The 57,671-nt window shown below is 41.5% G+C and carries 46 protein-coding genes, 7 tRNA genes and 1 other RNA gene (1 of these 54 running past the window's edge); 36 read left to right on the top strand and 18 right to left on the bottom strand.

What is annotated here, in order from left to right; all coding sequences use genetic code 11:
• Together L1D46_RS03100 and L1D46_RS03095 are read left to right on the top strand one after the other, a co-directional pair.
• Window positions 1-246: the 3' portion of a DUF3087 domain-containing protein gene (locus L1D46_RS03100; RefSeq protein ID WP_130050814.1), read on the top strand. 261 nt of this gene lie to the left of the window's left edge; 246 of the gene's 507 nt are visible here — the last part of the coding sequence; its start codon lies beyond the left edge, outside the window; the stop codon is at window positions 244-246.
• 9 nt (window positions 247-255) lie between these two features.
• Entirely contained in the window at window positions 256-705 is a 450-nt protein-coding gene (locus L1D46_RS03095; protein ID WP_239976767.1) for a low molecular weight protein-tyrosine-phosphatase, read from the top strand.
• Between the two features lie 190 nt (window positions 706-895).
• Here L1D46_RS03095 and L1D46_RS03090 read toward each other — a convergent pair whose 3' ends face one another.
• Window positions 896-1,969: an energy transducer TonB gene (locus L1D46_RS03090; protein WP_239976766.1), complete on the bottom strand. Its 1,074-nt coding sequence runs from the start codon at window positions 1,967-1,969 to the stop codon at window positions 896-898.
• Window positions 1,970-2,512: 543 nt separating this feature from the next.
• Here L1D46_RS03090 and ribA point away from each other — a divergent pair.
• The 6 genes from ribA (at window position 2,513) to csrA (ending at window position 8,591) form a co-directional block, all read left to right on the top strand.
• On the top strand, window positions 2,513-3,139 hold the full coding sequence (gene ribA, locus L1D46_RS03085; RefSeq protein ID WP_130050817.1) for a GTP cyclohydrolase II: 627 nt from the start codon (window positions 2,513-2,515) through the stop codon (window positions 3,137-3,139).
• Between the two features lie 78 nt (window positions 3,140-3,217).
• On the top strand, window positions 3,218-4,012 hold the full coding sequence (locus tag L1D46_RS03080; protein ID WP_130050818.1) for a BPSS1780 family membrane protein: 795 nt from the start codon (window positions 3,218-3,220) through the stop codon (window positions 4,010-4,012).
• Window positions 4,012-4,464, top strand: a complete 453-nt coding sequence (locus tag L1D46_RS03075; RefSeq protein WP_130050819.1) for a regulatory protein RecX — start codon at window positions 4,012-4,014, stop codon at window positions 4,462-4,464. The genes L1D46_RS03080 and L1D46_RS03075 overlap by 1 nt, the downstream gene beginning before the upstream one ends.
• A 17-nt stretch (window positions 4,465-4,481) precedes the next feature.
• A complete protein-coding gene (gene alaS / locus L1D46_RS03070; RefSeq protein ID WP_239976765.1) occupies window positions 4,482-7,082 on the top strand; it encodes an alanine--tRNA ligase in 2,601 nt (866 codons plus the stop codon).
• A 6-nt stretch (window positions 7,083-7,088) separates the two neighbouring features.
• Window positions 7,089-8,306: an aspartate kinase gene (locus L1D46_RS03065; protein WP_178927316.1), complete on the top strand. Its 1,218-nt coding sequence runs from the start codon at window positions 7,089-7,091 to the stop codon at window positions 8,304-8,306.
• 93 nt (window positions 8,307-8,399) lie between these two features.
• Window positions 8,400-8,591, top strand: coding sequence for a carbon storage regulator CsrA (csrA, locus tag L1D46_RS03060; RefSeq protein WP_036970495.1), 192 nt, complete (start codon window positions 8,400-8,402; stop codon window positions 8,589-8,591).
• A 27-nt stretch (window positions 8,592-8,618) separates the two neighbouring features.
• Here the strand turns inward: csrA and L1D46_RS03055 are convergent, their stop codons facing one another.
• On the bottom strand, window positions 8,619-9,086 hold the full coding sequence (locus L1D46_RS03055) for a YcxB family protein (RefSeq protein ID WP_130050822.1): 468 nt from the start codon (window positions 9,084-9,086) through the stop codon (window positions 8,619-8,621).
• Between the two features lie 123 nt (window positions 9,087-9,209).
• Here L1D46_RS03055 and L1D46_RS03050 point away from each other — a divergent pair, with 123 nt between their 5' ends.
• Entirely contained in the window at window positions 9,210-10,133 is a 924-nt protein-coding gene (locus L1D46_RS03050) for a hypothetical protein (RefSeq protein WP_239976764.1), read from the top strand.
• A 406-nt stretch (window positions 10,134-10,539) separates the two neighbouring features.
• On the opposite strand, the gene L1D46_RS03045 is transcribed toward L1D46_RS03050, so the two are convergent.
• Entirely contained in the window at window positions 10,540-10,731 is a 192-nt protein-coding gene (locus L1D46_RS03045) for a hypothetical protein (RefSeq protein ID WP_054551284.1), read from the bottom strand.
• Window positions 10,732-10,780: 49 nt separating this feature from the next.
• A complete protein-coding gene (locus L1D46_RS03040; protein ID WP_130050825.1) occupies window positions 10,781-10,954 on the bottom strand; it encodes a DUF1328 family protein in 174 nt (57 codons plus the stop codon).
• Window positions 10,955-11,488: 534 nt separating this feature from the next.
• Here L1D46_RS03040 and L1D46_RS03035 point away from each other — a divergent pair.
• The 4 genes from L1D46_RS03035 to L1D46_RS03020 all read left to right on the top strand — a co-directional run bounded on the left by L1D46_RS03035 (window position 11,489) and on the right by L1D46_RS03020 (window position 14,942).
• Window positions 11,489-11,737 carry an OadG family transporter subunit gene (locus L1D46_RS03035; RefSeq protein WP_130050826.1) on the top strand — a complete coding sequence of 83 codons (249 nt, stop codon included), beginning with the start codon at window positions 11,489-11,491 and terminating at the stop codon, window positions 11,735-11,737.
• Window positions 11,738-11,752: 15 nt separating this feature from the next.
• On the top strand, window positions 11,753-13,525 hold the full coding sequence (oadA, locus tag L1D46_RS03030; RefSeq protein WP_130050827.1) for a sodium-extruding oxaloacetate decarboxylase subunit alpha: 1,773 nt from the start codon (window positions 11,753-11,755) through the stop codon (window positions 13,523-13,525).
• A 12-nt stretch (window positions 13,526-13,537) separates the two neighbouring features.
• On the top strand, window positions 13,538-14,668 hold the full coding sequence (locus tag L1D46_RS03025) for a sodium ion-translocating decarboxylase subunit beta (RefSeq protein ID WP_130050828.1): 1,131 nt from the start codon (window positions 13,538-13,540) through the stop codon (window positions 14,666-14,668).
• A gap of 97 nt (window positions 14,669-14,765) precedes the next feature.
• Complete coding sequence (locus L1D46_RS03020; RefSeq protein ID WP_165385086.1) at window positions 14,766-14,942, top strand: hypothetical protein; 177 nt, start codon at window positions 14,766-14,768, stop codon at window positions 14,940-14,942.
• A 150-nt stretch (window positions 14,943-15,092) separates the two neighbouring features.
• Here L1D46_RS03020 and L1D46_RS03015 read toward each other — a convergent pair whose 3' ends face one another.
• Window positions 15,093-16,409, bottom strand: a complete 1,317-nt coding sequence (locus L1D46_RS03015) for a peptidoglycan DD-metalloendopeptidase family protein (RefSeq protein ID WP_239976763.1) — start codon at window positions 16,407-16,409, stop codon at window positions 15,093-15,095.
• 398 nt (window positions 16,410-16,807) lie between these two features.
• Between L1D46_RS03015 and tyrS the strand changes: the two genes are divergently transcribed.
• Window positions 16,808-18,007: a tyrosine--tRNA ligase gene (gene tyrS, locus L1D46_RS03010; RefSeq protein ID WP_130050830.1), complete on the top strand. Its 1,200-nt coding sequence runs from the start codon at window positions 16,808-16,810 to the stop codon at window positions 18,005-18,007.
• Between the two features lie 61 nt (window positions 18,008-18,068).
• On the opposite strand, the gene ampE is transcribed toward tyrS, so the two are convergent.
• The 4 genes from ampE to folE2 all read right to left on the bottom strand — a co-directional run bounded on the left by ampE (window position 18,069) and on the right by folE2 (window position 21,427).
• Window positions 18,069-19,019 carry a regulatory signaling modulator protein AmpE gene (gene ampE, locus L1D46_RS03005; RefSeq protein WP_130050831.1) on the bottom strand — a complete coding sequence of 317 codons (951 nt, stop codon included), beginning with the start codon at window positions 19,017-19,019 and terminating at the stop codon, window positions 18,069-18,071.
• Window position 19,020: 1 nt separating this feature from the next.
• Window positions 19,021-19,728, bottom strand: a complete 708-nt coding sequence (mtnN, locus tag L1D46_RS03000) for a 5'-methylthioadenosine/S-adenosylhomocysteine nucleosidase (protein ID WP_239976762.1) — start codon at window positions 19,726-19,728, stop codon at window positions 19,021-19,023.
• A gap of 103 nt (window positions 19,729-19,831) precedes the next feature.
• Window positions 19,832-20,425: a DUF2726 domain-containing protein gene (locus L1D46_RS02995; RefSeq protein WP_130050833.1), complete on the bottom strand. Its 594-nt coding sequence runs from the start codon at window positions 20,423-20,425 to the stop codon at window positions 19,832-19,834.
• Window positions 20,426-20,506: 81 nt separating this feature from the next.
• Entirely contained in the window at window positions 20,507-21,427 is a 921-nt protein-coding gene (gene folE2 / locus L1D46_RS02990; protein WP_130050834.1) for a GTP cyclohydrolase FolE2, read from the bottom strand.
• A 174-nt stretch (window positions 21,428-21,601) separates the two neighbouring features.
• Between folE2 and arcB the strand changes: the two genes are divergently transcribed.
• Complete coding sequence (gene arcB / locus L1D46_RS02985) at window positions 21,602-23,929, top strand: aerobic respiration two-component sensor histidine kinase ArcB (protein ID WP_130050835.1); 2,328 nt, start codon at window positions 21,602-21,604, stop codon at window positions 23,927-23,929.
• Window positions 23,930-23,935: 6 nt separating this feature from the next.
• Here the strand turns inward: arcB and arcA are convergent, their stop codons facing one another.
• The 5 genes from arcA to trmB all read right to left on the bottom strand — a co-directional run bounded on the left by arcA (window position 23,936) and on the right by trmB (window position 28,791).
• Entirely contained in the window at window positions 23,936-24,652 is a 717-nt protein-coding gene (gene arcA / locus L1D46_RS02980; protein ID WP_054551295.1) for a two-component system response regulator ArcA, read from the bottom strand.
• 105 nt (window positions 24,653-24,757) lie between these two features.
• Complete coding sequence (locus L1D46_RS02975) at window positions 24,758-25,279, bottom strand: YfiR family protein (RefSeq protein ID WP_130050836.1); 522 nt, start codon at window positions 25,277-25,279, stop codon at window positions 24,758-24,760.
• Window positions 25,279-26,901, bottom strand: a complete 1,623-nt coding sequence (locus L1D46_RS02970; RefSeq protein WP_130050837.1) for an ATP-binding protein — start codon at window positions 26,899-26,901, stop codon at window positions 25,279-25,281. Before L1D46_RS02970 ends, L1D46_RS02975 begins: the two co-directional genes overlap by 1 nt.
• A gap of 118 nt (window positions 26,902-27,019) precedes the next feature.
• A complete protein-coding gene (rsmC, locus tag L1D46_RS02965; RefSeq protein ID WP_130050838.1) occupies window positions 27,020-28,048 on the bottom strand; it encodes a 16S rRNA (guanine(1207)-N(2))-methyltransferase RsmC in 1,029 nt (342 codons plus the stop codon).
• Window positions 28,049-28,065: 17 nt separating this feature from the next.
• Window positions 28,066-28,791: a tRNA (guanosine(46)-N7)-methyltransferase TrmB gene (gene trmB, locus L1D46_RS02960; protein WP_130050839.1), complete on the bottom strand. Its 726-nt coding sequence runs from the start codon at window positions 28,789-28,791 to the stop codon at window positions 28,066-28,068.
• A 200-nt stretch (window positions 28,792-28,991) separates the two neighbouring features.
• On the opposite strand from trmB, the gene mutY reads away from it, so the two are divergent.
• Together mutY and L1D46_RS02950 are read left to right on the top strand one after the other, a co-directional pair.
• The gene (gene mutY / locus L1D46_RS02955; RefSeq protein ID WP_167659083.1) at window positions 28,992-30,071 is read left to right on the top strand and encodes an A/G-specific adenine glycosylase; all 1,080 of its coding nucleotides are present in this window, start codon (window positions 28,992-28,994) and stop codon (window positions 30,069-30,071) included.
• A gap of 15 nt (window positions 30,072-30,086) precedes the next feature.
• Window positions 30,087-30,359 carry an oxidative damage protection protein gene (locus L1D46_RS02950; RefSeq protein ID WP_036970432.1) on the top strand — a complete coding sequence of 91 codons (273 nt, stop codon included), beginning with the start codon at window positions 30,087-30,089 and terminating at the stop codon, window positions 30,357-30,359.
• A gap of 51 nt (window positions 30,360-30,410) precedes the next feature.
• Here the strand turns inward: L1D46_RS02950 and L1D46_RS02945 are convergent, their stop codons facing one another.
• Window positions 30,411-33,173, bottom strand: a complete 2,763-nt coding sequence (locus tag L1D46_RS02945; RefSeq protein WP_167659065.1) for a hybrid sensor histidine kinase/response regulator — start codon at window positions 33,171-33,173, stop codon at window positions 30,411-30,413.
• Window positions 33,174-33,566: 393 nt separating this feature from the next.
• On the opposite strand from L1D46_RS02945, the gene L1D46_RS02940 reads away from it, so the two are divergent.
• The 10 genes from L1D46_RS02940 (at window position 33,567) to L1D46_RS02895 (ending at window position 40,592) form a co-directional block, all read left to right on the top strand.
• A tRNA-Phe gene (locus L1D46_RS02940) sits at window positions 33,567-33,642 on the top strand.
• A gap of 70 nt (window positions 33,643-33,712) precedes the next feature.
• Window positions 33,713-33,788 (top strand) — tRNA-Thr (locus tag L1D46_RS02935).
• Between the two features lie 35 nt (window positions 33,789-33,823).
• Window positions 33,824-33,899, top strand: a tRNA-Phe gene (locus L1D46_RS02930).
• Window positions 33,900-33,956: 57 nt separating this feature from the next.
• Window positions 33,957-34,032 (top strand) — tRNA-Thr (locus L1D46_RS02925).
• Between the two features lie 35 nt (window positions 34,033-34,067).
• Window positions 34,068-34,143: transfer RNA gene (locus tag L1D46_RS02920), tRNA-Phe, on the top strand.
• Window positions 34,144-34,194: 51 nt separating this feature from the next.
• Window positions 34,195-34,270 (top strand) — tRNA-Thr (locus L1D46_RS02915).
• Window positions 34,271-34,308: 38 nt separating this feature from the next.
• Window positions 34,309-34,384 (top strand) — tRNA-Phe (locus L1D46_RS02910).
• A gap of 480 nt (window positions 34,385-34,864) precedes the next feature.
• Window positions 34,865-36,271 carry an efflux transporter outer membrane subunit gene (locus tag L1D46_RS02905; RefSeq protein ID WP_130050842.1) on the top strand — a complete coding sequence of 469 codons (1,407 nt, stop codon included), beginning with the start codon at window positions 34,865-34,867 and terminating at the stop codon, window positions 36,269-36,271.
• A gap of 2 nt (window positions 36,272-36,273) precedes the next feature.
• Complete coding sequence (locus L1D46_RS02900) at window positions 36,274-37,512, top strand: efflux RND transporter periplasmic adaptor subunit (RefSeq protein ID WP_239976761.1); 1,239 nt, start codon at window positions 36,274-36,276, stop codon at window positions 37,510-37,512.
• Window positions 37,512-40,592 (top strand): efflux RND transporter permease subunit, encoded by a 3,081-nt coding sequence (locus L1D46_RS02895; RefSeq protein WP_239976760.1) that lies wholly within the window; start codon window positions 37,512-37,514, stop codon window positions 40,590-40,592. Before L1D46_RS02900 ends, L1D46_RS02895 begins: the two co-directional genes overlap by 1 nt.
• A 357-nt stretch (window positions 40,593-40,949) precedes the next feature.
• On the opposite strand, the gene ssrS is transcribed toward L1D46_RS02895, so the two are convergent.
• Window positions 40,950-41,133: non-coding RNA, 6S RNA (gene ssrS / locus L1D46_RS02890), on the bottom strand.
• 194 nt (window positions 41,134-41,327) lie between these two features.
• Between ssrS and L1D46_RS02885 the strand changes: the two genes are divergently transcribed.
• From L1D46_RS02885 to L1D46_RS02865, 5 genes are all read left to right on the top strand, one after another.
• On the top strand, window positions 41,328-41,891 hold the full coding sequence (locus L1D46_RS02885; protein WP_130050845.1) for a UPF0149 family protein: 564 nt from the start codon (window positions 41,328-41,330) through the stop codon (window positions 41,889-41,891).
• A gap of 20 nt (window positions 41,892-41,911) precedes the next feature.
• Complete coding sequence (gene pepP, locus L1D46_RS02880) at window positions 41,912-43,237, top strand: Xaa-Pro aminopeptidase (protein ID WP_239976759.1); 1,326 nt, start codon at window positions 41,912-41,914, stop codon at window positions 43,235-43,237.
• Between the two features lie 8 nt (window positions 43,238-43,245).
• Window positions 43,246-44,427, top strand: coding sequence for a 2-octaprenyl-6-methoxyphenyl hydroxylase (ubiH, locus tag L1D46_RS02875; RefSeq protein WP_167658125.1), 1,182 nt, complete (start codon window positions 43,246-43,248; stop codon window positions 44,425-44,427).
• The gene (locus L1D46_RS02870; RefSeq protein WP_239976758.1) at window positions 44,424-45,590 is read left to right on the top strand and encodes an FAD-dependent monooxygenase; all 1,167 of its coding nucleotides are present in this window, start codon (window positions 44,424-44,426) and stop codon (window positions 45,588-45,590) included. Before ubiH ends, L1D46_RS02870 begins: the two co-directional genes overlap by 4 nt.
• A gap of 208 nt (window positions 45,591-45,798) precedes the next feature.
• Entirely contained in the window at window positions 45,799-47,100 is a 1,302-nt protein-coding gene (locus tag L1D46_RS02865) for an MFS transporter (RefSeq protein WP_239976757.1), read from the top strand.
• A gap of 692 nt (window positions 47,101-47,792) precedes the next feature.
• On the opposite strand, the gene L1D46_RS02860 is transcribed toward L1D46_RS02865, so the two are convergent.
• Both L1D46_RS02860 and L1D46_RS02855 read right to left on the bottom strand, forming a co-directional pair.
• Window positions 47,793-49,943 (bottom strand): TonB-dependent receptor, encoded by a 2,151-nt coding sequence (locus tag L1D46_RS02860; protein WP_239976756.1) that lies wholly within the window; start codon window positions 49,941-49,943, stop codon window positions 47,793-47,795.
• A 729-nt stretch (window positions 49,944-50,672) separates the two neighbouring features.
• Window positions 50,673-51,518: a LysR family transcriptional regulator gene (locus tag L1D46_RS02855; RefSeq protein WP_130050851.1), complete on the bottom strand. Its 846-nt coding sequence runs from the start codon at window positions 51,516-51,518 to the stop codon at window positions 50,673-50,675.
• 124 nt (window positions 51,519-51,642) lie between these two features.
• Between L1D46_RS02855 and L1D46_RS02850 the strand changes: the two genes are divergently transcribed.
• The 4 genes from L1D46_RS02850 (at window position 51,643) to gcvP (ending at window position 57,036) form a co-directional block, all read left to right on the top strand.
• Window positions 51,643-52,242 (top strand): hypothetical protein, encoded by a 600-nt coding sequence (locus L1D46_RS02850; protein ID WP_130050852.1) that lies wholly within the window; start codon window positions 51,643-51,645, stop codon window positions 52,240-52,242.
• Window positions 52,243-52,421: 179 nt separating this feature from the next.
• Complete coding sequence (gene gcvT / locus L1D46_RS02845; RefSeq protein ID WP_130050853.1) at window positions 52,422-53,504, top strand: glycine cleavage system aminomethyltransferase GcvT; 1,083 nt, start codon at window positions 52,422-52,424, stop codon at window positions 53,502-53,504.
• Window positions 53,505-53,555: 51 nt separating this feature from the next.
• Entirely contained in the window at window positions 53,556-53,945 is a 390-nt protein-coding gene (gcvH, locus tag L1D46_RS02840) for a glycine cleavage system protein GcvH (RefSeq protein ID WP_054551324.1), read from the top strand.
• A gap of 199 nt (window positions 53,946-54,144) precedes the next feature.
• A complete protein-coding gene (gcvP, locus tag L1D46_RS02835; RefSeq protein WP_178927305.1) occupies window positions 54,145-57,036 on the top strand; it encodes an aminomethyl-transferring glycine dehydrogenase in 2,892 nt (963 codons plus the stop codon).
• Window positions 57,037-57,671: the final 635 nt, after the last annotated feature.

Below are 57,671 nucleotides of genomic sequence, written 5' to 3'. Positions count from 1 at the left end.
GCCCTTAATAAAATCACCCGTAAAATGCCAAAGTTAAAAGCAGCAGGGCGTGAAGGCAATGCAGATGCTTTATTAGCAATTCAATACAGCTATGCTGGTTCGCGTTTGTTATGGCAGCTCGATGACAACACCATTACCATGGATGAGCTGGCAATTAAGCAGGCAGAGCTTGATAATGTTGCAGATAAATACAACCTTACTCTTGATGCAGAACGTTATGATGAGTCAATCTTAAAGCAATTTTAAGGACGAATAATGAAAAAGGTTTTGATTGTTTGCTTAGGCAACATTTGCCGTTCACCTACTGCTGAAGCGGTACTTAGAAGTCGTGCTAAGGCGCTGGGTGTCAATGTCAAAGTTGATTCTGCTGGCACCATTGGTTACCACCAAGGTAATCCTCCAGATTCACGCTCAAAAGCAGCAGCTGAAAAGCGCGGTTATAGTTTTAAAGGGATTTATTCGCGACCAGTGGCTCGAGCTGATTTTCATGAGTTTGACTTAATTCTCGCAGCCGATAAGCAAAATCTTGCTGATTTACATGCCATGTGCCCAGAGCACTTAGAATATAAGTTGTCGCTGTTTTTAAGTCATGGTGATGCAGGAGAGAGCGAAATCCCCGATCCCTATTATGGTGGCGATCAAGGCTTTGAAAAGGTACTCGATTTAATTGAGGATGCAGCCGATAACCTGCTTAAAAAGCTATGATACCAATCCGCAATAATACTTAATCATTTTGAGGGATTAAACCTGTCGCTATCTACGTTAAAAATTTCTGATTTAGAACAACTAAATAACGAAATTTTTGCCTTGCTATCAACGAGGTTTTCTTGCCTCAAAATAGATCACTTAATAAAGCGAATTGGTATAAAAAAGGGTCGCACTGCGACCCTGTTATTTAGTTGTTGATTTTAAAGTCTAATTGCACACGAGAAGTCGCAGCAATCGCTTGACCGTTTTCAAACTTAGGGGCATAACGCCATTGTTTTACTGCTTTAATCGCTTCTCTTTCAAATGCAGAGCCACCCTCAGAACCTACCACAGTTATGTTGTCTACAAAGCCAGACGTGGTTACTTCAAACTCCATTACGACACTGCCATCTTCCATACGTTGAACTTTTGATTTTGGATATTTAGGATGCACGCGGTATAACGGTTCTTGTTCTTGGCTCTCTTTCCATGGCACCATTTTCGCTATCGCTAAGCAATGTTTAGTTGCTTCGTCGCTTTTACCTGTTTTTTCGTATAAGTGAACTAGCTTTGAATGGGCGTTTAATTCGGTTTGATGATCAAAGTCTAACTCTTGATCAAATACACTAACTACGTGATTTAAACGTTCAATGGCGGTGCTGTATTTACGTTGATTTTCTGCAAATGCGGCAACTAAAAAGTCTGCACTGATCCGATCAACTGCGTTATTTGGTAAGTTTTCTTGGTAGTACTTATCGGCTTCTTCAAGATATTCCTTTGCTGTGTAATAGCGCTCGCCACTACCTTTGTAAGCGAGGATACGAGCGGCGGTCATTTTTGCATCTGCAACAAGCTTGGCTGAGTTTTGTTTTTCAGCAATAGCAATGACATCATCAAGATATGTATCAGCACGCTTTGCTGAGGGAGTTGATTCTGCCATGCCGATTAATGAGTCATACACTTGTACACTTAGCTTGCCATGGTTTTGTTCTAGTATTTCGTAGGCTGTACGATATAACTCAAAGCGTTGTTCTTGTTTGTATTCAGCAAGGCTGTTTGCATAGTTAATAGCAAGATTAGCGGTGTTGTCGGCGCTTTCTCCATAAATTTCTTTGCCAAGCTCAAACGCTTTTTTGGCAAGCTCACTACTGTCTTGCTTATTTTCTACAGCGGCGACATAAGCGCGGTAGGTCTCGTTAAATTCTTGGGTGGTCGTTTCATTGGCAATGCCTTGCTGGCTAAACAGTAGTGTAATGCATAAGGCAAGTGAGCTTTTTTTCATAATAGTCCTTATTATTTTGCCCAGAGAAGGGGGGATTAATACTTGTTGATGATAATTATTATCATCATTAGGTGCAAGGTAGCAAATTACACTCGATGTGTCACTGTTAAGGTTTAAGGTACGAAGTATGATTCGTTGAACTGATGATTGGCAGGCTTAGTTGCAGGGCGCTACAAATTAGCACGAAGGCTTTTTTCATAACATTCCCTATTATTGTTGTTTTTATTAATGGTTTGAAAAAAGGCTTAGCGGTTTATTGAGATTAAACTAATCTATTTTTTCGAATATTTGCAAAGGTTTATTAAGTAATTTTTTTAATTCAATAGCCTAGCTGTAGAGGGTAGAGCTTTTAAGGTACTTTATTAGCGCCACTAAAGCGAGGCGCAAAGCTCGTATCTTGGGGTGGTTTGAGTGTATAATACTTGAATTGCTGGTAACTGCCTCAATATTAGTTATCACTCGTCGTATGTTGCATCCTTACAACCTTCAAGCTGTTGTAATCACATTTGCAGTATCGCATTTATTTTTTAATTTGGATTTGTCGTGGCGCAAGTAAGAGCAAGAGTCCAGCTGAATGTTGGCAAAAACAGTGATATCCCTGCAGAAATCGTATCTTTCAGTGGCTTAAAAGATGGCCAAGAGCATGTTGCTTTAGTTTTTAATCAAGCCGACACAGAGCAAGACGTACCATTAATTCGTATGCATTCAGAATGTTTAACGGGAGATGTATTTCACTCGTCTCGTTGTGATTGTGGTGAGCAATTAAATGAGTGTATCGAAATGATGCACCAGCAAGGTGGCATTTTACTATATTTACGCCAAGAAGGCCGTGGCATTGGTTTATACAATAAAATTGATGCGTATGTATTGCAGTCACAAGGCATGAATACTTACGAAGCGAATAACCACTTGGGTTTTGCTGACGATTTGCGTGACTTTTCAGACGCAGTGTTAATGTTAGAAGCGCTTAACTTAAATCACGTTAAGTTAATGACAAACAACCCAAATAAGCTTAAAGCACTGCGTGATGCAGGCATTGAGGTTGAGTCGGTGGTTGGCACTCATGCACACATCAAAGCGGGTGTGGTAGGTAACCGAGCTTACCTCGAAACGAAAATCAAACATGGCTCGCACATGCTTGATATTAAAAAAATTAAAAAGCCTGAGTAATTTTCACTATAGGTGACTATAAACAAGTAGCGCACCCAGTTATACTCGGTGCGTTTTGTTGTTATTGAATGAGAAACTATGTCGATCGAAGTACGTATTTTTAAAGCAGGTGCAGGCGTTAAATGGTTTAAAGCTGGATGGGAAATCTTTAAGCTGCAACCGTTTACCTTTATTTTAATGCACCTGCTAATCGTGATAATTAGCTTTTTGGCATTGCTGCTACCTTTACTGCAAGTTGTTGGTGCATTTGTAACCCCGTTTTTGATGGCTGGTTTTTATCAAGCTGTATTAACAAAACAACAAGGCGGGACTATCAGCCAAGCTGATATCTTTAAGCCGTTTAGTAATAAAGGAAACCGTATAGGTTTAGTGCGCGTTGCAGTGTATCAGATGGCAGCAGGTATTTTATTAGCCTTACTTTCTAATTTCATTTTTGCTGATGCCTACGCAGTTATTTCGAGCCAGACTTTTGATCCGCAGAACCAAACACACATTACAGATTTATTGGCAACCATTTCAATGGGGCAAGTTGCGGTATTTCTATTGGCTATCTGTGTGTATCTAACAGCTTTTGCTTATGCAGTGCCATTGGTTTACTTTCAAAAACAAAGCAATATGTTTCAGGTTTTAAAAACCTCATTCATGGTGTTCTACCATAATATGGCACCACTGAGTGTTTATGGTCTAATTTGCGCCGTTTTAATGGTAATCTGTATTCCTTTATCATTTATTCCTCTATTGGTTTTAATGCCAATTTGTTACATTAGTTTCTTTGTGTCTTTTCAGGCTATTTTTATGCCGGTTGTGCCAAAAGGTGATGACCAAACAAAAGCACCTGAAGCACAGTCACAATCAGGACGCTTTGACGCGTAATGGATGATAAAGAACAAAAGTTAAAGAATTATGTACTTTGGTTACTGTCTCGACAAGATTATTCGCGTCGAGATTTAACACGAAAGTTACTGCAAAAAGAGGCGTCGCCGGAGTTCACAGAACGCTTGTTAGACTGGTGTGAGTCACACAACTTTATCAACGAACAGCGCTACTGTGAAGGGTTTGTACGCCGCCATTTAGCTAAGTATCATGGTGCAAAACGCATTCAGAGCGAAGCAATGGCAAAAGGGATAGACCGAGCATTATTAGATAAGACGCTCGAGGAGTTCGAAGTCGATTGGTTCGAACTCGCGCAGGACGCATATTTAAAGAAGTTTTCAAATTCAGGTAAAGAACTCGACCATAAAGAAAGAGCGAAACGTGTACGCTACTTGATGTATCGAGGCTTTAATTACGAACAAATTGATTTTGCAATGCAAGCACAGCAATAAACGGGTGAGATTTTCACATGCAGCATATGACTACCGCACAGATCAGGCAACAGTTCTTAGACTTTTTTGCCTCTAAACAACACCAAATTGTTCCTTCAAGCTCGCTGATCCCGGGTAACGATGCCACGTTATTATTTAATAACGCCGGTATGGTGCAATTTAAAGATGTATTTTTAGGTGCCGAAAGCCGCCCTTACTCACGTGCGACCAGCTCACAACGTTGTGTGCGTGCAGGTGGTAAACATAACGACCTAGAAAACGTAGGTTACACTGCACGTCACCATACATTCTTTGAAATGTTAGGTAACTTCAGCTTTGGTGATTACTTCAAGCAAGACGCAATCAAGTTTGCGTGGGAGTTTCTAACTGATGTTGTAAAACTACCGCAAGAAAAGCTACTAGTAACCATTTATCACGATGATGAAGAAGCCTTCAACATTTGGCATAAAGAAGTGGGTCTAAGTGAAGATCGCATTATTCGCATTGCAACTAGCGATAACTTCTGGTCAATGGGTGATACGGGTCCTTGTGGTCCATGTTCTGAAATCTTTTACGATCACGGTGAAGAAATTTGGGGTGGTCCTCCTGGCTCTCCAGAAGAAGACGGTGACCGTTTCATCGAGATCTGGAACCTAGTATTTATGCAGTATAACCGCCATGCCGACGGCACAATGGAACCTCTTCCTAAGCAGTCTGTTGATACAGGTATGGGTCTTGAGCGTATCTCTGCAATTTTACAAGGCGTTCACTCAAACTACGAAATCGATTTATTCCAAGCACTTATTGCCGCTGCAGCTAAAGTAACAAACGCGCAAGACTTAGATGATAAATCACTACGCGTTGTTGCTGACCACATTCGTTCATGTGCGTTCTTAGTATCTGATGGCGTTATGCCATCAAACGAAGGCCGTGGCTATGTGTTACGTCGTATTATTCGTCGTGCAGTTCGTCACGGTAATAAGCTAGGCGCGAAAGGTGCGTTCTTCTACAAGCTAGTTGCTGCTCTAATCGAACAAATGGGCCAAGCGTACCCAGAGCTTGCTAAGCAACAAGAAATTATCGAGAAAGTACTACGTATTGAAGAAGAGCAGTTTGGTAAAACACTTGAGCGTGGTCTTGCTATTTTAGAAGAAAGCCTAACTGACATCCAAGGTGATGTGATCCCTGGCGACTTAGTGTTCAAGCTTTATGACACTTACGGTTTCCCTGCTGACTTAACAGCAGATGTGGCGCGTGAGCGTTTCATGACGATTGATGAACACGGCTTCCAAGAATGTATGGCTGTACAGCGTAAGCAAGCACAGCAAGCTGGTAAGTTTGGTGCTGATTACAACCAACAACTTAAGTCAGAAAAACACACTGACTTTAAAGGCTACGATGCAGAGCATTACACTGGCACCGTGGTTGAGCTTTTCTCTGAAGGTCAATCAGTTTCTGTACTTGAAGATGGTCAAGAAGGTATCGCAATCTTAGACCGTACACCTTTTTATGCTGAATCTGGTGGCCAGGTTGGTGATACGGGTGTGTTAAAAGTCGCTGGTGGTGAGTTCGTAGTCACTAACACTACTAAGCTTGGTAACGCATTTGCGCACCACGGTCGTGTTCAAGGACGCATTGGTACAAATGATAAAGCAGAGGCAACAATTGATGCAGCACGTCGCGATAGCATCAAGAAAAACCACACTGCAACACACATATTGCACGAGACGTTACGTCAAATTTTAGGTGAGCACGTAAATCAAAAAGGTTCACTTGTTGACCCTGAGCGTTTACGTTTTGACTTCTCTCACTTTGAAGCGGTAACAAAAGACGAATTACGTCAAATCGAGCGCGCAGTGAATGATGAGATCCGTCGTAACTTTGCTCTTGAAACTGAGCTAATGGCTATTGAAGATGCCAAAGCAAAAGGTGCAATGGCATTATTCGGTGAAAAATACGACGACGAAGTTCGCGTAGTAACCATTGGTGATTACTCAATTGAACTATGTGGTGGTACTCACGTTAAGCGTGCTGGTGATATCGGCTTATTCAAAATTGTGTCAGAAAGTGGTATCGCGGCAGGTATTCGCCGTATCGAAGCAGTAACAGGTGCAGAAGCTGTTGCCTATGTTAGTGAGCAAGAGCAACAGCTAAATGATGTTGCAGCGCTAGTAAAAGGTGATAGCAGCAGTGTACTTGAAAAAGTGACAGCATTACTTGAGAAGTCAAAAGGTCTTGAGAAGCAAATTGCCCAGCTTAACGACAAGCTAGCAAGTGCGGCAGGGGCATCGTTACTTGACTCTGTAGTTGAAGTGAATGGTATCAAACTTCTGGTAGCTGATGTTGCTGGTACTGAATCTAAAGCACTACGTGGCATGGTTGATGACCTGAAAACTAAGATTGGTTCAGGTGTAATTGCGCTTGGTGTAGCCAATGGCGATAAAGTAAGCCTGATCGCGGGTGTAACTAAAGACCTAACAGGTAAAGTGAAAGCTGGTGAGCTTGTAAATCACATGGCTGCACAAGTAGGCGGTAAGGGCGGTGGTCGTCCTGATATGGCACAAGCAGGTGGTACTCAGCCAGAGAACCTTACTGCAGCCTTAGAAAGTGTAACTGGCTGGTTAACTGAGCGTTCTTAATCACTAGTGGCACTTATCGTCCAAAAATTCGGTGGCACCTCAGTTGGCTCAATAGAGCGAATTGAGGCCGTCGCCGACCTTGTTGTAAAAACTAAGCAACAAGGCCACCAAGTTGTGGTAGTGCTTTCGGCTATGTCGGGAGAAACTAACCGTCTTATTGAACTCGCTAAACAAATCGATTCTCGACCTAGCGCTCGTGAGCTTGATGTATTGCTGACCACAGGTGAGCAAGTCTCAGTCTCTTTATTGGCAATGGCTATCATTAAACGTGGTCATTCAGCGGTAAGCTTACTTGCCGATCAGGTTAATATTCGCACCGACAATATGTTTGGTAAAGCGCGTATTGAAGAGGTTGCTGCGACTCGTCTAAAGCATGAGCTTGAGCATAACCGTATTGCCATAATTGCAGGCTTTCAGGGGCGCGATATTGAAGGTAATATCACCACGCTCGGTCGCGGTGGTACAGATACTTCTGCGGTTGAGATTGCAGGTGCTGTCAATGCGGATGAATGTCAAATTTACACCGATGTTGATGGGGTATACACCACTGATCCGCGTATTGAACCAAATGCGCGACGTATGAGCCATGTTACCTTCGAAGAGATGCTCGAAATGGCCAGTCTTGGGGCTAAGGTTCTGCATATTCGCAGTGTCGAAGCCGCAGGAAAATACAATATACCGCTCAGAGTGTTATCGAGTTTTAACCCGGATCAAGGAACCTTGATCAGTTTTGAGGAACCGGATGTGCAAGCAAACATTGTGTCGGGTATCGCCTTTAATCGTGACGAAAGTTTGATTTACGTCAATGGCGTGCACCAAGGGACGGAAAACCTTGCAAAAATATTGAAACTTTTCGCAGAATTCGGCATCGAAATAGATATGATTAATCAAGTTAATCATAACTTTGAAAAAATAGACTATGCTTTTACTGTGCACACGAATGATTTTGAGCAAGCGCTCGAAATTCTGACCAAAAACCAAGGTGGTATCAGCGCAGAATCTATTAAAGGGGTCAGCAATGTTGCCAAGGTGTCTGCTGTAGGTGTAGGGATGAAATCTCATTCTGGTGTGGCAAGCTTATTTTTTAATGCGCTTGGCGAAGAAAACATCAAAGTGATGCTTGTGTCGACATCAGAAATAAAGATATCAGTTTTAATTGATGAAAAATATTTAGAACTGGCTGTACGTGCACTACACAAAGTTTTTTTAACTGAAAATGAATAAGATCTAGAGTTTTTACTTACTTTTAAGTCTAGATTTCATTAGAATGTTTTTGACGCGGAATCTTTTAATTTTTTGGAACATGGGAGCAAGAGAATGCTAATACTAACTCGTAGAGTAGGTGAAACCCTTATGATCGGTGACGAAGTTACAGTTACTGTTCTTGGTGTTAAAGGAAATCAAGTTCGCATTGGTGTAAATGCACCTAAAGATGTATCAGTACATCGTGAAGAAATCTACATGCGAATCCAAGCAGAGAAATCTAACCCAAATCCGGGCAATGTTTAATCAGCGATAGATATTTTTAAGAGCCACTCATTGAGTGGCTCTTTTATTTAGTTCAGCTGTTATTTCATCATTTAGCGCTTGTTTAGAAATATATTGCATACCGCGCTGCGCCTTTAAAATATAACCTCGCTCAGTTTCAATAATCTCACTAATTTGTTGCCAGCTTAATTGGTAGCTTTTATGTGGGTTTTCGGCCTTCACTCCTTCATCATCAAAGGTGATGGTCACTTCGCTACCTGATGCTCGGCTCATCATTTGTCTTGCGACCCACCATGGGCGCTTGTAATAAAACGATAAACACTCAACGACAGCAAGCATAATCATAAAGCTGCCCAGATAATGGTTCTCTAATTGATAAAAAGCTAATAAGCCTAAGGTTATTAACAATGCCAACAGCGGGTATTTAGGCTTGGCTTGTGATGAATAAGGTAAAGACTCATCAAAGCATTCGTAATAATACGGTTTATCTAGTGTGTAATTTGTACTTAATGTCATTCTCAGACTCACTTATTCGACTGGCAGCAGTTTAACATTGATAGAAAAAAACTGCCGCAGTTGGTTTTCATTTAGTTGTCATTATGAGAGCTTAAGGTATCTGTATTTTTAGGGGTAAGTTGTATGTTTGTTAGTTCAATGTCATTAGCGCTTGCAATGACTTCAAATACTTTTTTAGTTATGGGCGATATGCCATACACCCCGATTGATGAAATTAATCTCGCAAATGACGGAAAAATTACTAAGGCAATCGCTGCAACACCCCATGGCTTTTTAATGCACCTTGGCGATATGAAATCAGGAGCGCTTGCTTGCACGAATAAGCTTTTGCAAACTAATAAGGCGTTATTAACATCGCTGACTACGCAGCCTTTTATTTACACCCCAGGTGATAATGAGTGGACAGATTGCGACCGCGTCACATTAACTCCTCAATTTGATGAGCTCGAACGGCTAAGTTTTGTTAAAGGCTTAATGTTCGACGATGCTTATAGACAAAAAGCAAAACAGTTACAGGGTTATTTAACACAAGCTGAAATGCTAGAGAATGCTCGTTGGCAATTCGATGGCATTGAGTTTCGCACCTTACATATACCGGGTACTTTTAATGGTCGCTCGCAAATTTTAAAAAGTGACAAAAGCGCAGCACTTGATGCAGCCGACAAACGTGATAAGTACAATTTAATTTGGTTAAAACAAGCACTCGTTCAACAAGATGCTAAGGCGTATGTGTTTGGCTTTCAGGCTGATATTTACCACCCGACCAGTAAACCAGTTTGTAGTGAATCACAGCGCTCAAACTGTGATGCTTTTAAAGTATACCGTGATGCCATCAGTGACTTCGCAAAGCACACCAATAAGCCTGTGTTAGTGATGCATGGTGATACAGGTCCATACTGTAAACAACAGTTAGCAAGTAACTTAACACGCTTGAATGTACCTGGTGATTTTGCTGTGAGTGATGTAGCAAAAGTGGGCTTTGTTGATGGGAAGTGGCATATAGCGAGTGTAACAACAAATGAACCCCTCACAACGGGTTGTAAGTGAAACCCAACAAGTTAGCGAGTTTCTAGGGGAAAGAGTAAAGTTACGAGCTTAAGGTAGCTGCGGGTTTACCCCGCGAAGGCGTGAAATTTATTTCGCGCGATTCTCTCAATTTATGCGGCTGTAAGTCGGGCTTTAGCCCGTCACGTATGTGTGATAAAACACGTGTCGCCATAAATGACGACCTATATGACGTAGGGCAAAACGGAGCGAAACCTAACAAATTAGAGTGTTTCTGGGGGAAAGAGTAAAGTTAGCAAGCTCCTTGACACAAGCAGCAGGCAGCCTAGAGTTGCTAACTTGCTAACTTGCTAACTTGCTAACTTGCTAACTTGCTAACTTGCTAACTTGCTAACTTGCATACACAAAAAAAGCGACACTTGGCCGCTTTCTTCATAAAGTGTTGTGATTAGCAGTTAGTTTCTTCTGCGTTAACACCTTCTTTTACTTCTTCACATGCGTCTTCAACAGCATTTTGTGTATCAGTAATTGCTTCATCAATACGCTCACCTGCATCTTCTGCCGAGTTATCTTCACAACCCATGATGAATAGACCTGAAAATAGAGCGATAGTAGCGGCTTTCAAAGTTGAATTTTTCATAACGAAATTCCTTGTAAATAAAATAAATTAAGTGGTTATTTGCTTATAACTACTTAGGGGCGTTACCTCTAAGAGCTCCAGATACCAGTGAAATAACTAGTAGTACTAAAAATATAAAAAAGATAATTTTAGCGATGCCTGCAGCGGCTCCTGCGATACCACCAAAACCTAACACTGCTGCGATTAACGCGATAACTAAAAAAGTAATGGTCCAGCGTAACATAATGGTCTCCTTGGCTATTTAAATTTTCTAAAGTTCGATGTAACTGAAGCGAGTTCTGTGCCAGATATTTTACTTGTTTTATTTCAATGGTTTACCTTTATTTGTGATGCTGGTAGATGTTCATCACTTGGTAACATTTACGAGTAAGCATGTAAGTTATTCATAGTGATATTTTTTCATATTGAGTTGCATGAGGAAAACATCAGATTGTCACAGTATTGGTAAGACCAATTTAACTTTTTATTGGTTGGTAAAGTCTAACACCTTGTTGTGTGTGGTTTTTAGACGCTTGCTGGTTTTTAGTTAATAGCTGAACATATAACTTATGGCTATATCGACTATTTATATCATCTATATCGAGGCTTTGAATGATGGAAATGTAGGGTGTTAATTATATGTGCGGCATGTTATTTTAAAATTAATTGGTTTTACCAATTTACAATGGTGCTATACAAATGATTTTGGTTTGTTATTATTGGTGCATAATTATTTAACAAAAATAACTTTTTATTTTAAGTAAGCGAGGGGAGTCGTATGGATATAGGTGGATTACTCACCACTGCGGCCAGTTTGATGGTAACAGGCATGGTAGGCGTGTTTGTTTTTCTGACTATTCTGATTACAGCAGTCACTTTAATGTCAAAACTAGTGGGTCGATTTGATGATCCAGCAAGTGCAGAACCTACGCGAACAGCAAAAATTCAACCTCAACAGGGTGTGCCTCAGGCACATATTGCAGCAATAAGCGCTGCAATCGCTCAATTTCGAAATAAACAAAAATAACGGGGCAGCTCGAACATGGCTAAATTAAAATTAACCGAATTAGTATTGCGTGACGCACACCAGTCTCTTTTGGCAACGCGTATGCGCTTAGACGACATGCTACCCATAGCCGAAAAACTCGACAATGCGGGTTATTGGTCAATTGAATCATGGGGGGGGGCAACGTTTGACTCGTGTATCCGTTATTTAGGTGAAGATCCTTGGCAACGTATTCGCGAACTAAAGGCTGCAATGCCAAACACTAAGCAGCAAATGTTACTTCGTGGACAAAACCTTTTAGGCTACCGTCATTATGCTGATGATGTGGTCGAAAAGTTTGTCGAGCGAGCACACAAAAATGGGGTTGATGTATTTCGTATTTTCGATGCGATGAACGATGTACGAAACCTTGAAACTGCTATTAAAGCAGCTGTTAAAGTGGGAGCTCACGCTCAAGGTACAATTTCATACACAGTAAGTCCTGTACATACACTTGATATGTGGCTGAAACTCGCAAAACAGCTTGAAGAGCTTGGCTGTCATTCGATTTGTATTAAAGATATGGCAGGTTTATTAAAGCCATATGATTGTGAGCAGTTGATCAAAGGCCTAAAAGAAACCGTGTCTATTCCTATTGCGATGCAATGCCATGCTACTACTGGCTTAAGCACTGCAACTTATCAAAAAGCAATCGATGCAGGTATTGATATGCTTGATACGGCGATTTCGTCAATGAGTATGACTTATGGTCATAGCGCGACGGAGACAATAGTTTCAATTGTCGAAGGCACAGAGCGAGATACTGGCCTTGATTTAAACCAATTAGAAGAAATTGCAGCTTACTTCCGTGATGTACGTAAGAAATATGCTGCTTTTGAAGGTAGCTTAAAAGGCGTTGATGGTCGCATCTTATTAGCACAGGTACCTGGCGGCATGTTAACTAACATGGAAAACCAGCTTAAAGAACAAGGCGCGGCTGATAAGCTTGATCAAGTATTACTTGAGATCCCACGTGTTCGTGAAGACTTAGGTTTTATTCCTTTGGTTACGCCAACCTCGCAAATTGTAGGTACCCAAGCGGTACTTAACGTATTAACTGGCGAGCGTTATAAAACCATTACTAAAGAAACTGCGGGCGTGCTCAAAGGTGAATATGGTGCCACTCCTGCACCTATGAATAAAGAGCTGCAAGAACGAGTGCTAGAAGGCGCAGAGGCAATTACTTGTCGTCCTGCAGATAAATTAGAGCCTGAACTTGAGAAACTTGAAGCTGAGTTATTAAGTGAAGCCAAAGAGCAAGGTTTAGAACTTGCTGATGACGTGATTGATGATGTACTTACATATGCATTATTCCCACAAATAGGCCTTAAATTTATTAAAAACCGCAACAACCCAGATGCGTTTGAAGCAATTCCAACAGGTGAAGTTGCCAAGTCTGAAAGCAAACCTGCTTCTTCAAGCCCTGTAAAAGCGGAGCAATACAGCGTTAAAGTTGATGGTAAAGTTTACGATGTCGTCGTAGCACAAGGTGGTGAGCTTAAAGAAGTAACTTTAAAAGACAGTGAATTAATTCCTCAGTCTGCTTCAGCGTCAGCAGGCGAAACACTCAATGCGCCGTTGGCTGGTAATATTTTCAAAGTGAAAGTGAAACCAGGCCAAACAGTAAATGAAGGTGATGTGGTTATTATCATGGAAGCGATGAAAATGGAAACAGAAGTTCGCGCCGTACACTCAGGTACAATTGCAGAAGTATTAGTAGCTGAGGGTGACTCTGTTGCCACTGGCGATGCGCTAATCGCGCTAGCATAGGAGATGCAGAGGATGGATGGTGTTTTAAACCTCTGGCATGCCACGGGTATTGCTAATTTTACCTTTGCGGCATTGATCATGATTGCGGTTGGTTGCTTGTTACTTTATTTAGCAATTGCACGTAACTTTGAGCCACTGTTGTTATTACCTATTGGCTTTGGGGCTATTTTAACGAATATCCCTGTGGCCGGGTTATCTGAGCCGGGTGGGTTACTTTATTATGTGTACCACATCGGGATTGATTCTGGGGTGTTCCCACTTTTGATCTTCATGGGGGTTGGTGCGCTTACAGACTTTAGTGCCTTGATAGCAAACCCTCGTATGTTGTTGTTAGGTGCGGCTGCACAGTTTGGTATTTTTGCTACTCTATTTGGTGCAATACTACTTAACTTTATTCCTGGCTTTGAATTTACACTACAAGATGCATCTGCGATTGCCATAATTGGTGGTGCAGATGGTCCAACAGCTATTTTCTTAGCATCTAAGTTAGCGCCTGATTTACTTGGTGCAATCGCAGTTGCGGCTTATTCATACATGGCATTGGTGCCAATTATTCAGCCGCCAATTATGCGTGCACTAACAACACAAGAAGAGCGTGAAATTCAAATGCCGCAACTTCGTACTGTATCGAAGAAAGAGAAAATTGTTTTCCCGTTAATGGTGTTGAGTTTAACCATCTTGTTTTTACCAGCTGCAACACCTCTGGTAGGTATGTTTTGCTTGGGTAACTTGATGCGTGAATCGGGCGTGGTTGATCGTTTAAGTAATAGTGCACAAAACGAAATCATCAACATTACCACCATTTTCTTAGGCTTAGCGGTGGGCTCAAAGCTTGCGGCAGATAAGTTCTTAACCGTAGAAACAATAGGTATTTTGGTGTTAGGTGCTTTGGCCTTTGCGATAGGTACAGCTTCAGGTGTGTTTATGGCAAAAGGGCTTAATAAGATCTCTAAATCGCCAATCAACCCATTAGTGGGCGCAGCAGGTGTATCAGCGGTACCAATGGCAGCACGTGTGGTTAATAAGGTTGGTCTTGAGAGCAACCCGCATAACTTCTTGTTAATGCATGCCATGGGGCCAAACGTAGCAGGGGTATTAGGAAGTGCCGTTGCAGCAGGTATTCTGTTAGCTATTGTTGGCTAAGTCGATTTACTTCCAACCGACTGGCGCAGTAATTTTACTGCGCTTTTTTTTGTCTATAGACTAGGTAGTTAAATGATTCTTGTGTAAGGAAGCCATCATGAATATTTTTATTATCTTACTCTGCCTTTTTGTTGCCTTGGTTATTCTAATACCGCTACTTGAAAAGTATCAGTCTAAAATGGGGCTTGATGGCGCAACTAAATATGCAAAGTATATTTGGCCACTAGTGATGATTTCGCTAATTATTCAGCTTATCTATGTATTATTAAGATAATAATTGTATCGGTAATGAGCGTGTTTAATTTAAGGTATGAATAGAGTCGGCAATAAGTTTAGTTTGATAACGCCATAACCGTTTTATCTTGAATTGTCTCAGAAACGAAAAAGCCGCTTCAATTGAAGCGGCTTTATTATGTTTACTTAGCTACTTATTTAACGCTAGTTGTAACTCTCTATTACGCTGTAATTGCGCTAAGAAGTTATCAGCAATTGGTTTAAACTTAGCTAGCTCATCGCGCGGTAAAGGCTCTGATTTAGGTAGTTTGACTGTTTTCGGATTACGGTGCACACCGTTTACTAAGAATTCATAGTGTAAGTGTGGGCCTGTTACGCGGCCTGTCGCACCAACGGTACCAATTTTTTGGCCTTGCTTCACTTTTTGGCCTGTTCTAACCATTTTCTTGTTTAAGTGTAAGTATTTAGTCACATACTGTGTGCCATGGCTAATAAATACGTAGTTACCATTGTACTTACTATAACCAGCTTTAATTACTTTACCATTACCCGATGAAACCACTGGCGTACCTGTACGTGCAGCGTAATCAATACCATTATGTGGTTTTACCGTCTTAGTCACAGGGTGTAAGCGGCGAGGATTAAAGCTCGAGCTAATATACTTAAAGTTAACTGGCGCACGTAAGAAGGCTTTTTTCATGCTACGGCCTTCAGGTGTGTAGAAGTTACCATCTGTATGGCGAATAGCGGTATAACGCTCGCCTTGATTAATAAATTCTGCGGCAATAATTTTACCATCACCAATGTACTCACCATCAACATAGTGAGCTTCGTAAATAAGACCAAATTGGTCACCTTTACGAATGTCATTAGCGAAGTCGACATCCCAACCGAAGATGTCAGCAAAATTCATAATTTGACGCTCGCTTAAACCAGCGGCAATACCAGACGTCCAAAAACTATTAGAGATCTCACCGCCAGCTGATTTACTTAGCGTTTCGATTTCTTTGCTATCAATAGCGGTGTCGTAGTTACCTTCGTCATTTAATGTAACGTATAAGGTATCTGTTTTTGAAATCACATAACGAAGCTGCGCTAGAGAGCCATCTTCGGCCGTTGCAAAGCTTAAGACTTCGCCTGGGTGAATTTTTGTTAACTTACGAGTTTCAGCGTTGGTATTAACTAGTTTGTGTAATGTTTGCGCTGAGAAACCCGCACGTTTGAATATAAGTGCTAAATTATCGCCATTACGTACTTCATGGTCGATAAGCTCGTATTCTGGAAGTTTTGCTGCTGCTTGCTCCGAATTTAGCTCAGTTAGTTTTTCGTTATCATCAACTTTAACTTGTAATTCGTAGCGTTTGCCAATTTCAAGTGCGTTCGCACTGTTGTCCTTTGATGCGGTGGCTTTTTCAGAAGGCAATAATGCCAAGCCGACAATAGCAGAAACCAAACCGAGAATAAGCAGTTTGTGTTTTTTGGGAAGTTTGTGCACTACGTGAACCATATCGTGCCTTTTCTGCTGTCAAGAAATTTAAATACTAATATCGCAGGATATACCTAAAATAGAGCAAATACCAGTGTTTTGTAGATTTAAACTGGCGCTATTTTACGCTAGAATTGGCCTGCGCGTTAAACTTTTTTGGTTGAAATTGCAGCAGATGCCTATGGTTAAACTAAATCTAGATTAGTTAACTAAAGTACCTTCATAAAATTGCAATAACGCGGTATAAAGAACAATCATGCGCGCTGCCTTCAGGGCTGTTTCTTAAACTATTTAAGTTAGGCTTTTTTCTAGTGTCGCTTTTTGGTGCTAACTAGCTAAATTTTAAAGTTTTTAGCTCTATATTTATAACCCTGACAGGCCACCACGCCCCGGTAGCTGAATTTTTGGAGTAATACACAGTGGATTTACAAACCGCTCTAGCTGAGATAAAACGCGGTGCAGAAGAGATATTAATTGAAGACGAATTAGTTGAAAAGCTAAAGTCGGGTAAGAAACTTAAGATCAAAGCGGGTTTCGATCCAACTGCGCCTGATCTGCATTTAGGTCATACAGTTCTTATCAACAAAATGAAAACCTTCCAAGATCTAGGTCATGAAGTAATTTTCTTAATCGGTGATTTCACCGGTATGATTGGCGATCCAACGGGTAAAAACGTAACACGTAAACCGTTAACTCGTGAAGATGTTCTAGCTAACGCTGAAACATATAAAGAGCAAGTATTTAAGATACTTGACCCTGCTAAAACTACTGTTGCGTTCAACTCTACTTGGATGGAGAACCTCGGTGCTGCAGGTATGATTAAATTGGCTGCGCGTCAAACAGTAGCACGTATGCTAGAACGTGATGACTTTAAAAAGCGTTATGCCGGCGGTCAATCAATTGCTATCCACGAATTTTTATATCCACTGGTACAAGGTTGGGATTCTGTTGCATTAGAAGCTGATGTAGAGCTTGGCGGTACAGACCAACGCTTTAACCTATTAATGGGTCGTGAATTACAAAAAGATGAAGGTCAGAAGCCACAAACAGTATTAATGATGCCACTGCTTGAAGGTACTGATGGCGTTCAAAAAATGTCTAAGTCATTAGGTAACTACATTGGTATTACTGATGAGCCTAACGATATGTTTGGTAAAGTCATGTCTATTAGCGATGAGCTAATGTGGCGTTACTATGACTTATTAAGTGCCTTATCAATCGAAGAAATTGCTGCACTTAAACAGCGTGTTGCTGATGGTGCGAACCCACGCGACATCAAGATTGAGCTAGCGAAAGAAATGATTGCTCGCTTCCACAGTGAAGAAGCAGCTGAAGGCGCTCATCAAGATTTTATCAAGCGTTTCCAAAAGAATGCATTACCAGATGAGATCCCTGAAGTAACAGTAACGATTGCTGAAGACACTGTGTTCATCACTAATTTATTAAAAGAAGCTAACCTTGTAGCAAGTACATCAGAAGCAATGCGTATGATTAAGCAAGGCGCTGTAAAGATTAATGGTGAAGAAAAAGTAACGGATACTAAGCTTGAAGTTGCTAAAGGTACAACACAGATTTACCAAGTAGGTAAGCGTAAGTTTGCTAAAATCACCTTAGCTTAATTAAATAAGCTACAGAATAAAAAAACCAGCTGCGGCTGGTTTTTTTGTGCTTATATTTTGATTAGTTTGTGAATAGGCTAATTACTTCAATCCCGACTATAAGCAGTAACCAAAATGCTTTCGCTTGATTTAAACGATTGACTAATGCGGGAATATCATCAGCATTTGGTAGGCGATCGGTACCAACACGCATTTTATTAAAGCGCTCACCTTGGTATAGGGCAGGGCCACCTAACTGCACTTGCAAAGCAGCCGATGTAACACTCAACAGCCACCCTGTATTGGTTTGATAAAAGTGTCTGCCATAGTGTTTTATATAATGAATACATTGCTTGCTGGCATTGGTTGCTGCAATCGTTAATGCTACTAATCGAGTGGGTAGCCACTCCAATACAAACAGGAGCTTAGCAATGGGAGCCAAAAACGGGTTGTCGGGTTTGCGGTTTTTTCGCCATGCTTGATGAATTAATGTGAGTAAGCGATAAACCAAAGCAAGGATAGCGCCGCCAAGTATATAAAAGAAAATAACGGCAAAATAATGCCGTGCACTTTGTAGCACCAGTGACTCCATCGTTGCTTTGCAAATTCCAGGATCCGATAAACGTGATACATCACGGGCAACGAGGCTAGCTAGTAGCTCTCTAGCTGTCGCTTTTTGATTGAGCTTGAGTAATCTGGCAATACGTAAAGATTTCTTCTCTTGAGCGCGGCTACTGAGTAACAAATATAGAATTAAGCCATTTAATAACTCAGGGTAAAAAGCAAACTCTAAAAACAGCACGATCAATGTCACTATCACTAAAATAGTGAGTGTAAAAGCCAAAGTTGAGGCTAAATACTGATAGCTTTTGGGGTTCGTTGGGTTGTATAAACGCTCGCCGAGTGCAGAGAAAATAACGGTTAAAAAGGTGTTTGGATGATACCAACTAACCAAAGGAAAGAAGCGCTCAGCTAAGAGCGCTACAAAAAATACAATAATGTCCAAATGGTTTTGAACAATATTTGTAATCACCTTATAAACTCACCGACGTCAGTTTTTCAAGTAGAGCAACCACCATTTTAGAAGAGTTGATAGATGCAGTTTCGATATACTCTTCAAATGATTGCGGCGATTCTTTACCAGCAATGTCAGACATTGAACGAATCACAACAAATGGTGTTTCTAATACGTGGCAAGCTTGAGCAATTGCCGCACCTTCCATTTCTACAGCAAGCATCGTTGGGAATTCAGCGCGTGTTTTTTCAATTCGTACTGGGTCACACATAAATGAATCACCGGTACAAATTAGGCCAATCATGGTTTTAACATCGCTGATTTGGTTTACGCTTTGCTCTGCCGCTTCAATCAGTTTAGGGTGAGCAGCAAAGCTTGCTGGCATTTGTGGTACTTGGCCAATTTCGTAACCAAATGCAGTAACGTCTACATCGTGATGGCGCACTTCTGAAGAGATAACCACATCGCCTACATTTAGTGACGGTTCAAAACCACCTGCAGAACCTGTGTTGATCACACAATCTGGGCTGAAGTTATCGATTAGTAGTGTTGTTGCTACTGCAGAAGCTACTTTACCAATGCCAGATTGAACTAAAGTAACAGTGTTACCCGCTAATTCACCGGTGTAAAATGTAAAACCAGCTTTAGTCATGATGCTTGGGTTTGCCATCGCTTCGCGTAAGATTTTTACTTCTGGCTCCATCGCGCCAATAATACCAACGTGCATAATATTTGATTCCTTAGATTGAATAGAATGATTATACCTAAAAACAGCTAAAACAAACAAAAAAGCAGACTTTAAAGTCTGCTTTTGCCAATATTATGACAGGCTAGATTTCAGCGAGCGCCGTTGAGTGTGCTTTTGCTTGTGATGGTGACAACACGGCTGGTTTAGTTACGCGGTTACGTGCGGGTCTAACTGGTGCTGCTGCAGGTTTACCAAGCTTAAACATGATTGCATCACGTACTTCTCTTGGTTGATAACCTGATTTTACCTTCATACGAATATGTGGAATGCCTGCAGCTTCTAATGCGCCGCTAACAAACCAATCTCGTTGAGCTTTGTGGCCGTCGCGGTTGGTGTTATTTACCAAATCAACAGCGGCAACAATAGTTAGTTTATCTTTGTCGATAAGTACATAATCTAACTGTTTGTTTTTGGCTTTAGCCATCGCTGCGCGTTTAGCTTTTACCGATAAACCTTGTTTACAGTCGATTAAATCAATCAGTTTAACGCGGCTTACGATTTTATATTGATCGCCTACAGCACGTTCAAGAAGATGTAAAAAAGCACTCTCAACTTGCGTAAAAACAGTTTGCTTACGAGTGAAAGGATAGGGGTTTCCGCCTTCATCGGTAAACTTCGACGCAACAACAGAGGCTACTACGACTAAAACTAAAATTGATAATAAAGCGAATTCCATACGGTAACTCCACAACAACAAATTGACACTGAAAATTAAAAGCAATTAGCGTGCCTAAGTGTGTGGAGGTACTCGAAATTTTTAAGCTGTGTATCCGCCTGCAATCCCTTTAACTGCGATTGCTACTGCGTCATGGGCATGAAGTGATTCGTAGTGATTGATTTGCAACCAATAATCTGCGTAGTTATGCTGTTCAAGTAAGCCTTTAATTTTACGTGCAGCATCTTCGCAGAACATTAAGTTTTGACCATTTAAGCGGGCAAATTCTTGCTCATCTTCACGTTTAACTGCCGCTTGCACAGGTGTTTTTAGCTCAGCTTCTAACGCATCAATTAAGCCAACCACATCAAAACTGTCAACGTTACTATCGAGTTTTACTTTCACGTTTGCAATTGAACGCTGTGAGTGTGGTGTAGCAACAATTCCGTCAGTTGTGCCTAGCCATTCTAAAACAGTTTGCTTATCAACATTTTGCTCTGCAAACTTTTCGCTAAACGCATTTTGAATTAATTGACGAGCAAGGGCTGCTGAACATGGGCATGTTGACGAGTAAGTTACATCAACCATTAACTCAAAGCTTAAAACACCTTGGTTGATCTTCGCGATTAGGTGAATAGGGTAGTTTTTCCAACCCACTTTGCCACTTAATAAAGATTTACGACGTAAAGGCAGCTCAAATTTAAATTCGATTTGTGCTTGGTCACTTAAATCATCATGACTACTAATAAAGGCATCAAGTGCTTGGGCAAGTGTTTGTGGATTAACTTGCTGCTCGGTTGATAAAGTGTCTAACGCTAAAAATAAACGCGACATGTGAATGCCTTTCGCGTCTTCTTTATGCAAGTTTACAAAAGCTCGTGCCTTGGCAATTACATTTACAGGGGCAATATTGCGAGTTTCAAAAATGAAAGGAAGTTCAATTTCGCCCATGCCAACCCAGTCTAATTTACCTGTTTGTAGGGCGGGAGCCGTATCAGCAATATCTGGCATCGTGGTTTGCATGGTAATACTCATTCTTTGCAATTATTAAAGCGCGGTATTTTACATGAAAAAATATAAAAAAGCGGCGTTGATGAAAAAATTCTATGTTTATCGCACAATATGAATATTTCTAAAGGAATAGTGATAAAATCAGCTATGCTGTTTTTTTTCGATTATGTGCCTAAGCTTTAATATATGATTGATTCTTCTTTGAGTCCGTGGGCTCGCACACTCTCAAGCTTTATTTCTAAATACGGTGAGTTTAAAACTGCCGCCGCATGTTATGCCTTATTATTGGTCATGTCGCTGATCTTATCGTGCATGTTTTATTATGTAGCAGTCGGTACGGTGACTTTAGTTGATGTTTTGGCGGTGATGTTCTTCACTGCGGTGGTATCGCCGATTTTAATTACTGTGCTGCTTAACTCAATTCGTCAGTTAGAAGCCTCTTACAGCTATCTAGATAGCGCAACCAAACAAGAAAAACTACTCAACCAAACGCTAAAAGACAATATCAGTCGCTTAAATGAAGAGATTGATGAGCGTAAAATGGCGTTTCATGCCAAACACAGAGCAATTGAAGAACTCAGGCGTGAAATTGCCGAGCGTAAGAAAACCCAACAAGAGCTTGCACAACAAGGTATGTTATTGCGCTCTATTGTCGACTCGTCTCCCGATTTGTTTTATTACCGCGACAACAACGGCGTATTTGCTGGCTGTAATAAAATGTTCGAACAAGTGATAGGGAAAAGCAGCGATGAGTTAATAGGTAAAAGTGTTGAAGAAATCTACCCAAGTGATTATTTACCTGAGGTACTGCGCACCGACAAAAAGGTATCACAAACTCACCAAGCTCTCACTCTTGATGTTGAATATCCAGTAGGGGGTGAAAAGCGTTGGTTTGAAATGCGTAAGTTACCCTTTATTAATGAAAAAGGTGAGTACATTGGTTTACTTGCTTTTGGACGTGATATCACCAGTCGTAAAGAAGCAGCACAAGCACTTGAAGCAGCCTATAAAGATAAAGGTAAGTTCATTGCGACTTTAAGTCATGAGTTAAGAACGCCGCTTAACGGTATTGTGGGTTTAACCCGCATGCTACTTGATACTGAACTAGATAAACAGCAACGTAGCTGGTGTAACACGGTATTTTCGAGTGCCGAAACCCTTGGTAATATTTTTAACGATATTATTGATTTAGATAAAATTGACCGTGAGCAGCTCGATATTGTTGCCGACTCAGTCAACGTGGCCGACTTTATTAATGATGTAGTGAACTTTGCCGGTCTGATTGCTGAACAAAAAGGGCTAGAGTTCAATATTAAGCGCAAAGGTACGCTGGATGTTTACGCATCGCTCGACCCAACTCGTTTACGCCAAGTTGTTTGGAACCTTATCAACAATGCGGTTAAGTTTACTCAACAAGGCCATGTTGAACTTGAATGTCGTCGTGAGAATCGTGCCGATGGTCCGTGGTTAGTTATGCGAGTCAGTGATACAGGGCAGGGTATTCCGCAAGAGCAACTACACCGTATTTTTGACATGTACTATAAAGCACCTGATATCAATGGTACTAATGCCATTGGCTCTGGTATCGGCCTTGCGGTAACGAAAGCACTCGTTAGCGCGATGAAAGGTGAAATTAATGTCAGCAGTACAGAAGGTGAGGGCAGTGTTTTTGTAGTCGAAATACCGCTTCAGTTATGTATTGCGCCTACAGAGCAAAGTTATGCAGTTCGTAGCTTAAACATTCTTTTAGTGGAAGATGTGCCGTTAAATGCTGAAATAGCTACTAACTTACTTGAGCAGCGAGGGCACGAAGTTATTTGGGCTGAAACTGGTGAAGATGCGCTGTCGTTTGTCTATACAGAAGATGACTTAGATCTAGTTCTGCTTGATATGCAATTACCTGATATCAATGGTGATGAAGTAGCTCGTCAAATTCGTGACGATGAACACTTTGATAAGCTGCCAATCGTCGCCTTGACTGCCAACGTACGTAGCGCCGAAGAAGAGCTTGCTGGCATCAATATTCAAGGAGCACTTGCCAAGCCTATCAACACCACTAAACTCGATAAAATGCTCGGCGAGCTATTTGATATCAAACAGCAAAAAAACTGTCAGCCTGAGCCAATCAAAGCTGTGACTGAAAAAGATTTATCAGGTATTCGCATTGAGTTACTCGACATAGAAACCATCGAAGACTTTGTAGGCTCTATGGGGCTGGTTATATTTAATCGTAGCTGTGAGTTATTTAATAAGTTAAACCCTCAGTACCAAACTGAGCTGGCAGATGCCTTAGCGGCAGATGATAGAGAAGAGTACAAATCGGTGGCACACAAATTAAAAGGTGCGGCTGGTTCTGTAGGCTTAAACGATGTGCAGTTACACGCTAAGAAGATGGAACACGGCGCGCTTGATGAAAGTAGTGAAGAGTTACAACTGTGGCTTGATGAACTAGCAGTTAAAATAAATGAAGGGCGTGAAGCCCTCCAATTATTCTTGCAACAGTTAGAAGATTAATTCTAATTAGCTGTCGATTTTACCAATGAAGCGGTAGCCTTCACCATGGATGGTGCTGATTAGCTCAGATGTGCTGTTATCGCTTTCAAAGTGTTTTCTGATACGACGAATCGTTACGTCTACAGTACGGTCATTAGCGCGAAGCTCACGACCAGTCATGTGCTTGATTAATTGCTCACGGCTGAAAATACGGCCCGGTGAGTCAAGCATTAAGCGTAGCGCGCGGTATTCACCTTTAGGTAAACGCTTCGCATCGCCACTTGGTGATGTTAAACAACGGCTGTTTTCATCAAGTTCCCAACCGTTAAATGTGATAACACCATTTGTTTCGATATTCGCTTCTTCGCCACCTAGTGCTGTGCGCGAAATAAGGTTACGAGCACGAATAGTTAATTCGCGAGGGTTGAAAGGTTTAGTGATGTAATCATCAGCACCAATTTCAAGACCTAAAATGCGATCAACGTCGTTGTCACGACCTGTTAAGAAAATTAAACCAACGTTACGTTTTTGACGTAATTCACGCGCTAAGATTAGCCCGTTTTTACCTGGTAGGTTGATGTCCATAACTACAAGGTTCACATCATCATTATTTGTAAGCTTGTCATGCATATCATCGCCATCAATGGCTTCAATAACTTTGTAACCTTCAGCTTCAAATAAACTAACGAGGTTTAGTCGAGTTACGTCTTCATCCTCTACGATCAGAATGACTGGCGTTTGCATTGTATATTAACCTTTTCGGAAATTTTATTTACAAAAATTCGGTATTATCAAGCAAAACCGAATACTAGAGATTATAGGATTAGATCCAATTGTTAACAAGTAAAATCAATTTGGATAAAACTTAGCCATAGCTAACAATCGAGATTGCACTTTAAAGTTATGCTGCAATACGTGCTGCTTATTGATATACAGTCGGATTTTATTTCCTTCTTGAACCAGAGAGGCTATACCGCCATTTTCTAAAAAGCTGATACTTTCACCTATCGTTAAAGTATCCAATGAAATTGTATCGGTCCAAAGTGGAAGTATATCATTTTCTAATGTTTCATCAATGTATGTGATATCACAAACTTGAGAAAGTTCAGAAATTTGCTGGGTTTTTTTCACTAATATAACTTTGATTGGCTTTTTGTTAATTTGCAGTTCATTTCTATCTTTAAGAAACGCACCAGGGCCTTTATCTAAGTCATAAAAACAGAATGAAATAGGTGGAGGATCCATTTGCTCATTAAACTTAGTGAACTTGGCAATTTGATACAAAAATGCCGATTTTACCTGGTCAGGTGATTTTGCAGATACCGGGCACACAACAAGCAAAGTTAATAAGATACAACTCACTAATCTCATTACGCTGCACCTTCTTGCAACGGCAGGGTAATTATAAAGTGTGTACCTTCTTGGACTAGTTCATCGTATACGATGCTACCACCGAGTGCTTGAGTCACTAGGTTATACACCAAGTGCATGCCTAAACCACTACCACCTTCACCACGTTTAGTCGTCACAAATGGGTCAAAAATACGTTTTCGAATCGATTTTTCTACACCATGGCCATTATCAAAGTAATGAATGCTCAAGCTACTTTCGTTGCGCTCAACGTTAAAGGTGATTTCGTTATTTTGATCGTCACTAAATGCATGTATCACCGAGTTACTTAACAGCTGTTGTAGCACTTGTTGTAACGGTCCAGATTTGGTTTCAATACTAACATCATTGTTGCAGTTAATCGTGATTTTTGGATTACGGTATTGAATTTCAGAGCGCATCGACATCACTACATCGCTCAATAAATTATTTAAGTTTATTTTGGTGGTGACTTCGACATCTTGATTAACGGCAACTTTCTTAAAGCTAGAAACTAGTTCAGCAGCGCGATTTAGGTTGCGATAGATGAGGTCTAAGTTTTCAATGCCGTCATTAATAAAGCGTTTTAAGTGTGCTGAAGTTAGAGTTTTTTGTTCAAATAGGGCATTAATTTCAGCGAGTTTATCACGGAGTAGAGTAGAGCCTGTAATACCCAAGCCAATAGGTGTATTTACCTCATGGGCAACGCCAGCAACCATTTGGCCTAGTGACGCCATTTTTTCGTTTTCGACGATTTGGTTTTGGTATTGATGCATTCGCTCAAGGGTGTTGAGTAGCTCTTGGTTAGCCTCACGTAATGCGATTGTGCGCTGGTTTACTTTTTCTTCAAGGCTTTGGTTTAGTTGTTTAATCTCTTGTTTGTCTTTTTCGTGGCGCTCAATTTGCTTTTTAGTGCGCGCGAGCATGATGTTTAAGCTGCCAGCAAGTTGATTTATTTCATCAATATTGGTTTTTTTCGCACGAGTTTCATAGTTATGATTTTTCGATACATCTTGCAGCAGGTTACTCAGCTCATCAATAGGGTTTGCAATGCGTTTTTGAATACGTCGAGCAACAAAGTACACCAGAACTAGAACAAATAAGGTGAGCAAAATATCGATGATAATCTTACGATTAATGTACTGGTTTAGCCTATCTAAGCCGCCACGAACGTACACGTAACCAATGGTGTCGCCTTCGTATACGATAGGTGTTATTAGCTCTATATCTTCATCTTTAAAACGCGGTTCTAATAAATTATCGATGCTACCGACTTTAATGGGTACAGGTGGTGTTCGGTTGGCATTAAAACTACTAAAAAACACTGGTTCGTTTGATAATTCATCGATTGAGTAGATGTGGATGTTTTTAATGAGCGGTACAGACTCAAATGATTTTAAGCGCTCAGATTCTGTTTCGTTATCATCAAACAATACGGTGATTTGTGCATTGTAGGCGATTATTTTCGATAGAATAGAGATTTTATCGACAATCAGTGCTTTTTGCTCTTTGACATCTAAGTAAGTCGAAATAGAAATAGACAAAGACAAACATAACGCAGTAACTAGCATTACCGCATTGGTCAACGCTTTACGAATACTTGTTTGTGTCGAAAATGTCGGCATGCGCTTTTGAAGGCCTGAATTTTTGTTATTAGTAAGAGTTTAGTCTAGCAAAGACAATTGAAAGTAACTAAATATTTTAAAAAATATTTTTACTGCGAATAAGCTATTTACTCAACTTTTATTTAGCTGAGTAAACTGCAAATTTAGTATTCTTGAAATCGGTACTGTATTGGCCAAATTGCGCTTCTAAAATAGGTGGGTATTTTAAGAAGCTGTTTGCAACTATGGTCAACTGACCTTGTTTACTTAAGTGCTGCTTAGCTGAGCTAAGAAATGCTTCGGCAATGGTGTAGTCTGTAGCAATACCGGTATGGAAAGGCGGGTTACTGATGATTAAGTCAAACTTACCATTAATATTTGCCAAGCCATCACTCAATACCGTTTGGCCTTTAAGGTGATTTAACGCCAGTGTTTGCTCAGTGGCATAAGTTGCTAATGCACTTACATCGCTACAAACAAATTCAAGCTCAGGCTGCTTTAAACCTAAGTAAGTAGCAATAATGCCGGCGCCGCAAGCAAAGTCGAGTACTTTGCCCTTGCTAATACTTGGCGCATTATTTAAAAGTACCGCAGTACCAACATCAAGAGCACCATGGTTAAATACCCCTGGCACACTGATCGCAGTAAATTCGACTTCGCCCGCTTTTACCTGAAATTGCTTATGGTAACGGCTGATATCAAAGCTATCGTTTAGCGTAAGCTCAGAGAATAAATACAAAATACAGTGCTTAGCACTATCGATTTTGTTACTAAAATTACAGTGGTCTTTTAGCTGTTTCTCTGCTGATTTAACACCGCTTTTATTTTCACCTACCACAAAAAGTTGTACATCTTGATGACAAACAGCACGGATGTTATCAAGGCACATTTGTGCTTCTGGCTTAGCTTTAGGGTAATAGTAGATAACTAAATCGTAGTTACCATGTGGAATAGTGTGATCAACCACAGCATGTACGCCGGCAATTTTGCTGGCATACATGAAATTTGCGTGGTTATAGCTGAACGCGGTAATTACTGAGTCAGGATTGAGTGTTTTAAGTTCGTGTAAAAAGCCATCTTGCTCAAAGTTAACCACTAAAATCGATTTTCCAATAAGTTCGTCTTCATTTCGAAGCAATAATAAACTTGGATTGGTTAACTTACTCATGTTGCTTTTACCTTCTATTACTTAGTACGCTCAAACATTAGATCCCATACGCCGTGACCTAAGCGGTGACCACGTTGTTCAAACTTTGTCAGTGGACGTGAGTCTGGGCGAGGAACATAATCGTTAGTTTCTGACTGGTTTTTGTAACCTTCAGCAACTTGCATTACTTCAAGCATATGTTCAGCATAGTTTTCCCAGTCAGTCGCCATATGGAAAACACCACCAATTTTTAACTTGCTACGTAATTTTTGCGCAAACTCAGGTTGTACAATACGACGCTTATGGTGACGTTTTTTATGCCATGGATCAGGGAAGAATAATTGCAGCTTAGATAAGCTTTCATCAGCAATACAATCAGCAAGCACTTCAACCGCATCGTGTTCGAATACACGTAAGTTTGTTATACCAGCTTCGTCCGCATCCATTAAACAGGCACCCACACCCGGGCGGTGAACTTCAATACCAATGAAGTTAAGCTCAGGTGCGTTTTTAGCCATTTCAACTAGCGATTTGCCCATGCCAAAGCCGATTTCTAGTACGACATCGTTATCGTTACCAAACACTTCAGCTAGGTTTAGCATGCCATTTTTGTGCTCAAGGCCCATCGTTGGCCAACACTTTTCGATGGCGGCGGCTTGGCCTTTTGTTAGGCGACCTTCGCGCTTAACGAAACTACGAATCGTGCGGATATATTTACCCTCTTGCTTTGCTTGCTCGAGGTTTGGGTTGCTTGAATCATTCATAAATTTGGCCTGATAAAAACACTGACTATAGAAAAAGGTTGCGTATTATCCCTGACCAGCGCCTTGAGTACAATAGTCAGGGCCTGTTTATCTTGCGAGATTAATTTTGACATTGAGGTAAAGCTGCTGCTGTTCGACTTGCTTGGCCTAACTAACTGCAATAGACTTGGCCGCAATGAGCTTCAGCAGGTAAAGACGTTATTTTGAATTTAAGCAATAAGGAGTCAACTTGGTTTGCAAACCAAGTGGTTGACTGGTATCACCTTCACGGCCGTAAAACGCTGCCATGGCAGTTAAATAAAACCCCTTATAAAGTATGGATTTCTGAGGTTATGCTACAGCAGACTCAGGTCGTTACTGTTATTCCTTACTTTGAAAAGTTTATGCAAAGCTTTCCTGACATCATTGCGCTTGCAAATGCGGATGAAGATCAGGTGCTACACCACTGGACAGGGCTTGGCTATTACGCCCGTGCGCGCAACTTGCATAAAACGGCAAAAATAGTCCGCGATAAATACCAAGGTAAATTTCCAACAACTCTTGAAGAGGTGATGGACTTGCCGGGTATTGGACGTTCAACTGCTGGGGCAATCTTGTCTTTATCGCTTGGCCAACATCATCCAATTCTAGACGGCAATGTTAAACGAGTACTAGCACGCTTTTTTATGGTTGAAGGCTGGTATGGAGTGAAAAAGGTCGAAAATCAACTTTGGTCATTATCATCGCAATTAACGCCTAAAGAGTCGGTCACTGAGTTTAATCAGGCAATGATGGATTTAGGAGCAAGCCTTTGTTCGCGGAGTAAATTCGACTGTGAGCCTTGCCCTTTAAATAGTAAATGCCTTGCTTTTAATGAAGGTAAAGTTAAAGAGTTTCCACATTCAAAGCCTAAAAAAGCAGTGCCTAAAAAGTCATGTCATCAGCTTATTCTAGCCTGTGACAATAAAGTACTCATGGAAAAACGCCCAAGCTCAGGGATATGGGGTGGTTTGTTTGGCTTTTTTGAGTTTAGCGAGTTAACTGAGCTAGAAACATTTTTAGCCCAGCATGGTTTATCTAACGATACGCAGGCACTTGAAGCATTTACCCATATATTTTCGCATTTTGAGCTGACTATTAATCCGCATGTTTTAACACTGCCGAACATTCCTGATCTTATCAATGAGCGTCAATTGGTTTGGTATCCGCTTGATGAGTCAGTTGAAGTTGGTCTTGCAGCGCCTACGAAAAAGCTGGTTAAACAATTAAGCGCAATAGATTACAATAGCATCACGCAATAAGAGTAGAGAGCAATTATGGCACGTACAGTATTTTGTCAAAAGTTACAAAAAGAAGCTGAAGGCTTAGGCTTCCAACTATACCCAGGTGAGCTTGGTGAAAAGATTTTCAACAACATCAGTAAAGAAGCTTGGGGCCAATGGCAACACAAGCAAACAATGCTGATCAACGAAAAGCATCTGAACATGATGGACCCAGAGCACCGTGCTTTTTTAGAAGAGCAAATGGTAGGTTTCTTATTTGAAGGTAAAGACGTAGAAATAGAAGGCTACCGTCCACCAGAAAAATAAGCCCATGATCTAAAAGCAAAAAGGGCCGTTATGGCCCTTTTTTGATAGGTGTTATTCAGTATCTTGCTCTGCTTTTTTTATTTGTTCTTTTAAATACTGCGCTACTTTGGAATATTCAATTTCATAGCTGTCACGCAGTTCAATTAAGTCATCACTAGAAAGTTCATCTTCTTTACAGCGTTGTTCAAATACAGCAGCTAGTTCTGCAACTTTCATTGCGCCAATCGTTTTTGAAATAGACTTGAGCTGATGACAGGCTGATATAATGGCCTCTAGATCCTGCTCAATGACACCACTGTTGACTTCCTTACTTAGCTGGTAGCTTTGCTCTAAGTACATTTTAAAGAAGCGTAGTTTTTTGTTCTCGTCAGTACCAACATAATCAGCCAATACATTCATATCGATTGGTGCTGCCGGTCTTTTCACTTCGAGCTTAGTAGCCTCAGGGTTCGTTTTGTAAGCGCATTTGTGTAATGTGGCTTCTAGTACATTTAATTCAACTGGCTTAGTGATGTAATCGTTCATACCTATGCTCAAACAGCGCTCTTTTTCACCTTTAAGAGCATTAGCTGTGATGGCAATCACGTAAGGTTGTGCATTGATATCTTCAAGCTGTGACGCTTCATTACGAATTATTTCAACCATATCGTAACCAGACATTTTTGGCATATGTAAGTCGGTCAGAATAATTGAGTGTTTTCCTTCACGCCATGCTTCAAGGCCTTTTTCACCATTTTCAGCCAGCTCAACACCATAGCCTAGCAGGTGTAGTTGATCGGTTAACACTTGTTGATTTAGCACGTTATCTTCAACAAGTAATACTAGCTTATTTTCTTCGCGGGCTTTATCAACACTTAAGTAGTCGTTAAGTGATTTTTTTGAAGTTATTTGTTTTGGTTTATGTAAACCAGCTGCCACAAGTAGCGACATCATAAAGTTGGACTTGCATAGCGGTGCTGCGTTTAGGTAGAAAATATTTTTATGATTAACGGCGGCTTCGTCCAGTTTACTTAGAACTATAACTTGTTGTTTATTATCTTCTAGGGTGTAGAGTAAGCGGCGCAAGATATAGTTAATATCTTCCATGCTCTCGATACCATCGAGGATCCAAATAATATCTTTTTTATCCTGTTCTACTTCGATTATATCGCTGTTGTCAGCGATAACAGGAGTTGCTCCCATAAATGATAGATAACGAGTAAGTATCTTTTTACGACCATCGTGGTTAGTTACAACCACTACGCGTTGGTTTTTCATTACCTGCTTATGAGCATATTCAACTTTACCTTGTGTACTAAAAGGTAATTCGACAACAAACTCACTGCCTATTCCTAGGTCACTAGATACAGAAATAGTTCCTAGCATTAGCTCAGTTAAGCTTTTGCAAATAGATAAACCTAAGCCCGTACCACCGTATTCACGGGTGATTGAGCCTTCAGCTTGAATGAATGGGTTAAAGATCTCGCGAAGTTGTGCTTGCGTCATACCCTTACCGTTGTCTAATACACTAAAACGCAGGGTGTAGTGGTCAGTGGTGTTTTGTGCCACCTCTACCGAAATCTTTACGTGTCCTTTACGTTTGTCGTCTGTTGAGGTGAACTTAATCGCATTACTACATAAGTTATAAAGAACTTGGCGAACTCGCACTGTATCACCAATCAAGTTCGTAGGAATATCAGGGGCAATAGCAAGTTCTAATTCAAGATCACGCTTTTTAGCAACCGATGATAAAACACGAGCGACTTCTTCTATGGTGTCTGACACAGAAAAAGGAATGTTATCGATGTTTAATTTACCCGCTTCAATTTTCGAGAAATCGAGAATGTCATCTAATATTCCTAATAATGAAAATGCAGAATCACGAATAATTGTGCTTAGTCTGTGCTGTGCACCATCTAGCTCTGTTTGGCGCAGTAAATCAATAGTTCCGATAACCCCGTTCATAGGGGTGCGAATCTCATGGCTCATGGTCGCCAAGAAAGTAGTTTTAGTTTCGTTTGCCTGCTCGGCTTTTAGGGTTGCTTGCTCAAGAGCAAGGGTTCGCTTGTGTACTTCATTTTCAAGGCTGCTTTGTAGTTTTTGTAAATCAGCCTGAGAAGCTTTGTTTTCCGTTATAGCTGACTGAACTTTATTTAGAAGCAAGTTGATGTGTCTAGCTACAGAGTTTAATCCAAAATCCAATTCTTCAGTTACGTGGGTCTGATAATCTGCATTTTCGGTAATTGCTTTTAACTCTTGACTCAAAGCGTTACTGCTTTTACTAAAACGTTTATTGATAAAAATGCTCAGTGCGAAGGATAAAATAATTAATGCAAGAAGAGTCATGGCTGCAAGGGCGAGTGAAACCCCTGTTGATTGTGTAACAGGCTGCTCAGATGGATGTTGTTTTACTATAAGTTCACCGACAGGTTGGTCATTAAGTTCAAGTACAGTGTGAATGAGTGAGTTTTGTTCTAGTTGTTGGTTTACTTTACTTGGCGTTATGAGCTTTTTGTTATTAGCGTAAACCAGTGAAACGTCACCATTGAATTCGTATCTATACAAGTAATAATCAAAGTTAGCCTGAAGGAGGTGTGCTAAGTCTAAAACTTCTTTTACTTTGTCTTGACCTGGCATAGTTAATGCGCTGACAAGTGGAGAAGTGAGTTGAGCTGATAGTTGCTGAGCTGTTAATTGAGGTTTATCTATCTTTTGTGGTTTATTACTAGTTGGATAAAAGGAATAAGCAACAACCGCTAGCAAGGCGATGACAAGGTTCGTGATTATAAAAAGCGGTAAGAGGCCTTTAACAGGTGAATTCGATTTACTTGGCATGGCATTAGTCCAACAATTAAACAGCAACATTGAGCATATTCTTGATTATTAGATAATCCTATCATCTACGAAGAAAAATTCACCACGTTTTTAACATAGGTAACCCTTTTATGATGAGGGTCAACTCAAAGGCGCTAAGTTTGTAGATTAAATAAGCTAAAAGCTATTAAAAACAGCAATCTTGATTGAAAACTGTGCAAACAGTTAGAATCCTCAAAAAAAAGTTGACTTGAGAGGGCAAAACCCGTTTAATACGCCGCACGCCCAGACAGCGACAACCAGTTTTGTTGCTTAAAAGTGCGTTTAAAATTTAGTGCCAAAATAGCTCGGTATTAGAGCCCTTTGGAATTGCATTGAAAATCCTTGTGGATATTCTGCATAAAACTAAATATTGCCCAGATAGCTCAGTCGGTAGAGCAGAGGATTGAAAATCCTCGTGTCGGTGGTTCGATTCCGCCTCTGGGCACCATTATTAAATATATTGGTGTTTAATTTTTGATTAAAACATCAGTATAGTGCATAGCACACAAATTTAGTGTGCCGACTTAGCTCAGTTGGTAGAGCAACTGACTTGTAATCAGTAGGTCATCCGTTCAACTCGGATAGTCGGCACCATTTATTTTAATAGTTAGCATTTAGCTAATTGTTTTGCCCAGATAGCTCAGTCGGTAGAGCAGAGGATTGAAAATCCTCGTGTCGGTGGTTCGATTCCGCCTCTGGGCACCATTATTTGATAATCTCTTTTAAAGTGATTATAGTGCACAACGCACACGATTTTAGTGTGCCGACTTAGCTCAGTTGGTAGAGCAACTGACTTGTAATCAGTAGGTCATCCGTTCAACTCGGATAGTCGGCACCATTTATTTTAATAGTTAGCATTTAGCTAATTGTTTTGCCCAGATAGCTCAGTCGGTAGAGCAGAGGATTGAAAATCCTCGTGTCGGTGGTTCGATTCCGCCTCTGGGCACCATTATTTATAATCACAATGTGATTAAGTGCACAACGCACACAGGTTTAGTGTGCCGACTTAGCTCAGTTGGTAGAGCAACTGACTTGTAATCAGTAGGTCATCCGTTCAACTCGGATAGTCGGCACCATTTATTATCCTAGGCAGCAAATTGCAGTCAGGAACTTAGCCCAGATAGCTCAGTCGGTAGAGCAGAGGATTGAAAATCCTCGTGTCGGTGGTTCGATTCCGCCTCTGGGCACCATTGATTCAAAGCCTCGCAATTGCGAGGTTTTTTTGTTTTTGGCCCCTCCAAATCACGATTTTACATCCCGTAGGCGTGAAATTTAGAGCTATCAGCTTTCAGCCGTCAGCTATCAGATGAAAAAGTTAGCGAGTTAGAAAGATATTAGATATCAGTGGTTAGAAGTCAGATTGAAAAGTGCCTACACTCAGTTTCAGATAAATGCTCACCCGTATATGTAAATTTATTACACGCTAATAAACTCTTGTAAAAGAGAGAAGCTAGATCAAAGTTCTGATAGCTGATAGCTGATAGCTGATAGCTGATAGCTGATAGCTGATAGCTGACGGCTGATAGCTGATAGTTTGCAACTTACCTCCATTTTCCTACCGTTCATCGTAGCCACATGCCAGGCAGTGTAATGTTATGTAAAGTCAGTTGAGCAAAACTTAACGTGGTGCTTGAATTACACTCATAAATAGATGTTTTCAGGTTTTTAGAATGAATTGGCAATATAAGCCGAGTTTTTTGGCTTTAAGTGTAATTTTGCTAAGTGCATGTGCAAGCCAGCCGGCTCACAATGAACGAGTTGCTGAACTTGAGTCGGTGCCGAGTGCATGGCAGCAGCTTCCCGCAGACGACAAGGTGCTTGCAGTTCAAGATAACTGGTTGCAGCAATTACACGATCCTCAAGTTTTTAATTTAGTTGAGCAAGCATTGGCGCATAACCAAGCAATTTTACAAGCTGGTTTTGATGTGGCAATTAAAGAGCAGCAGCTTATTGCTGCAGGGGCTGATTTATGGCCAAGCCTAGATTTATCAACACGTGCTAGCCGCAGTAAAGATAATCGCCCTGTCAGTTACAGTAATGCCAGCTCAGCATCGCTAGAATTAAGCTACGAAGTTGATTTATGGGGAAAATTATCGGCCTCAGAAAGACAGGCAAACCTTGAGTATCTAGCAGAAAAAGCCATATTTGCGCAAAGCAAACAACAATTAGTGGCTGATGTAGTAGCTGGTTGGTTTGATGTTATTACTAATCACAAATTGCTTGAGTTGTTTAAGCAACGAGAACAAAACGCCGAGAAAAATTTAGATATTATTGAATCAGGATACCGCCAAGGTTTAAATGAAGCGCTTGATGTATATCTTGCGCGTAATGAGTTAAATACTGAGCGCTCGAATATTGCCGCGCAGCAAGCCAAGCTAACTCAATCGATTCGTGATTTAGAGCGTTTAACAGGTCAATATCCTGCAGGCGCATTAACTGTCAGTGCAGATTTGCCATTACTTGAGAACACTATTCCGTTGGGGTTGCCTTCAGAGCTCATCACCCGCAAACCAGCGCTAATGGCGAGCTGGTATCAGCTTTTAAGCACAGACGCAGGGCTTGCTTATGCGCATAAACAGCGTTTTCCGAGTTTAAATCTTTCAGCATCAATCAGTGACAGCACCAATAGAGTAAGTGATTTATTTTCGCCTTCTAGCTTAGCTTGGTCGCTGATTGGTAGCATTTCAATGCCGCTCTTTGAAGGGGGGCGTTTACAAGCTAATGAAGAACAAGCAAGGCTTACCGTTAAACGTCAAGAGCAAGCTTACCTTGCCACACTCTATGATGCATTTAATGATGTTGAAACTGCAATTAGCCAAGAACAAGCTTTAAAAGTTCGTTATGAAAAAACCTTAGAAGCCCAAGAAAATGCGGTTGCCGCTGAGCGCTTATCCTTTGAGCAATATCAAAGTGGCTTAGTAACATACACGACCGTTCTAGATGCGCAAGATCGTTCTTTCAACGCGCAGAGTTCGGTCATCGAACTTAAAAATCAGCTTATTAAAAATCGAATTAACTTACACATTGCCCTTGGTGGTGACTTTAGTGCAGCAAACAGCGAAGTAGAAGAGCAATAATCATGAATAGTAAGACACGTAAAATATTAATCCCACTTGTAGTTATAGCTGTGACGGTACTGCTCGTCATGTTTATTAAAGGCAACCCACCACAAGCAAACCGCTTTTCTTCACCACCGAAAGCGAAAGTAAATGTTGCTGTTAAAACGCTGACGCCAGAATCCTATCAAGTGATGATAGATAGTTTTGGAACGGTTAAGCCGCGTACGCAAAGTTTGTTAGTTGCTCAGGCCTCCGGACAAATTATAGAAATTAGTGAACAATTTCGTGAAGGTGGTTTTTTTGAAAAAGGCGATGTGTTGTTGCAGCTAGACGATAGAGATCACCGCGCCGAAGTGAAATCAGCCCAAGCTGCTTTATTAACCGCAGAGCAAGGCTTACTTGAAGAACAAGCTCGCGGTCGCCAAGCTGAAACTGACTGGCAGCGCTTAGGTAAGGGCGAAGAAGCTAGTAGCTTAGTGCTGCGTAAACCACAATTAGCTGCAGCTGAAGCGAGTGTATTATCGGCGCAAGCCACCCTTGAGAAAGCTAAACTCGACTTAGAGCGTACAAAAATTACGGCACCTTACGCAGGTCGTGTTTTAAGTCGCAGTGTAGACTTAGGCCAAGTTGTGAGTAACAACATGGAACTAGCTAGCATTTATGCGATTGACCGTGTTGAGATCCGCTTACCAATCAAAAATAAAGACTTGCCGTTTATTAACTTACCTGAGCAGTTCCGTGACGGCGCTAAAAATAGTGCGGGTTCATTAGTTAAATTCAGCTCAGACCTTGTTGGTAAACAGCATTGGCAAGGTCAAGTTGTCCGCACCGAAGGTGCCATTGACGAAAACGCTCAGCAGCTTTATGTGGTTGCACAAATTAATGACCCTTATAAAGCAACATCTATAAATCAATATCCAATCAAAATTGGTCAATATATCAAAGCGCAGATCACCGGTAAGACGATTGATAATGCCATTGTGATCCCAAATAGTGCGATTTACCAAGGCACTTATGTTTATGTTGAAGAGCAAGGTGTTTTACGTCGTAAAAATATTTCACTTGCTTGGCAAAATGCTAATCAAGCTGTTATAGCTGATGGCCTGTCTGCAGGTGATAATTTAGTTATTACACCGCTTGGACAAGTTAGCTCAGGTACGCAAGTGACTGTGATGGGAAGCGAAGAGTATCAAGCTACGAGGGGGAAAGCTAAGCGTCTTAATAATCAAGAGCAACCTAAAGAGCAAGGAGCGCAATAATGATTGCTTGGTTTACAAAGAATCATGTTGCAGCAAACTTATTGCTGATCAGCATTTTATTAGCAGGTTTATTTAGCGTTTCGACACAAATCCCGCTTGAGGTATTTCCATCGTTTGAGTCAGATCGCATTAGTGTCAGTGTATCACTTCGTGGCTCGACGCCTGAGGATGTAGAAAAAGGGGTCTCTATTCGCATTGAGGAAGCTGTTCAAGATCTTGAAGGGGTAAAGCGGATCACGAGTCGTTCATCAGAAGGCTCTTCATCAGTAAGTATAGAGGTCGAGACAGGTTATGATCCAAGGGAGCTATTGGCTGATATTAAAAGTCGAGTAGATGCGATTAACACCTTTCCGGTTGATGCGGAAAAGCCGATAGTTTCGCTTGCCGAATGGAAGCGCGAAGTTATCGCAGTATCTGTTTCAAGTATTTATGGTGAAAAAGAAACACTTGAATACGCTGAAACTGTACGTGATGAGCTTTTGCGTTTGCCAAGTGTAACTCAAGTTGAGTTAAGCGGAGTTCGTAATTACGAAATAGCCATAGAGGTGAGTCAAGATACTTTGCGGCAATATGATTTGAGTTTAGCGGATATTTCTTCAGCTATTAAGAACTCAAGCACAGACGTTTCTGCTGGTAATTTAAAAACAGAGGGCGGTGATGTACTTATTCGCTCTAAAGGGCAAGCATACCGTAAAGATGAATTTGCTAATATAGTGGTTAAGAACCAAGCCGATGGCACTATTATCCGTTTAGGTGATATTGCCCGTATTAGTGATGATTTTGAAGAAACACCCGTTCGTACTCGTTTTAATGGTAAACAGGCAGCTTTTATTGATGTATACCGTATTGGTCCACAAAGTGCGATTGAAGTAGCTGATGCTGTAAAAAACTTTATTACAGATCATCAAAGTCAACTTCCAGAAGGGTTTGAGTTAAGTTATTGGGACGATGACTCCGAAGTTGTAAAAAGCCGCATAGCAACTCTCACAAGTAACGCAATTCAGGGCGGAATTTTAGTGCTAGCGCTATTAACTCTATTCCTACGTCCAGCTATTGCTTTTTGGGTATTTATTGGCATACCTGTATCGTTTATGGGCGCATTTTTGATAATGCCTATCTTTGGTATAACACTCAATGTAATCAGCTTATTTGGTTTTATTTTAGTGTTAGGTATTGTTGTAGATGATGCCATTGTTACAGGTGAAAACGTTTATACCCACTTAAAAACGGCAGAAAGTGGTGAACAAGCGGCTATTCGTGGTACTCAGGAAGTAGCAACTCCTGTGACCTTTGGTGTGTTGACAACCGTTGCAGCCTTTTTACCTTTAGCTTTTATTGAAGGTGCGCGAGGCGCTATCTTTGCACAAATCCCTGTCGTGGTTATTCCGGTTTTACTATTCTCATTAATCGAGTCAAAGTTTGTTTTACCTGCACATTTAAAGTATTTAAAGCTGCGCCACGAGAAGGGTGAACCGACCAAACTTGAACGCCTTCAGCAGCGCTTTGCCGACGGTTTTGAACACGCAATAATGAAATATTACCAACCATTATTGAATTTAGCCTTAAAGAATAAAGTAGCCACTGTGAGCTTATTTGTCGGTATTTTTATAATTATTATGACTTTAATAACAAGTGGTTGGACTAAGTTTACTTTTTTCCCTCGAATTCCAAGTGAAACCGTGCGTGCATCTGTTACTTTTCCTGCAGGTACACCGTTTGAAGTAACGAATAAATATGTAATCAAAATGTCAGACAAGGCAAAAGAGTTACAAGATAAATATCGTGATGAAGACGGTCAAAGTGTAATTTTAAATATTTTGGCAACTACGGGGGGGCGTGGTGGCTCGTCAAATACGGGCAGTGTTAGATTTGAGATTATGCCAGCTGAAAAGCGAGAATCAGATATTGGCTCTCGTGAACTTGCTAGTGAATGGCGAGACTTAATTGGCATTATACCGGGTGCAGAAAGTGTAACGTTCCGTGCTGAGTTTGGCCGAACATCGAGCCCAATTGATGTACAGCTAAATGGTAGCTCAATTGAAATGCTTGAAGCAGTAGCCGAAAGAGTGAAAGAGCGATTATCGACTTATCCAACCGTCTTCGAAATTGCTGATAGCATGTCAGACGGTAAAGAGGAATTGCAAATAGAGCTGACAGAGCAAGGTTTAGCATTAGGTTTAAACCGTGTTGATGTATCGCAGCAAGTACGTAATTCGTTCTTCGGTGCGCAAGTTCAGCGCATACAACGTGGGCGCGATGATGTGCGGGTTATGGTGCGTTTACCTATTGAAGAGCGTCGTTCTGTTGCTGATTTGAAAGACATTCTAATTAAAACTCCTGCTGGTGGGACTGTGCCGCTCTCGCATGTGGCAACTCTAGTACCGGGCCAAAGCCCATCATCTATTTATCGTATTGACCGCTATCGCACACTGAATGTGACTGCGGATGTCGAAAAATCAAATACCAATATGACGGTACTGCAAGCAGATCTAAAAACTTACTTAGACGAGCTAATGCAGCAATATCCTGGAGTTGATTATTCACTAGAAGGTGAAGCCAAAGAACAGCGTGAATCATTTGGTTCACTGGCTTGGGGTCTAGTGTTTGTATTTTTTATTATTTATGCGTTATTAGCGATTCCGTTTAAATCATATATGCAGCCATTGATTGTAATGAGCGTTATACCGTTTGGCATGATAGGTGCCGTAATGGGTCACTGGATAATGGGAATGGATCTGACCATTATGAGTTTACTTGGCATGTTGGCCTTGATAGGCGTGGTTGTGAATGACTCACTGGTACTGGTTGATTTTATCAATAAGAAACGTGAAGAAGGCGGTGATTTACTTGAAACCGTTAAGCTTGCCGGTGCAGCTCGTTTTCGCCCAGTTATGCTAACCAGTCTAACCACTTTTATTGGTTTAATGCCGCTGTTATTTGAAAAAGCTACGCAAGCACAATTTCTTATACCAATGGCGGTAAGTCTTGGTTTTGGGATTATCTTTGCAACGCTTATCACCTTGCTATTAGTGCCGGTTAATTATCTATTGATGGAGCGCTTTCAAGGATGGTTTAAGTAGAGCTCGAAGTTAACAGTTAGCGCTTGGTTGATATTAGGCGCTAGGAGCTAGGTTCTAGGACGCGGGGTAAACCCGCTGCTACAGGTAACGAGTGGCGGCGGATTTATCCCGCGTTTTTTGTTTTAAAAGAATAAAGTTAGCGAGGGGAAAGAGTAAAGTTAGATTGTGCCCGCACATTGCTATGGCTAAACCCGATACCGTAGGCGTGAAATTTATTTCGCGCGAATAAGAGTAATAAGTTCTTGTATAAAAGAAAAACTACATGGAAGATTTTCGATAGCTGATAGCTGATAGCTGATAGCTGATAGCTGATAGCTGATAGCTGATAGCTGATAGCTGATAGCTGATAGCTTGATGGTGTTCCCCAAGTATGCGGTGCCCGGTGTCAGTCCTGAAACCTTGAGGTTTCAGGGCGGGGATCTGCGGTCTACCGTAGGCTTCTCGGTACATGCCGAGCTTGCACAATAGTAAACGAACAGAAACCCTAACATAAAATTTATCGGCTCAGGGACTTAACCAAGCTCCTGCACCCTAGGGAACACCTTCAGTATATAAGACAAGTTTCAATCCTTAAACCATAGAAGTAAAAAAAGCGGATCGTTCGCGTAGTTTTTCCCCACCTTTAACTGCTTATTTACTTTTCAGATTGCTTTTTGACCTCAATCATACAATTAATTGGAGTTGCGATTTATCGAGTGGTAGCATGGCGTTACTTAGCCGAACAAAGAAAAAGTTATGAGCACGTTACCTGATTACCAACAAGCCCAATTGTTATTAGAAAAAAATGAAATTTTCGTCGCACCAGCCGAAGCCCATGGTGTGATCAGTGGTTTATTAGCCTGTGGCATCAATATTGAAGCCGAAGAATACTTAGGTTTACTAAGTGATGTATTCAACGATGGCTTAGCCTTCAATAAAGATTTAAAAGCATTTTTTGCTGATGTTTATTCTCAGGTTGTGGCCAGCTTTAGTGATGAAGAATTTCAGTTTGATCTATTCTTACCAAGCGATGATGAAACACTGATCGATTTAGCTAATGGATTAGTATCTTGGGTATCGGGTTTTATGCTTGGTTTTGGGTTAAAACAAAAAGATTACGGCAAGTTATCAGCTGATGTGAAAGAAGTAATTAGCGATTTTAGTGAAATTACCCGCTTAGACACCATGTTTGAAGAGACCGAAGAAGATAGCCAAGCACTGCACGAGGTGATTGAATATGTGCGTGTTTCTGCGTTGTTATGTTTTGCTGAGCTAGGTAAAGAGCCTACAGACAAAAATCCTAAGAAGACCCTTCACTAATCAAATTACAGAGGTTTAGCATGTCGTCTATTGTAATCGATAAAGCTGAATTTAAAGCCCGTCGTGAGCGTCTGCTTGCGATGATGGATAAAAACAGTGTGGCTATTATTCCTGCTGCAGGAGAAGTAACACGTAGTCGTGATACTGAGTATGCATTTCGCCAAGACAGTGATTTCTTCTACCTAACAGGGTTTAACGAACCGGATGCAGTTTTAGTATTGTGTCCGTCGAGCGATACGCCAAGTACTCTTATTTGCCGTAACAAAGACAAACTGGCTGAAATTTGGCATGGTCGCAGAATAGGCTTCGAAAAGGCTAAATCTGAGTACTTACTCGACGCAACTAGCCCACTTACTGAACTAGATGAACAATTATTAGATTTGGTGAACGGCCAGCAGATTTTATTTTATGCACAAGGCACTTACCCAAACTTCGATGCAAAGATCTGGGATTTATTAAGCACACTTCGCGGCGCACCTAAAAAAGGCTACAAAGCCCCGCACACCATTAAAGATATTCGTGGTTTAGTGCACGAAATGCGTTTATTTAAATCTGACGCAGAATTAAACATTATGCGCAAAGCCTGCGAAATTAGTGCGCAAGGTCATATTCGCGCTATGCAGTTTGCCAAACCAGGCGCAACTGAATACCAATTAGAAGCTGAACTGCATCATCATTATGCAATGAATGGTGCTCGTCATCCTGCTTATGGCACGATTGTGGGCAGTGGTGACAACGCCAATATTTTGCACTACACACAAAATGACGCTGAACTAAAAGATGGTGATTTAGTGTTAATTGATTCTGGCTGTGAACTTGAAGGTTATGCGGCAGATATTACACGCACTTTCCCAATCAATGGCAAATTTAGCGAACCTCAAGCAGCGCTTTACAATATTGTATTAGCAGCCCAAAAAGCGGCATTTAGCCAAGTAAAACCGGGTGGTAGTTTGTCTAAAGCCAATGAATTGGCCTCGACGGTACTTACGCAAGGGCTCATTGAGTTAGGCATTCTAACGGGCGAGCTTGATGAACTAATGGCTAACCAAGCGTGCAAAGCCTTTTACATGCATGGACTTGGCCACTGGTTAGGGTTAGACGTTCACGATGTTGGCGAATATAAGCTTGATGAAAAAGAGCGTGTATTTGAGCCGGGCATGGTGCTAACTATCGAGCCGGGTTTATATATTAGCGAAGATGCAAAAGCACCAGAGCAATATAAAGGCATCGGTATTCGTATTGAAGATAACTTACTTGTCACTCAAGATGGCCATGAAAACCTGACTATTTCGGTTCCAAAAACCATTAGTGACATTGAAGCAGTGATGCAAGCAAACAAAGGCTAGGAGCAAGCGTGGCAAAGCAGTTTGATGTTGTCATTATCGGCGGTGGAATGGCGGGTGCAAGTTGTGCACTGGGCCTAAAACAGAGCAATAAGCAGTTATCAATCGCTGTAATTGAGGCAAATGAAGTAAGCGCAGACTATCACCCAAGCTTTGATGATAGAAGCATTGCGCTGGCTCAGCAGTCGGTGCAGTACTTAAAATCAATCAATGCCTTTGATTGCCAAGCGCCATTTGCGGCAGCGATTGAAAAAGTAACCGTATCTGATCGTGGTCATTTTGGTAAAACACATATTGATTGCCAAGAATACGGCCATGATGCCCTTGGCTATGTGGTCGAAGTGAATCCATTTGGGCGTAGTCTTCATCAGCAACTCATGCGAACTGATGTCCGTTTATTTTGCCCTGATACAGTCGCCAAACTTGAATACCTGAGCAACTGTGCCAACATCACGCTGAGCTCAGGTGAGCAGTTAAGTGCAAAGCTTGTGGTGATTGCTGATGGTGCTCATTCACAAAGCCGTAAGTTGGCCAATATTGAGTTTAATACCCGCGCTTATCAGCAAGCGGCAATTATTGCCAACATCGAAGTGGCTGGTGGTCATCATCATCATGCTTTTGAGCGTTTTACGGAATACGGCCCAATGGCACTGTTGCCAATGAGTAATAACAGATACTCACTAGTATGGTGCATGGAGCCTGAGCAAGTTGAGCACTATATGACACTTGAAGACGATGCTTTTTTAGCTGCTTTACAAAAAGCATTTGGTTACTGCGGCGGTTCATTTAGCAAAGTAGGCATGCGTGCAAGCTACCCTCTGGTTTACGGTAAAGCAGAGTCACTTAGCAGCCATCGCACGGTATTAATAGGGAATGCAGGCCACGCTATTCACCCAATTGCAGGGCAGGGCTTTAACTTAGGCCTGCGAGATGTACAACTATTGTGTGATATGGCTAATAGAAGCGACCTTGGTGATTACGCTTTTACCCGTTATTACAGTCAAACGCGTAGCAAGGACATTACTACCGTGATGACACTTACAGACAGCCTAGTGCGTTTGTTCTCAAACTCATCACGATTGCTCGCACTTGGTCGCAGCATTGGCCTTTTCTCAATGGATTTATTCTCCTCGTTAAAAACCCCGCTGGCAAAACAGCTTATGGGTCAGGTTAAGCAAGGTAAACGGATATGAAACAAGCACAAGTTTGTATTGTCGGTGGTGGTTGTGTTGGTCTTACGCTAGCACTTGGTTTAGCAAAAGCAGATATCAGTGTTGTGGTTGTTGATGCAAGTAAAAATCAAACCTTACCGGGTGATGATTATGCACTTCGAGTAAGCGCATTGAGTCTTGCCAGTCAGGGCTTATTTGAGTCTTTGAATGCTTGGCAAGAGATCATTAAACAGCGTGCCACACCTTATACGTCGATGGATGTACGTGACCAAGACAGCTTTGGTAAAATTCATTTTGATCATAACGATCTCGACTTACCACAGCTAGGTCATATCGTTGAAAATGATATTATTCGCTACGCTTTAATTAGCGAACTTGAAAAGCAAAGTAATGCCACTTTATTGTTCGAAACCCGTTATCAGCAAATTCATCAAACTGATTCTGATGTATTTATTACGCTTGAAAGCGGCGAGCCTGTGATTGCTAAATTATTAGTGGCGGCTGATGGTGCCAACTCGGCTATTCGCAAGCAGTTCAATATGCCAATTACTTTTAAAGATTACGACCATCACGCCATTGTTGCTACGGTTAAAACGTCTGATGAGCATAAAAACACGGCACGCCAAGTATTTTTGCCAACAGGGCCGCTGGCGTTCTTACCGTTACCAGACAAACACACGCATTCAATTGTATGGTCAACAAGTCCAGAGCACTGCGAGACACTCTTAGCGCTTGATGATAGCAACTTTAATAAAGCAGTAATGGCAGCCCTTGATGGTCAATGTGGTTTATGTGAAGTGCAAAGTGAGCGCATGGCATTTCCACTTAAAATGCGTTACGCCCAGCAGTGGGTGTCTGGCAAAGTGGTATTAATGGGCGATGCAGCGCATACCATTCATCCATTAGCTGGTTTAGGTATGAATCTTGGCCTAAAAGACGCCGCTTATTTAATTGAGATTTTAAGTAATGAGCAAGGTGAGTTTGCAAGCGCGCGCACACTGCGTGATTATGAACGTACTCGCAAGCTTGATGCACAAAAACATATTGCCATGATGCAAGGCTTAAAAGAGCTATTTGCAGGCGCTAATCCACTGAAAAAACTCGTACGTGGTGTTGGTTTAAGCCTAGTTGATAACCTTGGCCCAATTAAACATTTGTTCGCAAAAGAAGCGATTGGTAAATAACATCTAACTAGTTGTTACTATTTAGTTTAAGCCGCAGCTAAGCAATTAGCTGCGGCTTTTTTGCACTTATATGAACGCAAAATGATAGCGCTGTCATTTTTGTTAGTGTATGATTAAATTTTTGTGATTGGTATGGAAATTAAACAGCTTTATCGAGTTGTATACTAGATTCCAACCAAATAAAAATAATTAAACTAAGAGAACAATTATGGAAGCAACGGTTGAGTGTGACAACAACACAAAACAAAGCATCTGGCTGCCAATGGTATTGGCCGGCTCAATGTTTTTTATCTTAGGGTGTATAACGTGGCTTAATGGTGCAATCACACCATTTTTGCAGCAAATGCTTGAGCTTTCGCCGTTACAAGCTTCGTTTATCATCTCTTCTTTTTATATTGCAGTAACAGTTGCCGGCATCCCATCGGCCATGCTGATCAAGCGCGTTGGCTATAAGAATGGTATGGCGATTGGCTGTGCGATTATGGCTTTATCGGCGCTGATGTATATTCCAGCTGCGAAACTGCAGATGATCGAGATTTTCTTGTTCGCGCAGCTAATGATTGGTGTTGGGCAAACCGTGCTTCAAACCGCAGTTAACCCATATGTGGTTAAAATGGGCTCTGAGAAATCAGCCGCCGTGCGTGTTTGTATTATGGGCTTATTAAACAAATTTGCAGGCGTGATCGTGCCGGTGATTTTTGCTGCAGTGGTAGTAAGCGGTGTTGTAGATGGCGCAGGTAAACTATCGCAAGAACAAAAAGATATTATGGCTAATAGCCTTATCATGCCCTATGTATTGATTGCAGCTTTAATCATGTTATTTGCCGTATTTGCTAAATTTGCTCCATTACCTGATTTAGTTTTTGATGAAGACAAAACATCAAACGGTAAAGGTGAAATTAAAGAAACGCTTGCACACCCACACTTGGTTTTAGGTGTTGTTGGTATTGCACTATACGTTGCTGTTGAAGTTATTGCGGCAGACACAATTGGCTCTTACGCATTACAAATTGGCGTTGCCGACTACTCAGTCATGACCTCTTATACTATGGCGTGTATGTTGATTGGTTACGCAATTGGTATTTTGACTATCCCGCGCTTTATGAGCCAACAAACAGCGTTATTAATGTCGGGTATTGCTGGTATTATTACCGTGTTGCTAGTGGTACTTGGCAGCAATGATTCATTCATTATTTCAAACTTATTATTAGTGCCATTTGGTGGCCCTGAGTTACCGGACCCTCTTTTGTGCATTGCGTTATTAGGCTTTGCTAATGCAATGGTTTGGCCTGCTATTTGGCCACTGGCTTTAGCTGGTTTAGGTCGCTTAACAGGCACTGCATCAGGCTTACTTATTATGGGTATTGCCGGTGGTGCACTCGGCCCATTGTTAATTGGTTTAGGCAATGTTGCTGGCCTTGGCGCACAAGGTGCATATATTGTCATGATTCCAAGCTATGTATTCATTTTATTCTATGCCTTAAAAGGCCATAAGATGAGAAGCTGGTAGTAAATTAGCAAACTAATTATAAAGTTATGCAAAGCCGCGGTACGCCCATCACCGCGGCTTTTTTGATCGTAAACTAAAGCTATCAGATGAAAAAGTTACCGAGATATGAGTTGTAGGAGGCGTTTTAACGCCGAAAAAAGGAGATATTAGATATCAGTCGTCAGAAGTCAGATTAGATTGTGCCTGCGCATAGTTAAAGTGAAATGCTCACGCCGTAGGCGTGAAATTTATTTCGCGCGCTGAGCATAAGAGCTATCAGCTTTCAGCCGTCAGCTATCAGATAGAAAAAGTTAGCGAGTTAGAAAGAGTAAAGGGGAGAGGTACGATCTTCGAGGGCCGAGATGCGAGTTGTAGGAGGCGTTATAACGCTGAAAAATTGAAGGGGTAGGTACTCTCAACCTAAAACCAACGCTATGCTGTTAGCACCTAGCACCTAGCACCTAGCACCTAGCACCTAGCACCGTAGGCGTGAAATTTATTTCGCGCGATGATCTATTTAAAACGTGTCATGTAAGCAGAACGACTACATATTTCATTTACTACGCGATATAAAATCGCTGCTACAATTTTGAAAACTCGCAACTCGCAACTCGCAACTCGCAACTCGCAACTCGCAACTCACTAACTCTCACCCGCAAAAAAGCCGTGGGATTTTCATCACACGGCTTTTTAAATTTCGCTAAAACGTTTTATTAAAACGAGTAGCTGTAACCCAGTTGTAGGCTACGTGGTTTGCCAGGTTGAATACCACCGTTTGCACGGTTTGCAACGTAGGTTTTGTCAAACAGGTTGTCTATTGTTAAGTACACTTTTTGTTTGTCGTCGATTAGGTATTTAGCAGCTAAATCCCACACAACGCGGCTGTCGATTGCATTGCGACCTGAGTCTGTTAAGTCTGCGTGTGCATCAGACACGTAACGCATTTGTGTATCGAATACAAAGCTTGAGAATTCAGCACCTACAGAAAACGCTAATTGGTTTTCAGGTACGTATGGCATTGCATCGCCTTTTTCTACGCTACCCCAAAGATCTGATTCAAATGCATTATCGAACTCAGAATCAGTGTAAGTGTATGTTAAGCGAACTGGGAATGAAGCTGCGTTTGTAGCAAACACTTTACCTGCGCTTAGCTCAAAACCAGACACCGATACTTCACCGTAGTTGTATTGATCGCCAATGTTGTCATCGCTACAACCAACAGACGCAGTACAGTTACCGTGCATGTTTGTGTAGTCAGAGTTAAAGTAAATTACTTCACCTTGAATGCCAGCGTAATCGTAACGACCACCTAGCTCAATGTTGACACTCTCTTCTTCTTCTTGGTTTGCATTACCAGGGGCTGCTGGTGCGTAACCTTTTTGAATACCAGCAAGCAGCGTTAGGTTGTCGCTTACTGTGTATGTTGCACCTAGAGATGGCACTAAGATCTCAGTGTCGTTGCTGATGTCTTTTGTTAAACCATTTTCACGGTTTGGATCAGACTTTGCCCATTCAACACGTTTGATTGTGATGTCTTCGTAGCGAAGACCAGCGCTAATTACTAATGCATCAAGTGACCACTCATCTTGAATGAAAAGGGTAGTCGCTTCGGCGCTATCTAAACGGTTACTGTTTGAACCTGGAACGCCTTTTTCTGTTAGCGTCATTGATAAGTCTTGGTTAAGCGTGTATTTGTCTTCCCACTGGAAACGATCCATTTCATCTTCATGGTAACGTGCTCCAACAGTAAAGTAGTGGTTACCTGCAGGAATATGGAATTCAGTTTGTAAGCCTTTTGCTTGGTAATCACGGTTATTTGCTTTTACGCCAACACCCTCAATACCTTCGCTCGTTGGGTTTGCTTCAAATTCACTGTATTGCTCAAGGTAACTTGTGCTTACTTTACTTGCTTTATACCAGTTACGGTGGAAGTCGTTTAAGTAAGCTGTAGCAAGTAGCTCGTAACCTTTACCAAAACGGTATGCATAGTTAATTTGGTATGCATTGTGTTGTGTGTTCATTTCGTCGTTTTGCGATGCAGCATAACGACGATAAGGGGTTGCTTGGTAATCAGCGTCAGTTAAACCCATGTAAGTTTCGTCAGAACGCTCGTCTGAGTACTTTAATTTCATTTCTAGGCTGTGTGCTTCGTTGTCACCAAAGTCAAAACCAAACTTTAATAAGAAATCGTTCTTTTCAAAGCCTGTGTTGTCGCTGCCAACTGGTAAGTCTTTAAAGCCATCTGCGCCGTAAGTAAATACTTCTACAAGGCCAGCAGCGTTGTTTTTCTTTTTACCGAAGTAAGCATGACCTTTGTAGAAACCATCGCTACCAAGTTCAGCGTTAAGTAAACCTTTAGAGCCTTCTGTTGGTAAGCTACGCGAAACTAAGTTTAAAACACCACCGGTTGTACGCGGACCATACTTAACAGAAGCAGCACCTTTTAGTACTTCGATAGACTCCATACGACCCATAGTAGGGAAGTAGTAAGCAGAAGGAGCAGAGTAAGGTGCAGGTGCTACAAGTACACCATCTTCCATTACAGAGATTTTGTCGTTACGGCCTGTGCCTGTACCACGCATACCGATATTAGGACGAAGACCATAGCCGTCTTCTTCTTGTACATATACACCAGGTACAGCACTTAAAACACGAGAGATATCAGTGTATTCAAACTTTTCTAGTTCTTGCTCGTCTATGAATGTAGCAGAACCTGGAATATCGTTAATTGCTGATGCAGAGCCAATTACAGTGATCTGCTCAAAGTTTTTCTCTTCTTTAGTTACATCTTTTGCAAAAGCATTCGCGCTTAAAGATAAAGCGACCGCAGTCGAAAGCGTAGAAACAATAAACTTAGGTGTCATTGTGTGTCCTGTGTATTTAGATTTTTTTAACGGGCGCAATTAAAACATGTAATATAATGCGAATCAATCCTATTTGTAATAAAAGTGCTGTTATCTGTAAGTTGTTGTATTTACTTGTTTAAATAAATTACAGTAGTATTGTAATACCATTCCGGTTCGGTGATGTGTTAAGTAAAACTTAACAAGTTAGCGAGTTAGAAAGGGGAAAGAGCAAAGAAGCTTTAAGCTAGATTGTGCCTGCACATAGTTAAATTGAAATGCTCGCCTGTAGGCGTGAAGTTTATTTCGCGCGATATTTCTTAAACAACGGGTAATTCGTAGGTCGGGCTTTAGCCCGTCAATGTTAGTGATTATGTGTCGCCATAAATGACGATCTACAATATTTTTTTGCACAAAGAGAAGAGAATGAGACACGCCAAAAGAGAGTTTTGTTTTCCTCTAAAGCGTAGCGTCTCTTGCCCTCTTTGTGATTTTTACTTTCTCTATGAAGCGCGAAGCGCCTCGGTGTACTCTGTGGTTCAATATTTTTTGCACAAAGAGAAGACAATGAGAAGTGAATGAGACACGCCAAAAGAGAGTTTTGTTTTCTTCTAAAGCTCAGCGTCTCTTGTCCTCTTTGTGAATATTCATTTTATTATGCGATATGAAATCGCTGCTACAATTTTGCTAACTTGCTAACTTGCTAACTTGCTAACTTGCTAACTTGCTAACTTGCTAACTTACTCACACCTATGTCAAACGCAGGGCGATGAACTCAGCAAGTTTATCGACGGCGGTTCCTGGGTCTTCAGTGCGTTTAATTAAACTAATACCTATTTGCCCAAGTTCAGGTAGGTCTTTGGTTTGTAATTGGTAATTCAGCTCATTAGGTACGGTGCTTTTTGCGAGCACAGTAATGCCTAAGCCTTCTTTTAACGCGGCAGTCAGGCCGGTTAAGTCAGCATTACTGTAGGCAATACGGTATTTTATACCGGCACTTTGTAGTGCTTCTATTGCTCTGCGGCGATAAATACATCCCTCAGGAGCGGTGACTAGCGTTACCACATCGTTTTGTGCAAGGTTTAAATCGCCTACCCATACTAATTGGTCTTGCATAAAAATAGGGAACTTGGCTGACTCTAGCTCTTCGTTTAATGCCAGTACTAAATCGAATTGATCTTGGCGCGAGACCGACAACAAATGTTTACTCAAGCGAGAGCGAACTTCTAGTGATACATCCGGGTAGAGGGCAACGAAGTCACCAATGATTGAAGGTAGAATACGTGCGGCAAATTCACTTGGGATCCCCAAGCGCACTTTACCTGTGACATTTTCGCTGGTGAACTGCTGCAAAATAGCATCGTTTTGTTGCAGCATTTGTTTAGCTAATGGCATAAGCAATTCGCCATATTGATTAAGTACTTGGCGCTGACCTTGTTTTTTAAATAGCTTATGGCCAAGCATGTCTTCTAGGCGCTTAATTTGTAAGCTCACAGCAGGTTGCGATAGCCCCAATAATTCACCAGCTTTGGCAAACCCGCCAACTTCAACAACGGTTACTAAAGTACGTAAGCTATCGGTAGAAATGTTCTTCATTAAAAAATTCTATTTATAGGGCTATATATATAAGCATTATTTATCAATTGATAAATAATTACAATTTGTTGTTGCCAGCACGGCGCAATATACTTCAAGCATTAACGATTGATAGGTGTCACATATGACTTTTACGCCAATAATGTTTGCTCGCCACAGCCAAGCTGAGACTCCAGCAGATAATGTGCTACGAGCTAATAGCGATATTGCCATTATGGATTTTAGTGGCACTGAAGCAATCCCATTTTTAACGGCTATTTTAGGTCTTGATATTAATAAGCTAACTGCTAGCGGTTTAGGCTTACGTAGTTCATTAGACGATGACCTAACAAGCAGCTACGCTTATGCCCTGTACTACTTTAACGAAACTGCATTTCGTTTTGTGCTAGGTAAAGATGCTAGCGTGCAATTACAGTCGCTTATTAATGAGCAACAACTACGTTACGACATTGATTATGTAATGCGTGACGATTTAAGCGCGCTAACCCTAAGTGGTGAGCAGGCGTTTGATGCCTTGGTCGACAGCTTTAAGCTAACACCGGGGCTGCGTTTATCAGACATGCGCAGTTGTTATGGTGCACAAAGCGGTGAGGTATTTATTACTGCGATAGATAACCAAGCAACACAGCAATTTCAGCTGGTGGCGCGCCAAGCAGAGCTTGATAAATGGCAAACGCACTTACAGCAGCTCGGTTTTGATTTAGCCTTAGCCAACGTTGCTTAAAACATAAAATATTTAAAACAGCTACGCACTTGGGGGTTTAGCTGTTTTTTAGTTACAAAATCGCAATTTGGGTGTGACAACTGTGCAACTAATGTATAATCGCCGCCCATGTTATTCCCCCTCATTAAATTGAGGCCACGCCCCACACTAGTGGGTTAATTTAAAAGTGAAGGAATATTATGACTTCTAAAACAGTTTTACATGCTAAGCACCTAGAAGCTGGCGCAAAAATGGTTGATTTCCACGGCTGGGAAATGCCAATCAACTACGGCTCACAAATCGAAGAGCATAATGCGGTTCGCACAGATGCAGGTATGTTTGACGTATCTCACATGACAATTGTCGATATTCAAGGCGAGCAAGCACAAGCGTTCTTACGTAAGCTAGTTGCAAACGACGTTGCTAAGTTAACAGTACCGGGTAAAGCACTTTACACAGGTATGCTTAACGAAGAAGGCGGCGTAATCGACGACCTTATCATCTACTTCTTCTCAGAAACGAACTACCGTTTAGTTGTTAACTCAGCAACTCGTGAAAAAGATTTAGCGCATTTAGCTAAAGTTTCAGCTGATTTCGCCGTAACGGTAACTGAGCGTCCTGAGTTTGCAATGATTGCTGTTCAAGGCCCAAATGCACGTGCCAAAACAGCAACAGTACTTACTACAGAGCAACAAGCTGCTGTTGAAGGTATGAAGCCTTTCTTTGGTGTGCAAGCAGGTGATTTATTTATTGCGACAACAGGCTATACTGGCGAAGATGGTTATGAAATCGTAGTGCCTAACGATCAAGCTGCTGATTTATGGCAACAACTTCTAGACGCAGGCGTAGCGCCAGCAGGTCTAGGTGCTCGTGATACATTACGTCTTGAAGCAGGTATGAACCTTTACGGTCTAGATATGGACGAAAGCGTTTCTCCACTTGCTGCAAACATGGCGTGGACAATCGCATGGGAGCCAGAAGATCGTAAGTTTATTGGTCGTGAAGTATTAGAACAGCAACGCGCTGACAAGAGCACAGACAAACTAGTTGGTTTAGTGCTTGAAGAAAAAGGCGTATTGCGTAGCGGTTTAAAAGTCATCGTTGAAGGTGGTGAAGGGGTGATTACCTCTGGTACATTCTCACCAACCCTTGGTCACAGTGTTGCGCTAGCACGCGTTCCGCGTTCAACTGGCGAAACAGCCCAAGTAGAGATGCGTAAAAAACTGGTTAACGTTAAGGTTGTTAAACCTTGCTTTGTACGTAACGGCAAATCAGTTATCTAAACTATAAAAAATTTGGTGTTATCACCCAATATAAACCAAAGGAACAAAAAGATGAGCAATATCCCAAGCGAATTAAAATATGCTACTTCACACGAGTGGGTTCGCGACGAAGGTGACGGTACGTTTACTGTAGGTATCACTGAGCACGCACAAGAACTTCTTGGCGACATGGTATTCGTTGAATTACCAGAAGTTGGTGATGAAGTTGACGCGGGTGAAGACTGCGCAGTAGCTGAGTCTGTAAAAGCAGCATCAGACATCTACGCACCAATTGGCGGTGAAATCGTTGCAATCAACGAAGAGCTTGAAGATTCGCCTGAAACAGTAAATAACGACCCGTACACTGACGGTTGGTTATTCCGTATCAAAGCATCTGACACATCAGAGCTTGATAACCTGTTAGACGCTGAAGGCTACGCTAACACAATCGACGAAGACTAATTAATTAGTCACGCCGACTAAAAGCCCCGTCTAGATCCCCAGCTAATTAAATGCGTAGCTTGGGTTTCACTGGGGCTTTTATGATTTTATAGCTTACTTTTCCATACGCTGTAAGTTACTGAATCAACCTGTTTTTAAGTTATTGCCAGTTACCCATTGGCAGTAACCACTTTTTTTTGGATCATAGGAATCTGGACAAATGTCAAACGCCAAATCTCTTGAACAATTAGAGCAAAAGCAAGATTTTATTCGCCGTCACATTGGGCCAAGCCCAGCGCAAGTAAGCGACATGCTGAGCGCTCTTGGAGTATCGAGTGTTGAAGAGCTGATCGGTCAAACGGTACCTGCAAGCATTCGCTTAGAGCAAGGTTTATCAATTGGCGAAAGCCGCACTGAAGTTGAAACACTAAGCTACTTAAAATCAGTAGCAAGCAAAAATAAAGTGTTCAAATCATACATCGGTCAAGGCTACCACCCAACTCACGTACCACACGTAATTTTACGTAACGTACTTGAGAACCCAGGCTGGTACACTGCGTATACACCATACCAACCAGAGATTGCACAAGGTCGTTTAGAATCATTATTAAACTTTCAGACTATGACCCTAGACCTAACTGGTCTTGATTTAGCAAGCGCGTCATTACTTGACGAGTCAACGGCTGCTGCAGAAGCAATGGGCCTTGCAAAGCGCGTTGCTAAAGCTAAAAAAGCAAACATCTTCTTCATTGCTGATGACGTACACACACAAACTATCGACGTTGTTGCTACACGTGCAGACCAGTTTGGTTTTGAAGTAGTAGTTGGCCCTGCAAGCGAAGCGGCTAACCATGAGATTTTTGGTGCATTATTCCAATACCCATCAACAACCGGTGAAATCACTGACGTAACAGACCTAATTGCACAAGTACAAGACAAAAAAGCGATTGCCTGTGTTGCTGCAGACATCATGAGCTTATTAATGCTTAAAGCACCAGGTAAACTAGGTGCAGACGTAGTACTTGGTTCAGCACAGCGTTTTGGTGTACCTATGGGTTACGGTGGTCCACACGCTGCATTCTTCGCAACACGCGACAAGTACAAGCGTTCACTACCAGGTCGTATTATCGGTGTTTCTAAAGACCGTTTAGGTAACGACGCACTACGTATGGCAATGCAAACACGTGAACAACACATTCGTCGTGAAAAAGCTAACTCGAACATCTGTACAGCGCAAGTATTACTAGCGAACATGGCAGCGTTCTACGCGGTTTACCACGGTCCACAAGGCCTGAAAACGATTGCTGAGCGTATTCACCGTTTTGCAGACATCTTAGCTGCAGGCTTAAAAGCGAAAGGCGTAAACCTTAAGCACGACACATGGTTCGATACACTGACTGTTGTTGCAGATAACAAAGACGAAATCGTTGCACGAGCAGTAGCAAACGGCGTTAACTTTGCGTCTAACCGTGCAGGTGAATACTCAATTTCTGTATCAGAAACAACAACCCGTGCAGACGTAGCTGAGCTATTCGACATCATCTTAGGTGAAGGTCACGGCCTAAGCGTTGACGCACTGGCGAACGAAATCGAAGTAAACGGCAGCAACTCTATTCCTGCAAGCCTAGTACGCGATGACGAAATTTTAACGCACCCTAACTTCAACTCGTACCACAGCGAGACTGAAATGTTGCGTTACATCAAGCGCCTAGAGAACAAAGATTTAGCGCTTAACCACTCAATGATCTCATTAGGTTCATGTACCATGAAACTTAATGCGACAGCTGAGATGATCCCAATCACTTGGCCTGAGTTTGCAAATTTACACCCATTCTGCCCACTTGATCAGGCAGCGGGTTACCAAATCATGATGACTGAGCTACATGATTGGTTAGTAAACATCACAGGTTACGATGCAGTTTCACTACAACCTAACTCAGGTGCACAAGGTGAATATGCAGGCTTAATCGCAATTCGTAAATACCACGAGTCACGCGGTGAAGGTCACCGTAACGTATGTTTGATCCCAAGTTCAGCGCACGGTACAAACCCAGCGTCTGCACAAATGGCAAGCATGAAAATCGTGGTTGTTGACTGTGATAAAAACGGTAACGTTGATATGGCAGACCTTAAAGCGAAAGCCGAAGAGGTATCTGAAAACCTATCTTGTATCATGATCACTTACCCATCTACACACGGTGTTTACGAAGAAACAATTCGTGAAATCTGTGACATCGTGCACCAGCACGGCGGTCAAGTGTACATGGACGGCGCAAACATGAACGCGCAAGTTGGTGTTACAAGCCCAGGTTCAATCGGTTCTGACGTATCGCACCTTAACCTACACAAAACATTCTGTATTCCACACGGTGGTGGTGGTCCAGGTGTTGGCCCTATCGGTGTTAAATCTCACCTAGCGCCATTTATGCCTAACCACAGCGTAATTAATGTTGCTGGCACAAACATCGGTAACGGCGCGGTTTCTGCTGCCCCTTACGGCTCAGCAGCTATTTTACCAATCTCGTGGGCATACATTGCCATGATGGGCTCTGAAGGCTTAAAACAAGCAACAGAAATGGCTATCGTGAACGCTAACTACTTATCTGAGAAGCTAAGCGAGCACTACCCAATTTTATACCGTGGCCGTAACAACCGCGTTGCGCACGAGTGTATTGTTGACCTACGCCCAATCAAAGAGCAAACAGGCGTTACAGAAATGGACGTAGCTAAACGTCTACAAGACTACGGTTTCCATTCACCAACTATGTCATTCCCAGTAGCGGGCACACTAATGATTGAGCCAACTGAGTCTGAGTCTAAAGTTGAGATCGACCGTTTCATCGAAGCAATGGTGTCAATCAAGTCAGAGATCGACCGTATCGCATCTGGCGAATGGTCAATTGAAAACAACCCGCTAGTGTTTGCACCGCACACACAAGCAGACGTACTAGGCAATGAGTGGGACCGTGCATACGACCGTTTCTACGCAGCATTCCCTGTACCAAGCGTAGCAAAAGACAAATTCTGGCCTACAGTAACCCGTATCGATGACGTATACGGCGACCGTAACCTAGTTTGTTCATGCCCAGCGGTTGAGACATACCGTGACTAAGGTTTGATTAAATTCAAATGCCAAAAAGCCGTTGCAGCAATGTAGCGGCTTTTTTGTTGGAGAAAAGCTATCAGCTTTCAGCCGTCAGCTATCAGATTAAGAAATAAGTTAGCGAGTTGCTAGGGGAAAGTTGCGAAGAACGAGTTTCGAGTTGTAGGAGGCGTTTTAACGCCGAACAAAAATGGAGGTATTAGATATCAGTTGTTAGAAGTTAGATTAAAAATACTAGTTAGCGAGTTGCTAGGGGAAAGTTACGAGGAACGAGTTTCGAGTTGTAGGAGGCGTTTTAACGCCGAAAAAAGAGTTATTAGATATCAGTCGTTAGAAGTTAGATTAAAAATACTAGTTAGCGAGTTGCTAGGGGAAAGAGTAAAGGAGCTTTAAGCTATAAGTTTTAAGTCAGATTGTGCTTGCACACAACCAAAGCTAAACCCGATGCCGTAGGCGTGAAATTTATTTCGCGCGAAAAAGTTAGAGTAAAGTCAAAAAGCAAGACCTGAGCCTATTTCTTTAAAATGTTGACGTATACTTATTTTACAAGAGATAATCATATGTAAATAATAGGTTTTTTAAAGTGAATAAAATGGATTTGAAAAAGAAACAGGAATTAGAACGAAGATGTAATGTGTTAATTG

Origin of the sequence: Pseudoalteromonas sp. Isolate3, assembly GCF_022398505.1 — a bacterium.
In the GTDB taxonomy this organism is placed as follows: Bacteria; Pseudomonadota; Gammaproteobacteria; order Enterobacterales; family Alteromonadaceae; genus Pseudoalteromonas; species Pseudoalteromonas apostichopi.
The sequence above is the reverse complement of the archived record's forward strand: the minus strand, read 5'-3'. Positions and strand labels throughout refer to the sequence as shown.

What these genes read in the sequence shown, in the direction of transcription:
- L1D46_RS03095 (WP_239976767.1), top strand. Translation starts at nt 256, where the DNA reads ATGAAAAAGGTTTTGATTGTTTGCTTAGGCAACATTTGCCGTTCACCT.
- L1D46_RS03090 (WP_239976766.1), bottom strand. Translation starts at nt 1,969, where the DNA reads ATGAAAAAAAGCTCACTTGCCTTATGCATTACACTACTGTTTAGCCAG.
- L1D46_RS03080 (WP_130050818.1), top strand. Translation starts at nt 3,218, where the DNA reads ATGTCGATCGAAGTACGTATTTTTAAAGCAGGTGCAGGCGTTAAATGG.
- L1D46_RS03075 (WP_130050819.1), top strand. Translation starts at nt 4,012, where the DNA reads ATGGATGATAAAGAACAAAAGTTAAAGAATTATGTACTTTGGTTACTG.
- alaS (WP_239976765.1), top strand. Translation starts at nt 4,482, where the DNA reads ATGCAGCATATGACTACCGCACAGATCAGGCAACAGTTCTTAGACTTT.
- csrA (WP_036970495.1), top strand. Translation starts at nt 8,400, where the DNA reads ATGCTAATACTAACTCGTAGAGTAGGTGAAACCCTTATGATCGGTGAC.
- L1D46_RS03055 (WP_130050822.1), bottom strand. Translation starts at nt 9,086, where the DNA reads ATGACATTAAGTACAAATTACACACTAGATAAACCGTATTATTACGAA.
- L1D46_RS03050 (WP_239976764.1), top strand. Translation starts at nt 9,210, where the DNA reads ATGTTTGTTAGTTCAATGTCATTAGCGCTTGCAATGACTTCAAATACT.
- L1D46_RS03045 (WP_054551284.1), bottom strand. Translation starts at nt 10,731, where the DNA reads ATGAAAAATTCAACTTTGAAAGCCGCTACTATCGCTCTATTTTCAGGT.
- L1D46_RS03040 (WP_130050825.1), bottom strand. Translation starts at nt 10,954, where the DNA reads ATGTTACGCTGGACCATTACTTTTTTAGTTATCGCGTTAATCGCAGCA.
- L1D46_RS03035 (WP_130050826.1), top strand. Translation starts at nt 11,489, where the DNA reads ATGGATATAGGTGGATTACTCACCACTGCGGCCAGTTTGATGGTAACA.
- oadA (WP_130050827.1), top strand. Translation starts at nt 11,753, where the DNA reads ATGGCTAAATTAAAATTAACCGAATTAGTATTGCGTGACGCACACCAG.
- L1D46_RS03025 (WP_130050828.1), top strand. Translation starts at nt 13,538, where the DNA reads ATGGATGGTGTTTTAAACCTCTGGCATGCCACGGGTATTGCTAATTTT.
- L1D46_RS03020 (WP_165385086.1), top strand. Translation starts at nt 14,766, where the DNA reads ATGAATATTTTTATTATCTTACTCTGCCTTTTTGTTGCCTTGGTTATT.
- L1D46_RS03015 (WP_239976763.1), bottom strand. Translation starts at nt 16,409, where the DNA reads ATGGTTCACGTAGTGCACAAACTTCCCAAAAAACACAAACTGCTTATT.
- mtnN (WP_239976762.1), bottom strand. Translation starts at nt 19,728, where the DNA reads ATGCACGTTGGTATTATTGGCGCGATGGAGCCAGAAGTAAAAATCTTA.
- L1D46_RS02995 (WP_130050833.1), bottom strand. Translation starts at nt 20,425, where the DNA reads ATGGAATTCGCTTTATTATCAATTTTAGTTTTAGTCGTAGTAGCCTCT.
- folE2 (WP_130050834.1), bottom strand. Translation starts at nt 21,427, where the DNA reads ATGCAAACCACGATGCCAGATATTGCTGATACGGCTCCCGCCCTACAA.
- arcB (WP_130050835.1), top strand. Translation starts at nt 21,602, where the DNA reads ATGATTGATTCTTCTTTGAGTCCGTGGGCTCGCACACTCTCAAGCTTT.
- arcA (WP_054551295.1), bottom strand. Translation starts at nt 24,652, where the DNA reads ATGCAAACGCCAGTCATTCTGATCGTAGAGGATGAAGACGTAACTCGA.
- L1D46_RS02975 (WP_130050836.1), bottom strand. Translation starts at nt 25,279, where the DNA reads ATGAGATTAGTGAGTTGTATCTTATTAACTTTGCTTGTTGTGTGCCCG.
- L1D46_RS02970 (WP_130050837.1), bottom strand. Translation starts at nt 26,901, where the DNA reads ATGCCGACATTTTCGACACAAACAAGTATTCGTAAAGCGTTGACCAAT.
- rsmC (WP_130050838.1), bottom strand. Translation starts at nt 28,048, where the DNA reads ATGAGTAAGTTAACCAATCCAAGTTTATTATTGCTTCGAAATGAAGAC.
- trmB (WP_130050839.1), bottom strand. Translation starts at nt 28,791, where the DNA reads ATGAATGATTCAAGCAACCCAAACCTCGAGCAAGCAAAGCAAGAGGGT.
- L1D46_RS02950 (WP_036970432.1), top strand. Translation starts at nt 30,087, where the DNA reads ATGGCACGTACAGTATTTTGTCAAAAGTTACAAAAAGAAGCTGAAGGC.
- L1D46_RS02945 (WP_167659065.1), bottom strand. Translation starts at nt 33,173, where the DNA reads ATGCCAAGTAAATCGAATTCACCTGTTAAAGGCCTCTTACCGCTTTTT.
- L1D46_RS02905 (WP_130050842.1), top strand. Translation starts at nt 34,865, where the DNA reads ATGAATTGGCAATATAAGCCGAGTTTTTTGGCTTTAAGTGTAATTTTG.
- L1D46_RS02900 (WP_239976761.1), top strand. Translation starts at nt 36,274, where the DNA reads ATGAATAGTAAGACACGTAAAATATTAATCCCACTTGTAGTTATAGCT.
- L1D46_RS02895 (WP_239976760.1), top strand. Translation starts at nt 37,512, where the DNA reads ATGATTGCTTGGTTTACAAAGAATCATGTTGCAGCAAACTTATTGCTG.
- L1D46_RS02885 (WP_130050845.1), top strand. Translation starts at nt 41,328, where the DNA reads ATGAGCACGTTACCTGATTACCAACAAGCCCAATTGTTATTAGAAAAA.
- pepP (WP_239976759.1), top strand. Translation starts at nt 41,912, where the DNA reads ATGTCGTCTATTGTAATCGATAAAGCTGAATTTAAAGCCCGTCGTGAG.
- L1D46_RS02870 (WP_239976758.1), top strand. Translation starts at nt 44,424, where the DNA reads ATGAAACAAGCACAAGTTTGTATTGTCGGTGGTGGTTGTGTTGGTCTT.
- L1D46_RS02865 (WP_239976757.1), top strand. Translation starts at nt 45,799, where the DNA reads ATGGAAGCAACGGTTGAGTGTGACAACAACACAAAACAAAGCATCTGG.
- L1D46_RS02860 (WP_239976756.1), bottom strand. Translation starts at nt 49,943, where the DNA reads ATGACACCTAAGTTTATTGTTTCTACGCTTTCGACTGCGGTCGCTTTA.
- L1D46_RS02855 (WP_130050851.1), bottom strand. Translation starts at nt 51,518, where the DNA reads ATGAAGAACATTTCTACCGATAGCTTACGTACTTTAGTAACCGTTGTT.
- L1D46_RS02850 (WP_130050852.1), top strand. Translation starts at nt 51,643, where the DNA reads ATGACTTTTACGCCAATAATGTTTGCTCGCCACAGCCAAGCTGAGACT.
- gcvT (WP_130050853.1), top strand. Translation starts at nt 52,422, where the DNA reads ATGACTTCTAAAACAGTTTTACATGCTAAGCACCTAGAAGCTGGCGCA.
- gcvH (WP_054551324.1), top strand. Translation starts at nt 53,556, where the DNA reads ATGAGCAATATCCCAAGCGAATTAAAATATGCTACTTCACACGAGTGG.
- gcvP (WP_178927305.1), top strand. Translation starts at nt 54,145, where the DNA reads ATGTCAAACGCCAAATCTCTTGAACAATTAGAGCAAAAGCAAGATTTT.